A 50,286-nucleotide genomic window follows, 5' to 3' on the forward strand; every position below is an offset into this window, starting at 1 on the left:
GATCGCCTCGCTGTGTTCGCCTTGCTGAAGCATGAACAGCATGAATCGCTGCCGGAAGGCTATCTGGAAGATGAGCTAGAGACACTGGCAGAGCTTGTTCCACCGGAGGCAATTAGTTCACCTCGGAACTATGGAAAACGTCCGGTTACGATGGTTTAAGCCTCTCCAGTAAGAACTTCAATCCCTCCCTATGAGTCCGTTCAGCGTGTCTGGGCGGATTTTTTGTTTGGGAGCGATTGTTGCCTATTGGAATCTCTAACACAGATCATTCCTATCCTCTAACGGTTCCTCTAACGACTGTGAGGAGATTGCAGAATTCAGCCTGAGTAGGGTGGGAGTTGAATCAGTCTCCTGCTGTAGTTTGACATCTGCTGCGTAGGTGAAGCCTGGCAACAGCGATCGCCTAAAAGTTCTCCTTCAGAAGATGCAACAGCCTCAACTTCGCTGGAACTGAGAACCAACTAGAACAGAGGATATTTGTAATGAAAGGCTTTGCAAAAGCTGTGTCTGGTTCACTGGTTGTTGGTCTAAGCTTGACTGCTCTAGCAGTTCTTAATCAACCGAGTGAAGCCCAGATTACCAGTGGACAATTTTTGAACAATACACTGTCTGGTAAATGTATTGACGTTGCAGGTGGACCAGGGGGATCGAATGGATCTCCGCTGCAACTGTGGGACTGTGAACTTTCTGGGGTCAACCCTGACAATGGTTCACCAACAGACCAACAGTGGGTTTTAACTCGCGGTGGTTTTATCCAAAATACTTTGTCCGGCAAGTGCATTGATGTCGGGGGCGCACCAGGGCGGTCGAATGGGGCACGTCTGATACTTTGGGATTGTGAGTTCTCTGGACGGAATGCTGACAATGGCTCTGTAACCGACCAGCAATGGACTATTACGAGCAACGGTTTTATTCGCAATGCTCTATCTGGGAAGTGCATCGATGTTGCAGGCGCACCAGGGCGATCAAATGGAGCACCTCTGCAATTGTGGGACTGCGAACTATCCGGTCGCAATCTAGATAATGGATCTACGACTGATCAAGGTTGGAGCTTTACAAATTAAGCCTTTTCGTTGAGCAGGGGTGATGATCGCCTATACAGAGTCATCTATCCATCCACAATTCCGGCAATCCCAATGAACCTGAGCTGGCTGTAGTGGGGCGATCGGCATCTCGCATGCAGGACATCGCCCCGTAAAAAGAGGATGGGTATCCAGTAGCTCCATCTGCTCTACCGAAGTGCGTTGCTTGGGCTGCAAAATTAACTCTCCGTTGTAATACGCTGCCCCTTCTGGTTGCCACTGTTCTTCAGGTTCAGGGAGTTGGGCGATCGCCACAAAATCGAGACAGTCCTCTGATTCCACCCCAGTTGGATGAATGGTACAGCGTAGATGCGGGTTATGAGTGTAGAACTGGCAGAACTGGCATTGGGGCAGGTAGTGGGGGTCTGGTGAGCTGGACATAGGCTCTCAAGGGTAGGGCATTTGTAGTGTTCCCTGTCCTAATAGCTGGAAGACTGTTTCGCCCTTCTTGTCAGTATGGATCAGCAAATCCCCCTTGGTAAAGTAAGGCGATCGCAAAACTACACATCTTTTTTGGCTTGTGGTAGAGTAAACTCCTTTTGAAACTGTGCCGGGAAATTCATCCTTCAACTTCAAACATAATTACTTTGCCTTAAATTCTGTGGAAAGCTAAGCAAGCTGCCACTAAGCCTAATTATCAAGAAGCTGGTGATAAAGGCCATTATCCACGACTAGTCTACAGTCCCATCAGTTAAGTGTTAGAGAAACTCAAAGCCAGAAAGGCCCCGTGATGAGTCAGTACATTGGGCAATGACCAGAAGGAATTCAGAAGCGGTTACAGAAAAATGAAGCGATTCCCCTTCTCCTAATTGCCTGATAACGATCTGCCAGTTGAACCCGCCGCCCCGAACGATTAGATCTCTAGCGGGAACAGGATGCCCCAAGAAGCGAAAGCTGGCAGCCGAAAGGCAAGCGGAATCCATAACGCGGTAGATAGGGCGAATGCCTAACCCGAAAGGGTGCAGACGTGGGACAGGTGATAGCTTGAGTGCAGGTGAGATGAAACTTAACTGATTGGGAAAAGTTAGGTGTAAGCTTCGGCTTGCAAACGTAACCGTCAGGACAGTCCGCAAGGACTGTTAAGAATCGGAGACACTGAATTTCAAGACATTGCTTGAGCCGTATACAGTGAAAGTTGTACGTACGGTTCTAAGGGGAGGGAGGGGGATATATCTAAAACCTTCTCCTTTACCCGACTGCTGGTTTATTTGTAGGGTGATAGCCTCAGCGTTGTCTGTTGGAAGCAGTATCAAGCTACTCCAATGCTGTTTTCAAGATAGGCTCTCACGGGCATTAGCCAGGAATGTAAATTTGTTTGCTCGAATTGCCTGAAAGCATTAAAGTTTAGTGAATTCTGAGTAGTAGAAGGGCAGACTGATGTGTGAAGCCTAAAATCAATACATAAGCACCTCTAATTGTTCAGATTAAGCTATGGATAATGCACACAAGATCCAAGAAGCTACAAAAGGATTTGGTAAGAACCAGACGCTTATTCTTAAATCACTATATTTATCCTCTTTACAAATAGAGCAATTTAGCTCTGTTAAAAGCACAGTATTTAATCTCCAGGATAGAGGTCTTGTCGAAATAAAGGACGCTCAAGTCTCTTTAACAGAATTAGGTCAGGCTGTTTGCGAGCTTTGGCAAAAACAAAATGATGGAAAAGTAGAGATTTTGTTTGAAGTAGATCAAGAAGTGAAAGATGACGCACCGAAGGTAAGAAAACTAAGGCAAGAAAATCTTGAGAAGAGCAATCAGTTTTTAGAGCTTTATAAACAAGGACTCAACAGACAACAAATAGGAGATAAATACGGCATTAGTAGAGAGAGAGTAAGACAAATTCTCAATTCTAATCCTGCATTTCATGAGTATTTGAAAGAGCAGGAGAAAGTAGAAGCGGTGCTTGATCGAGAAAAGGAAGAACGTGCCAAACAAGAACTTTATTCAAGAAGCTTAGCCGCCCTTTATCCAGAACGAATTGCAGAATTATGGGATTACGAGAGAAATGGGGATCTCAATCCTGGAGAAGTTTCTGCTGGGAGTGCCACACAGTTTTTCTGGCTTAAATGTCCTATTGATGGTCATTCTTGGAAGAAGAAGCCAAATGATATTACAAACAGTTGGGACAGGTACGGTACAAGTGGATGCCCAGTGTGTGCAGGGAAGAAGAAAAAGGCTAAAAAGCAACCTACTCTTACAGAAATCTATCCAGATCTTATCGAGCAATATTGGGATTACGGAAAGAATCAAAAACTTAATTTAGATCCGGATAAATTATCTCTTGGAAGTAATATAAAAGCCTGGTTTAAGTGTCCTCATGATGGCAATGAATGGCAGTCAATCATTGCCTCAACAATCAATCAGCAGTGGTCAAAGGGCAATGCTGGCTGTCGGGTTTGCAATGGGACTGCTGAACGTAGGCGTAGTGAGTGGCAACGTAGAGAACCTATAGCGGTTGAATTTCCTGAAGAGGTTGCTAAGTATTGGTTCTACGAAGCAAATAGCGAACTGAAGCTTGATCCAACGAAATTGACTATTGGATCGAGTAAAGAAGCCTTCTTCAAGTGCCCTATTGATGGTTATGAGTGGGTCGCGCCTATTACTTCAATTGCTAGATCAGCTTGGAAAAAAGGTAATAGCGGTTGTCCAGCTTGCAGAGGTTTAGTCGCTACTGAAACTACATCTTTGGTCGGACTTTACCCTAACTATGTAGCTCAGTATTGGGATTATGGCAAAAATACTAGTCTTGGCTTAAATCCTAGCAAGCTAACTAGAGGTTCAAACCAAGACGCTTGGTTTAAATGTCCTATTGATGGATATGAATGGAAAACTAAAATAACTAGTATTACTAGAAGTTCTTGGAGTCGGGGCAATAGTGGATGTGCGCGTTGTGGTTCGGGTTGGACTCTAGAGGCTATTCGTCAGTTTGTTGCTAGTTTAGAAGTCCATGTTCCAAACCTAACTCAGGCTGAATTATATAAAATATTTGAACAGTCGGGTGTTTTAGATACACAAAATACTGAAGGACTTAGAATTGTTAAAAACATTATAAAGGGTAAGCTGACAGGACAAAAGCTTCGAGATGTAATTCAAGGTAGGGAAGCCAAAATATCTGAGACTGAAGTTAATTCAGTTGATGTTCTTAAAGCTGATACAGAACTACAGATTGTCGATACTATTCCATCACTGAGCATATCTGAGGCATCTGAAACCTTTGAAACAACTGGTACTTCTCAAGAGCAACTTAACGAGTCTAATGAGTTGCCTAAAATAAAGATTCGGAAAAGTTTGGAATTTTTGAGCAGCGAAATTGTTGCTTCGGCTGATCAAGAAGCGATTGACTTCTTTATTGCTTCTAGACGCAATCGAATTTGGGCAGAAGTTTTTGAAGATGAATCTGCCGTTGAAGCGATTGAAACCTTTATGGATGAAGGCTATGGTCGTCAAGTGAGAGATCAATTTCTTGACGAATACAGCCAAGCACGAGATATGACAATTCCGTCAGGCTGGGCATTCCGAGTTGATGGCAAAGTCACACCTCCAAACTTAATGCAAAAATTGGCTGCGGTGAATTTACGTAACCAGCAGCGAATGTTAAACCTTTCGTTGACGGGAACAGGTAAGACGATTGGTGGCATTCTTAGTAGTCGCATCATTGATGCTCATCTCACAATCATCATCTGTCCATTAGATACAGTGCCAAATTGGCATGGAGAAATCAAACATGTTTTCCCGGATAGCCAAGTTACAATCAAAAACTTTAATCCTTACTGGACCAATATTAAGGAGGGGCATCATTACATCCTCTTAAATCACGAGATGTTCCAACAACCCTCAACGCCTGCTCACATTAGGCAACTGTTAGAGCGATATCAAATTGACTTCATCATTGTGGATGAGATTCATCGTTGCAAACAACGTGGTGACGATCCATCCAAACGGCGGCAGATGGTTCTTGCCTTGATTACCAACGCAGCAGAGAAGAATCCTAATCTTCATGTGCTTGGCATGAGTGCAACTCCCGTTATTAACAACCTAAAAGAAGGGAAAAGCTTGGTTGAATTGGTAACAGGTGTAGAACGCCCTGACTTAAATGAGAAAGCTACTCTTAATAACTGTATGCGACTACATCAGGCGTTTGTAACTCTGGGCATTCGTTCTAGAGTCAAACCCAAAATCAAAATCAATAAAGTTAGACTTCCAATTGACTGTACCCATTTAGTTGATAAAATTCGCGAAGAAGGCACGTCTATCTTGAAGATGGAGCAGATCCTTACCTGTGCTAGAATTCCAGCCATTCTCAAAGAACTCCGTCCCAAAACTATTGTTTACACCCACTATGTTGAGGGCATCGTCGATCAGCTAAAAGAGGCAATCGAGGCAGACGGATGGACTGTTGGTTTTCATATGGGAGGCGATAAAAGTGGTCGTAACAATTTTATTGACGGCTCCATTGACGTTTTAATTGCCAGTAGTGCTATGGCTACTGGTGTTGATGGCTTTCAACGAGTTTGCGATCGTCTCATCCTCAATATTCCACCTTGGACAAGCGCTGAACTAGAGCAACTGGAAGGAAGATTGAATCGGCAGGGACAAGTCCACGATACCCTCACAATCCTAATGCCTGTAACGTATGGCTTGGATGATGGAGAACATTGGAGTTGGGATGAGGGGCGTTTAGCTAGGCTACAAAACAAACAGACAGTTGCCGACGCTGCGGTTGATGGTGTAATGCCTGAAGGTCAGCTACGTACTGAATCTCAAGCATTCCGAGATCTGCGGAAGTGGCTAGAACGATTGAAAATAGGTGAACGGAAGTCAATTATTCGTCCTAGAATTTTTGTTCCACTTCCAGATGCTGATCCTATAGATCGCCAACGACGTAATGTTCAATACGGCGACTTCAGCCGTATGAATGCCCGTTGGAATAGCAGTTATAGTCATACTACCTACGAACGTTTACAAGGCAATCCAGAAGAGTGGATGCAATATCATACGCTTTATCAAGAGGCTCGAAAGACCTGGGCAGTTATTCCTTACGAGGAGGCTATCAAGTGGCTTCAGAAGCGATCTGATCTAGTTGTGGCAGATTTTGGCTGTGGGGAAGCGCTGATAGCTAAAGCTCTTATCGGTAAGCATACAGTTCATAGCTTTGATTTCATCGCACTCAATAACTCAGTCATCGAGTGCGATGTGGCTCGTGTGCCTTTAGAAGATAACTGTCTGGATGTTGCCATGTTTAATCTGTCACTGATGGGTTTGAATACCGCTGATTACATTCGAGAAGCAGCCCGTACACTTAAACTCGATGGGCAACTCTGGATTTACGAGGTAACATCCCACATTAAAGATCTTCAAGGATTTATTAGAGGACTTAAACTAGCAGGTTTTAGAATAATTGAAAATACTGAAGTATGGAAATTCCAGTATATTCGAGCAATCAAGTCAGAGGAGGTTGATCTTTCTCAGATTAAGGTGCAACTATAGCGCTTCTAGCAGGCTAACAAGCCTGCTGGAGCGGACTATTGGAGATATTGGTCGTGTTGCAAAGGCTACTTGCAGCCGTTCAGCAGGAGAGTTCTGCAACGTGTTATTAGCAGGAGTTTTTGCGATCGCGGTAGGAAATTTCAGTATCTGTCTTCGACAAAGTGACGATTTACGGTGTGACAGTGGACAGTGTCTCAGAAACGACCAATTGCTTACATCTGACCGCCTCCCGATAAAACCAAGCTCATCAGCCAGGATTCCTGTAAATCATCTCATCTGTTAATCAAAGCCTCACTTCTCCTACTTATCGACGAGTTATTTTACAGCTTGCCCTCCCCCTGATCGTTAAATTGCTTGAGAGGCAAGGCTAATCACTCCAGAAATCTTTGAACCGTCCTGGAGTTAATTCGGTATATCGGACTGTATGCTGAATGTTCCGATCGTCCCAAGTAGCCTTAAATAGCTCGCCTGTCCTGCCCATTGGATGCCAGATAGTACCCGGTTGCATGGCGCAGCATGTGCGGGTGAACCGAAAATGGCAGTCCAGCTAACTCTCCTGCTCTAGCAATGATCGCTCGTGCTGTCCGATCGCTTATCGGACCCTTACGCTCCGATTGGAACAGGTAGGGCGAATCCGAATACTCTCGCTTCAACTGGCGCAGTGCGCGTAACTCGGCTCCTTGCAGCGGATGCGTTGCTGGAGGGCCTCGCTTCTTTCGATTCACATGCAGCGTTCCCTGTTTGAGATTCACCTACCCCTGCTTCGGTGGAACAAACGGCGTACCCCAGAACACCCAGTTCTCTTTGTTAAAGGGCGATCGCCACTTATAAATCAAATCGGATTCAACCTGCTGCCGGGGACGAGTCGCAGCGGGTGCTTGTGACCAAAAGGCAATGCCGATCGCAGTCTTGATCTTGTGCAAAGAGTTAGCAGAGCAGTAGTGGTCTAAATACCATTTGCATCCATGCTCGCCCTTCCAACGCTGCCCAGACTTAACGGTTTCACCCACGTACAGCAGGATAGGCAGCTCGTAGTCAATCACAAAATACAGGGCAGCCGTTCCTTGGTCGCTGTTCTTCCACCGCCAGAACTCAATGTTTTGCTGCCGCATGGTGAAAGGGTCAAGGCGATCGGCTACTGGCAGTTCAATCGGCTCACCAAACAGATTAACCTCAGCCTGGGGCGGAGTGACGCGAACCTGGGTCTGATACTCGTAGATGCGCTGCTTCCATTCATTTAGGGCGATCGCACTAATCCTCAAAGGTTTAGGCTGTCTGACAAAGCGGCTGGTGGAACTATCCATTGCTTCAAACAATGACATTTGTTCTGCTTCGCTCATAACTTGCCTCCACCACCTTTTGCTGAGTCAGGATATCACGGGTAGAAGCGATTGATGGCAGGAAGGGATGACTGGATATGAAATTGTATTAGCAAAAGAAGGCATGACTGCTCAGAATGCTTATCCTCCTGGTTTAACCTGCCTACGAACAAATAGCGGCGATCGCACCACGCAGGGTTTTCTAGTGTAGCTACGGGGTCAAGGGCACAGCTCTTGCTGACCTCTCAGATGTTGCGACATTTTCAGAAGCTGAGTGGCTCAGAAACACTTGACTCCCTTCGCTTTCATTTAGGGTTGTTACGTGGTGCTTTGTTATGCAGCGTTCTGTTCCTTTTGCTTTTGTTTCTGCTTTGGCTGCTGAGTTTGGCGCAGTCGAGTGCTTCTGGCGGGAGTCTGACCGCTCTTTCACAGGTTTTGTGGCTGAGGTGTGGTTTGAGTCGCAGCCGCGCGAGTTTTGTGTCCGGTGGGCGCAGGTTGTCGGTTACTCAGTGTTAGTTCGCTGTGTGTCTTCTGGTCCGGCTCGGTTTGCTGCCTCTGTGCCTTGTGTTGTGCCTGTGGGTCAGTTTTGCTTGGGTGTGCCGTCTCGCGGCTCTAGGCTGCGGTTAGTTCACTAGCGGTTCCTTGGTCTGTTGTGGCTGGGGCCTCGGCTCCAGCTTTTTTGCTGTAAAGCGTGTTCTCCTAAGACATTCGGGCGATCGTTCAGTGTAATGAATTGTTTGATGAGGGGCAAAAACGATCGCCTGACTAATGGCTCTTTTGCCCATCTCATTAGCCGAACTGAAGTCAGACACATTGCAGATTGAATGATTGCCCCTGAAGCAGATATTGAAAAGCGGATTCGTCCGGCGTTGCCCAACTCAGTCTTTTAACAGGCACAGGCTTTCGCCCATGCATTAGTTATAGAGCAATTAGCTTCTATTAATATCACTGCATGTTTAATTTACAAAAAATTAAGCTTATCCGAGCGTAAAAATTTCTCACTTTAGCTCTATCCTATTTGCGATCGTACCCATTGGGGTTATGACGGTGAAAATGCTAATTGAGAAACAACTTCTATACAAAGCTTAAAAGGCTACGATGCTTGCACTAAGCGGGTTCGATATAAGCTATTGCCCTATCTCTGTCAAGTTAGATCGGAGAAGGTAAGGTTAATATACGGATTTCCGGAAATCGGCTGGTCTTTATCGTAATCAACACTGACAAACCGCTGAATCACCGCAGAGGGTTATTATGCCAATCGATTATTCAAAAGCTGTAAAATATGCCATCTTCTGCCAAAAGGTTTATGAAAACTTTCAAGGCATCCGCTTCGATGGCATCACAGTAGAACCAATCCTGATCGATCACCCGAAGACGGATACTCAGTGCGCGATTCTTACAGAAGGAACGGTAGCTACCATTGTATTTCGAGGCAGTCAATCATCCGAGGACTGGGAAACGGATTTCAATACTAGATTAGAGCGTGCCCAGTTTGACCAAAACGTAATTCGTGAGTTGATTGTTCAACCCCAGGGAAAAACCTATCCCTACAGTGGTCCCAGTGCTTCCAGAGCACTCATGCACAGCGGGTTTATCGCTGCTTATTTTTCAGTACGAGATCGAATTCACGACTATATCAACAAGAGCACGGTATCTAGTGTGGTTGCAACGGGACATAGTTTAGGAGGCGCACTGGCAACCTTGTGTGCTGTCGATATTCAGTACAATTTCTCCGATAAGGTCACTATCGAAGCCTACACCTATGGCGCACCTAAAGTGGGGAATGACGGATTCCGAGATTCCTATAACCGCCGAGTTCCCGATAGCTATCGGATTGTTAACGGCATGGATCTTGTACCAGAATTACCGCGACCGTGGCAGGGCTATCGGGCTGTAGACAAAGAGGTCCGAATTGGGCAACGGTTTAGCCTCAACTTCATTAGTCAACGATTCAAGGATCACGCGATCGATCGCTATATCGATAATCTCAGACAGTTCGCCGCCAAAGGTTAGCCTAGCAATGACTGGGCGGTTCCTTATGCTCGCTGCACCTTGGTTTTATAGAAAGGCTTGTATCATCACGACAAGCAATCCAAACTTTTTTAGTAAACCGCCTCCAATTCATAAGGGGGCATTTTTATTGGCTTAAGGCGATCGCCCCACCAGCAAACTCACCTTGTCAGAAGTGCCAGGAGAGCCGTAGAGATATTGTCCTGAATCAGAGTGACTGCGATCGAAGTCTAGCTTCTCTCCCAAGACTCCATAATCCTTACAGCCAATAGATTACCAGATACCAGTTTCATTGAGGTCGGCTTCGCTTCTGCGTTATTGCCGCCCCTTCGGGAGGTTGCTTGTGAAGTGTTGTTCAGCTTACCCGCTTATTCTGCGGCACGCTGCGCTGGCTTTAAATGCAATTAAATCCTCGCCACAGCACCCGCCCCACTCCCCCACCCACCGCCCCCGAACCAGTAGACATAGGCTATTGGTCAGCCGTGTAGTCCCTTGGGGTTGCCCCGCCGAGCGGGGCAGGTGGCAGAGCCGCCCTAGTTCTTACCACAGTGGCACGTCAGTCTTTCCGCCAGCTTACGGTGCTGTTCAGTCTCACACAACCACACGTCCGAGCAATACCAGCGATCACGGGTGAATCTAAACCTCACATTCACCCCATATCTCAGCAGCCATTGTTGGGCGATCGAAGCATCGCAGGAGCGACGCAGGCAGAGCTGGCACAGTAGTTCGCCCTGGATCTCGCGTGTGTAAAATCGGCGGCTGGTCATCGTTTCACCCCTCAACTTCCTTCTTAAATTATAGTACATTTGACTTGTATTTTACAGTGCTGTAGCACTATAATTAGTTCAGATGAACTCAAGGTTTTAAGCATGATTCGGTCTAAAGTTGCAGTGCTAAAAGACGGGTATTCAATGCTGAATATCCATCCTCGTTTGTCTGTTTGTTATCGGGCATTGAAGAAACCGGGCAAAGGTGGGCGGAAAGACAAAATCCAGTGTGCCTACTTTGGTTTCGAGTCTGAGGAGATAGCAGCGGCTTGGTTATCTCGCATTCGGCGGAAGTACAACACCTACGACATCCGAGCAACGGTGCGAGAAGGCGATCGCCTCACTAGTTGCGCGTATGAAGTGAAGGTATGGGAGTTTGATGCGCTCCTTCATCTCGTTCTCAATTGCGCTCATCAATTGCAGCAGCAGGAGGTAGAGCCAGATGCAGCAGCAGCCTAGTGAAGAAAACCGCCTAATCCTGCGAATGTTACAGCCGCCCCCACCGCTCGATCATTCGGCAGCCCAAACAGCCCACCGTAAGATTCAACGCTACAGACGCGACCAGGAACGCAAGAAAAAAGCCCCTAGATACAACGCCTAATATTCCAGCGTTCTCCAGAAGCTCAAAACAACTATTTTCAATTACTCATCATGACACCATTCGATTCATTCCAGCACGAGCAAGAACGCACAGAGCAGCAGCAAAAGGCAACAGCAGAAGCTTACCTAGATGGAGCCAGCAATGCAGCACTAGGATACAGCCCAGCAAAGAAAGACGATGATGTGTACCTTGCAGGCTACCTAGAGCGATTGAAGGAACTGATTAAGACCAGTCCTGGAACACTGCAAATTAAATGGATTTTGCCTCAAACAAACCGCTTTAACTACCACGATTGCGACTGGGCAGAGGCAGGCGAATTCTAGAACCGATGCACTTAACCGGGAGTAGTGCCCCGGACAAACGACAAATCAATCAGTCATAGCGATGACGCAGTTTCTAGAGCAGATTTACCAGGAATTCAAGCAAAGCAACAGACATTTACTGGCAAAAGCTGTGAGGAGTTTTAGAAGCTCGGTTGATCTCAAGGTTTGTACAGGACAAGAGGCGATCGCCTTTAGAAACCTGATGCAAGAAAACCTTAGCGCGACAGATCCAGAAGCAGTCTACTGGCTGAGCAGCATTAACGAGATTGTCCAGCAAGTTTGCCAGCAGCACATTGAGAAACGCCCCACAACGCCTTATCTCATCAACCGCCCAGGACGGGCAGAGGTCACGCACTGGAACAAACGCAGATGGAATGATGCCCCCGCACCTATCCGCCGAACTGTTGAGAGCTATATGCAAGCAGGTTGGGATCTCGTTGCTTATGACCACTGGAAAGTACATGGGGCACAGGTTGAGCTAAAAAAGTGCGACACCTTGACCAACACAGACGACTGCCGAGGCTGGCATCACTCCAAAACTCTGCTCATTGACAAGACCGGAAAGATTGTCAGCACCCGAAACGGCAAATCATCAATCACGGAATAAGCCATGAAAACCAAGCTTGAACGCATTAACGATCGCCTGGTTGAACTCCGCGACCAGGCATACGACGACGAACTAGCAGATGAGCTAGACAGCGCAAGTATCCATCTGGAAGCCGCAATTGATCGTCTGATTCAGCTTGAGGAAGAAGAGGAAGAAGAGGAAGAAGAGGACGAAGGCGACGAGTAGAACCAGCCGCACTTAACCGGAAGTAGTGCCCCGGACATCACTTCAGAGCAACAAGCAGATCGATGACACCAAGAATTTATTTCTGTGACCTTGCTGCCTACAACCGAGGCAAATTAAGAGGCGTTTGGATTGAATTGTTCGAGGGAATTCAGGCAGACGACATCCAGCTAGCGATCGACTATATGCTTCACCACTCACCTTACTGGGATGCTGAAGAGTGGCGGATTGATGACACTGAGAACTTTCCCAGCCTTTGCTGTTCTGACCTGGAGACGATCGCCCAAGCAGCCAACCTGATCCACCAGTACGGAGCTGCGGCGATCGAAGGGTACTTTGCTCATTTGGGCAGCGATGCAGACTTAGACCAATTTGAGGATTACTACATCGGAGCCTTTGACAGTGAGGAGGATTTTTGTCAGGAGCATTTGCACATTGCAGAAGCGGCTGAGGGAATCCAGGTATTTGACTGGGCAACACTCGACCAATACATCGATTGGGAAGCGATCGCCAACGATGCGTTCATCAACTCCTACTACTCGCACGAAGCAGGCGGCAAGGTTTATGTCTACATCCGATAAACCCACTATGCACGACCAGACGCAGAGCAAAGCTAGACATCAGCCCTTCAGACGACCGATCGCCGCCATCCTCAATGACCTTGCCAAACCCATTCCCCAACGATTTATCAGTAGGCTAGAGAAGAAGGACAGACGAAGCGGCAGAATCACCTACATTCCTTACATTCCCTGGTATCACGTCGCCCGATTGCTGGACTACTACGCGCCAGGGTGGGAAGGCAAGATCACCCACATCCAGACGACTGGCGATCGAATTGTACTGACTTATTCACTGATCATTCACGCGCAAGAGGGGGACTTTACCAGGACAGCCAGCGGACAGGAATTACTGGATTGTGGCAGCTATGGCGATCCTTCTAGTAATGCAGAATCAATGGCATTCAGACGAGCCGCCGCCAAATTTGGTTTAGGTTTAGACCTTTACGATAAAGACTAACTGACCGACAACCTACCGCCCCATAGGCTATTCTTTATAGTGCAAAGAGACGGTATGTATCAGCTGATGGGACGGAAGGAAGTTTACGAGGCGAGGATGCAGGAGCTAGGCTGGACACCCTATCGACTCGCTCAAGAAATTATTCGTATTCGCCAGGAGCGAGGCGAGGAACCTCCTACTGTACAGGGCTTAGAATCCTCCCTCAGAAAAGCCTTGAAAGAACCAGAGTCTAAGAGCCAGCAGACCAACGACGACATTGTTAAAGCCCTTGGCGGAGAAAGCATTATCCGTTGGATTTCCCATCAGGACGTGAAGCTCTAGAAATACAGAGTTACGCCTTGAAGATTCAAATCAGCGGGAGATGCGAAGCAGTTCCCTCCTGGGGTAAGCGCCTACAGCCTTACACTTCAAGCTCCGTTATCCCCAGAACAACCTACAGGATTTTTCTCGTCCATTCCCATTTATCCGCCTCTACTCATTAAGCAGGAGGCTTAGGATCTGGCAGCGGCACGGATGAATCAAGAGGACGCAGCACTAGCAACAACATATATTTGCGTGCCTCCTCTGGCAACGCATCCAAAATTTTTTCAACTGAATCAATCCGCAAATTCTCGCCGTTCCGGAACTTACTGATCTGGGTCGGAGTTAAACCCGCTCTTACCGCCAAATCAGTTCCCTTGATGTCGAACCTAAACAAGGTCTCCCGGAATGCCTCACAGAACTTCATTGGAACAATTCTATTTTCAGCTAATTAATTACAGCTTAGGAGAATTCATCACAGGATCTTGAAATCTTGAATAATACGATCGTATAATTTCTAATAATTTCGTATTATCCCTTGCCTGATCGGGAATCATATATCAGGAAAATTCGTGACCCCTATGAGACTTTGTGCAGAAGATATCCGTTACGCACGCGCGATCGACCTTCAAGCAATTACTGGAATCGATGCCAGCAATTTCACAGCCTGGAGCAGCCGTCGCCATATTAGTGAGCGCAACTTGGGAGTTATCGCTGATGCTCTGGGCATCGAGAAAAGTGAAGTCCTGAGAGGATTTGAACTACGTCGCCAAGACACACGAATGGCGCGGGAGGTGGCAGAAAAGCTGGAGCGGTTACAGCAGCTTCAGACCCGCTCTGCCTGACTCCTAGATACACCCTGCTAAAGAAGCACCCCCTTCCAGTACGGATGGGGGCTAATCAACCAAAATCAATTCTATGACAAAAGAAAATAAACTAGAAGCGCATTGTTCAGAATGGCAAAAGCGCAAGCCTCGCTATGAGATGTTTTGCAAGACGTTGTATGAGGATTCCAGAAAGGGACTGCTCATCCCAGCAGGGTATCTGTACTACTTAATCCAACACGAACAAGTTTACCCCGGCAACAGCATCAAAAAGCTTGGTCAAAAAGTCGGGTCAAGCCGCTCTAGGTTCTACAGAGCGATGAAAGTTTTACATCAACAGGGTGCAATTGATGCAAGCCGATGGATTGACCTCGATCGTAGTGCATTAGAACAGCCTTTCTACCCAGAGCATCGCAAGCAGATTCATTTGTTCGGTGAGGCGAACCCACTCAAGCTAACTGCCATTCGTTCGACCTGCGCCGGACTAGGTGTTGTCGTGCCGGTGGAGGCGGAGCCATGAAGAAGCGGCGAGAACCCTGCTATGAGATGCGTTACGAGACACTCTACAGAGACTATAAAGCTGGATTCATCAGTGCAGCAGGCTATCTGTACTACTACATTAAGACACAGCGGCGTGACGGCTGGAAACTCAGAATCAAAAGCGTTAGCCAGTTCTGCAAGAAACTTCGGATAGGGCGATCGACCTTCTACAAAGCGAAAGCTGCCTTAATCGCCGGAGGCTGGCTGCAAGAAGAGATTATCGGTTCGCTTGATTTGTGGGTTCCAACTGATAAGGGTGTGACGGTCGAAGATGCACCTGTGCCAGTGTCTACGAATGGACGCACACTGTCTACGAATGGATGCACGTTGTCCACGATCGGAAACACACAGTCTACGAATGGACGCACAGACACCCCTCAAACGCAAACAGAGCAAGCATCCTGCAACTCTACAGATCTTTTCTCTGATCCTTTCTCTGATCTCTCACTCTCCCCGCCGCCCACCCCAGAGAGAGAGCTTTTGGATTTTGTGATCCGGAGGCTCAAAGGGACGGAATTAATTCGCAACGAGCGAGCCTACGCCCTCAAAGTGATCGAGCGGGATAGAGCGCATTGGGAAGAAGAATATCGGAAGCACCAGCAGCGCACGGCACAGACTGATCTTCCGCCGCCCGTTCCGCCGCCTGAAATTTTTGATGAACGAGAAAGCCTGATGGGTTTAATCAGGCACTACCAGGACCAGCAGAAGCCAGTCTCTGCTGCGGTAAAACAACGCGCCCAGGAATTAGGAATTCGCCTTACAGGAGCATCTACCGATGGAAATGATTAGCATCATCGCCGAGATACCAGCCCCTCTCTACAGGCTGCTACGCAGGGCACTAGACGAGAATCCAGAGCTGAACTACGATCGCCTGGTTTCTGAAGGCATCGCCCACTGTCTCAACCTAAATCAGCAAAATTAGGGAGAGCAGTACCAATGGAACTATTTGACACAAGCCAATATGTGACAGTCAAGCCTCCTGACCTGGAAGGATACGATCCGGACTGGGATAAACCTTCTCTTACAATCGTTATCCCCAGAACAGCCATACCCACGCCAGAGCCAGGAACTACGATCGCCACCCGCTCAGGATCAGCAGTAGTGACCCGGACGGAGGTTCTGGGGATAGAACCTGTGATCTGGGCGAACTATGGTGGAGCAGGGGTAGAGCAGCCCCATACGATTGAAGATTTATTGCCGTTTCAGGTTGGTGATGTGGTTCAGTATCACTCTGGCGGAACTACCCACCAGGGAACGATCGATCGCCTTCTGGGCAGCGGAGCCAGTATCGACGAGGGACATTCCTACAAAAGCTGGGTGGAGTTCAAGCACCTGAAGCTCGTCCAGCGATTATCCCCAGAACAACCGCAGCAGGGAGACGGGAAGCGAAAGCGGCGATACTCCCCTAAAGGGAAAGCCGTTGGTTGGATTGAGGAGCGAAAGGGGAATCTCAAGCGCAAGAATCCCTCAGTGTCCTATTACTACTGCTGGATGGACGACGGCAGGAAGCGATCCACTTACATTCCAGTCAGTCAAATTCACCGAATTCGAGCAATGGTGGACGATCGCTGTTCTGGGGATGACATTCTAGCAGCGATTACGAAGCAGCCCAAGCCTCACTGCACGGAGACTTCAAAGCCATGAAGATCATCACACTCCATCAACCCTGGGCTTCACTTATTGCGTTGGGGCTAAAGGGATACGAAACCCGGCACTGGTCAACGGATTATCGGGGAGAGCTACTGATCCATGCAGCCAAGACCAAAGCAACCGTTGAGACAATGGCTGTTTTTTGGAATGCACTGGTACTGGCAGGCGTTGATCGGAATCAGTTTCTCGCCTTTGATTCCTCTGACAAAGCAGGAAGGGACGTTCACCCCCTACACCCACAGCACACCTATGGGCAAATCATCGCAGCATCTAATCTGACAGGCTGCCTGAAGATGACCGATCGCTTGATTCAAGAACAGACCGAGCTAGAACGATCGGTTGGCTTCTGGGAAGTTGGACGCTTTGCCCTCCGGCTAGACGATGTTAGACCACTGCCCAGCCCAATTCCCTTCAAGTCTCGTCAAGGGAAGCTGCTGGACGCATCGGGGGAAATCATTGGACAGCTAGGGAGGACAGTATGAGTGACAAGGATGGATGGATCAAGCTATCGGCTAAAACAACCTGGGACCAGGAGCAGCCAGAGCAGCCGCCCACGTTAAAACTACGAGTTGAGTTGACGCAGTACACCTCCCGCTCTCAGATGGCAGACACGATGCGACGATTAGCGAACTGTCTAGACGAGGGACTGACCCATCCTTTGATATACCGACTGAAAATGCAACTTATCGCGGTAATTATGGAGCGCAGCACGGGAAGTTTTGCAACATCAGGAGGCGATCGTGATTGACCCATCCCCTAACCTCGCTGACGCTCTCCTCAAGCTTGCCGCTTCACAAGAGCGGATTGCAGATGTACTAGAACAGATTAATCAAAAACTTGATGTTGCACTGCCAGAAACTGGAAGTAAGCAGGATGCAGCCAATCTTTTGGGTATCTCTATCAGAACCCTCGATCGCCGTATGGCTCAGTTTCAGGAGGGCATCCACTACTGGGGGGAAGGCAGTAAGCTAATCTTTGACCTGGAGTTACTGCGCGATTGGCAGCGCAACCGTCACAATCCTGCAGCCCATCAACGAGCCATCGAGCTACGTCGCAAACAGCTTCTCAGCCAGCAAAAGCAGCAGCGCAAAAGCAGTTAGGCTCTACTCCCACAGTTCAGGCAGTTGAGCCTTGCCTGCTACTCCCAAATAATTTTGCATTAAAGTTTTTGGCGAATTGCCCACAATTTCTGCCACTTCTGCCGGGTTATGCCCCTCTGCAATAGCCCGACTAATAAACGAATGGCGAGAATTACGTGGCATTCGATATTCCACTCCAACCTGCTTCAAGATAGGCTTCCACGCTCGATTTCTGAAGTTGTGGTCATCGATTGCCCCTCCCCTGGGAGCTGGGAACACGTAATCTGTTAGCTCTACACCCTCCGGCTTCCGTTCCAGCAGCATTTGTTGAATCCGTGGAGAGAGTTTGAAAGCTCTGGATCGGTTCGTTTTCGTTGCCTTCTGCTTGCCCCGGCTCCAAGTTTCACCAATCCAGAGAGAGCTGCAATCCTCACTCAGATGCCCCCATTTCAAGCCTGCCGCCTCTCCAATCCGACAACCTAGCGCCAGTAAAAACTCTACAAAATCGGCATAGTAACTGTAGATAGGATCGCTTCTAAAACCCTCCAAAATTTTCTGGCACTCGGTCTTACTGAATGGGCGAGGTCGCTGCTTTGGTGGTACTTTCAGCTTTACGTCTAACCAGGGATTAACCTGTACCAATCGCCGCTTTTGTCCCCAGGTCCAGCAAGCTCGCAGCAGCCCTAGTCGCTCAGAAACCGTCACGGGCTGAATTGATTTGAGCAGCCGATCGCGAAACTGAAATGCCTGATCTTCGGTGATTTGATCAGCAAATTGGTTTCTAAAAAACTGCTTTAAGTACCCCACTAGCCCCACATACTTTGCTAGCGTTGCTGGGTCAATTTGCCGCCGCTTGTATTCAGTGAACTGCTCAAACAGCCCTACTGCGGTCACTCGTTCAGCCTGAGAAGGTTGCGATCGGTATTTGACAAGAGTTTCATCAAACTGCTCCAGTCGAATGTCTGACTGAATAATTTCCGCTTTGCGTTGAGCGATCGACCGATTCGTTGAGTCGTCCGGAAGTCCCAGTGCCAATGTGAACCGCTTGCCGCTCCAACTCCACCTGAGACGCAACCAGCCTTTGTCTGATTCAATTTTGACTGCGCCCTTTTTAGACCGCTCCATACCCAAACTGATCGAAATCTGGTCTACCACTGGTCTACCAATTCTCTACCAGTTGTGACGTGATTTGGCGTAAAAATGGCATGATTTGGCGTAACCAGAGCCGAGCGAATCTTCATTTCGTCGCCCCCTTTAAAAGCCGAAAACCCTCATAGAAACAAGGGTTTAGGTGATGGACACAACTGGACTCGAACCAGTGACCCCTACGATGTCAACGTAGTGCTCTAACCAACTGAGCTATGCGTCCGAACAGTATCAGACTATAGCATAGATATTGTAGAAGACGCAAATATTGCCTCGATCGTTCACCCAGCCTCTAATTCTAGAGAAAACCCTTCCTACTTTGGATCTGGCTCAAAGTCCTCAATTCTGGGGGATTTAGGGGGCTGTAAAACCTCTCGCCCCAATCAAACCATCCCCAAGAAAAACTTCACCCGATCGCCAACAGGGGGAAATCACTCCGCAATCTTACAGAAGCCATACCATAAATTAGTGTTAAGGTAATAGGGTTAAACCATTAATTCTTCCCTAGACGGGTTGTAGTGCGTTGAAACAGTTTTCATTTACTGGAAACCCCAGGAAGCCCTTGTGGTGTCTGGAAGTGAAATTACAGCGCAGACGGTTGACTGACCCGGCTCTCTCCTGGGCAGACCGCTGTGAAGGACCTAGTATGAGCTGATCGACCTGTAACTGTAGGTTTGTGGGTTGGGGGCAAAATTGCCCGCGAAGTAGCTAGTTGGGTTTAGACCCGGAACTAGCGACCTGACAAACTCGGTCGATCGAGACTCGCTTTAGAGTTTTTGCAAATCGATTTAATGCAACAGGAAAACTGCGTCTGCGGTAGCCTGCTGATTTCTCTCATGTCATGGCTGAAGGAAGTCAGGGCGACCGGAGTTGGTTCAGTTTTCTAGTGAGACATGTGCAGAGGGTGGGAACCCTTCTAGCAGTCTTTCGCATCGGTTTGCAGCTTCACGCTTTTGGGTCTGCATTAATTTCTTTTTCACCGAAATTCCAGCGAATTTGGAGAGCGAGCAATGTCGAAAATTCTCAGCCATAAGATTTCCCCTGCACCGATGCCTGCTGAAATTAGCGTCGTCGATTTGATCGACGGGTATTTCACCGCGTATAACTCCGCCCGCTTACGCGAAATTTGCCACCTGTTGAGCCGTGAAGTCATGCAGGAAGGCGTTACCGTTGCCGTCAGTTTGTCTGGTGCGCTGACTCCTGCCGGATTGGGTGGCTCTGTGCTGGCTCCGCTGATGCAGCACGGCATGATCGATTGGATGATCAGCACCGGAGCGAACCTGTATCACGACATTCACTACGGACTCGGACTGGATCTGTATGCCAGCCATCCGTTTGTCGATGACGTGAAACTGCGCCAGGAAGGGCGGATTCGCATCTACGATATTGTGTTTGGCTATGATGTGCTGCTCGAAACCGATGCGTTTATTCGCGAACTGCTGAAGGCAGAACCCTTCCAGAAGCGCATGAGCACGGCAGAGTTTCACCATTTACTGGGCAAATATCTGTACGAAGTCGAGCAGCAGTTAGGCTTAAAGCACTCCTGCCTGCTGTCTATGGCTTACCAGTGCGGCGTCCCAATCTACACCTCCTCGCCTGGAGATAGTTCGATTGGCATGAATGTGGCAGCTCTGGCACTGGAAGGCTATCAGCTCATGATCGACCCGTCACTGGACGTGAACGAAACCGCAGCGATCGCCTACGCAGCCCGTCAAACCTCCTCTGGTGAAGAAGGCAAGAGCGCAGCAGTGATCCTGGGCGGCGGCAGTCCCAAAAACTTCCTGCTGCAAACCCAGCCCCAGATTCACGAAGTCCTGGGACTCGAAGAGCGCGGACACGATTACTTTGTGCAAATCACCGATGCCCGTCCCGATACAGGCGGACTGTCTGGTGCAACCCCCTCCGAAGCCGTAAGCTGGGGCAAAGTCGACCCCGAAGAGCTACCCAGCACGATCGTCTGCTATACCGACAGCACGATCGCTCTCCCAATCCTCTCTGCCTACATCCTCAGCCAGTGTGAGCCGCGTCCGCTGAAGCGATTGTACGATCGCCGCGAGGAAATGCTCGAAACCCTGCGTCGGGATTATCTGACCGCCCAGGCACAGCAGCCAGCCCAACCGACGATCGCGATCGCCCAAACCGTGAAGCAAGCCGTCACTGCTCCACAGCCGATTGCAACTTATCCCTGTGGCACTCCGATTCGCAAAGAGCACCGCAACGGATATCGGCGGGAGTCGATCGAGGTTTAGCAGGGGTTTGAGCAACCTGATTAAACGATCGCCCGCCCTGTACTGTCATCAAACAGATGAATTTTGTCGGGCGCGATCGTCAGCCAGAGTTCCTCTCCCACAAAAACCGGGCGATCGGGTTCGATTCTCACCTGGAGGGGCAAGATTTCACCGGAGCGGTCTGGAGTCACCAGACTGACGCTGAGATAAGTTTCGCTGCCCAGTGCCTCGACGCGCTCAACCCGGACAGGGATATTTTTGGGCGCAGGCAAACCAACGCTGAGATGCTCTGGACGGATGCCTAGGGTAATCGATCGCCCGTCATAAAGCCGCAGCCGCGCTTCCCAGTCGTGGGGCAGAGTGAGGCGAAATTGAGGGTGCTGAATCAGCAGGGGAGCTTTGACCTGAACCGGAATAAAGTTCATGGGCGGTGAACCGATGAACTCCGCCACAAAGCGATTTGCCGGACGGTTGTAAAGATCGAGCGGACGCGCCACCTGCTGAATTTGTCCGGCATTCATCACCGCAATGCGATCGCCCATGGTCATGGCTTCGGTCTGATCATGGGTGACGTAGATTGTGGTCGTGCCCAGCTTGCGCTGAAGGTTAACAATCTGGCCGCGGGTTTCGGTTCGCAGTTTGGCATCCAGGTTCGAGAGTGGCTCATCCATCAGAAACACCTGGGGATTGCGTGCCATTGCCCGACCCAGGGCGACTCTTTGCTTTTGTCCGCCCGAAAGCTGTTTGGGCAGGCGATCGATCAGCGATTCGATCTGGAGCATCTGAGCCACCGTTTTGACGCGGCGATCGATCAGCTTTTCTTCGGCTGACCAGTAGCGCAAACCGCGCGGCAGCGATCGGGTGGCACTGACGAAAAGTCGCTCCATCCATTCTGGGCGATTAGAAGGCTTTGCCTCGCTTTCATCGATCGTCCAGGTGCGCCGCAGCCCAAACGCCAGATTTTCATACACCGTCATGTGTGGATAAAGCGCGTAGCTCTGAAACACCATCGCGATATCGCGGGCTTTGGGTGGCAGATCGTTGACGAGGCGATCGCCCACAGAAATATTGCCGCCTGTGAGGGCTTCCAGTCCGGCAATCAGGCGCAGCAGCGTACTTTTACCGCAGCCCGATGGACCCACCAGCACCATAAATTCACCGTCGTGAATCGTCAGGTTGATTCGCCGTAGTACGCTCACGCTCTGAGCTGTGCCAGTTTCCGTTTCGGGGTCAATTGCCAGTGCGGTTGCTCCTACGGAGGCGGCGTTTGGAGCGATTCCCCCCGCAGAACGCTTCTGGATGGAGTGACCGGAGGACTGACCGGAGGAACTGGCTTTACCCGTGCGGTGAGGAAAACTTTTGTAGATGTTTTCGAGTACAACTTGCGCCACAGTGGTTTGAAATGAGTTCTGCTAAATGAATGTTGAGCGTGACTCCCAAAATCAATTCAGGGAGAATGGCAGGCTAACCTGTCGTAAGCTTCCCCAAATTCTACCAAGCTTGTTTGCGATCGACCGCGCCTCATCAGCAGGATTGCAGCAACATAGCTTGATCGAAGTGATTGCGATATCTTAATACTGTTTAACCTTTTGCAATCATTCTTTTGCGAAAGCATCTTCAATCGTTCGGGTTAACGGAGGTCAACATGGCAGACGGCAGTATGAAACGACGGCATTTTGTGATGGCAACGCTAGCCGCCGGATTTGCAATGGCAGTTCGCCCTGTTTCTGCTGAAACGATCATTACGGATACAGAGGGATTGATGGTAGGGGCGATCGAGATTCCGACACAAGATGGAGTCATTCCCGGCTATCACGCGATGCCTGAAACGGGAACTGATTTTCCGGTCGTCCTGGTGGTGCAGGAAATCTTTGGCGTTCACGAATATATCCAGGATATGTGTCGGCGGTTTGCTCAGTTGGGTTATCTAGCAATCGCACCCGAACTGTTTGTGCGGCAGGGGGATGTGTCGAAGTTGAGCAGCATCGACGAGATTCGCCCGATCGTCTCCAGCGTGCCCGATGCTCAGGTGATGTCCGATCTGGATGCGGCGGTCAACTGGGCGAAAAATTCCGGGAAGGGCGATGTCGATCGGGTTGGGATTACAGGCTTTTGCTGGGGCGGTCGAATTGTTTGGCTTTATGCCGCGCACAATCCTCAGCTCAAGGCGGGGGTGGCCTGGTATGGACGCCTGGTTGGGCAATCAACCGAACTCCAGCCCAAGTTTCCGATCGATGTGGCAGGCACGCTCAAAGCCCCCGTTCTGGGACTGTACGGCGGTAAGGATGATGGCATTCCGCTCACTAGCGTTGACCAGATGAAGCAAGCTCTCGCTGCCGCCAATAGTCCCTCGGAAATCATCGTCTATCCCGATGCGCCCCACGGTTTCCACGCCGACTATCGACCCTCTTATCGGCAGGTAGATGCAGAGGATGGCTGGGAGAAGCTTCAGGCTTGGTTTAAGCAATATGGAGTCTAGGGATAGGAAGATGAGGACATAGGGAGATAAGGGAATGTTTTCTTCAATGCAGGTGGCAGCTTTACGGTTGAAGCCAGGGCAAGACTTGAAGCTTGAGCTGGAGCAGTTTGTCCAGGATCACCGTTTGGAAGCTGCCTGCATTGTCACCTGTGTTGGCAGTCTCACTCAGGCAATGCTACGGCTGGCAAATCAATCTGAAGGAACGATCTATCAGGGACATCTTGAGATTGTGTCGCTGATGGGCGTAATGTCCTGTCACGGGTCGCACTATCATCTGTCAATCGCCGAGCGGACAGGGCAAACCTTTGGCGGTCATTTGCTGGAGGGCTGCCGCATCTACACCACCGCAGAAATTGTGATTGGCATTATGCCAGAACTGCGCTTTCGACGAGAGCATGATCTCGATTCGGGCTATCGGGAATTGACGATCGAGGATTTTTGAAAGTCGATTTCCCCAGAAGGAGAATAGCCCGGCATCAAGAAACCAGCTTTTGTTTTCGGTTATTGATACTGGAGTTGCATCACCGCCACTGATCTGAACCGTCTATTCCAGCCGTTTGAGCAGCGAGAAAGCAGACTCGATCGCCGTCATGAAGGCATAGGACTGGGGCTGGCTTTATCCCACCGCTTTGCTGCCCTAATGAGCGGCGAAATTATCGTTGTGTCCAAACATCAGACAGGAAGGCTGTTTTAGGCTGGGCTGACCGATTGCCCCCTAAAGGGAACTGATTTACACCGCCGATCGCCGCTAACGCCGCAAATTTGTCTAAACCACCTGCTTAAACTGAAGCTGAATCAGCTCCTCCGGTCGGACTGCCCCATGCTCGGTGATGATGGCAGTAATGAGCTCGGCAGGCGTTACATCAAACGCCGGATTGTAAAATTCAACGCCCGGCGGACAAATGCGCGTATCGCCAATCTGGTAAACCTCTTCGGGGTCGCGTTCCTCGATCGGAATCTGGCTACCGGTCGAGAGGGAAAAATCGATTGTTGAAAGCGGAGCTGCCACATAAAAAGGAATATTGTGTGCTCTGGCAATCAGCGCAACGCTATAAGTGCCAATTTTGTTCGCCGCATCTCCGTTTGCCGCAATTCGATCGGCTCCCACCACGACCGCATCAATCATGCCCTGCTTCATACAGTGCGCCGCCATATTGTCAGTAATCAGCGTCACGGGAATGCCTTCCTGCACACATTCCCAGGTAGTGAGCTTTGCGCCCTGCATCCGGGGACGAGTTTCGTCGGCATAGACTCGCTCTAGTCGTCCTTCGCGCCAAGCCGATCGCACTACACCCAGAGCCGTACCGTAGCCTGCAGTTGCCAGTGCGCCTGCATTGCAGTGGGTTAAAAGCCGCAACTGACCCGGCGGCTGGGGCAGAACGGTCAAGCCCGCTTCGCCAATCGCCTGACAAGTTTCAATGTCTTCCTCGCGAATTGTATGGGCTGCCTGCAAAATAGCTTCTTTGATATAATCCACGCTGCCCAGGGTTTGCCGCGCTATCTTCAGGGTTCGATCGATCGCCCAGAACAAATTCACAGCAGTGGGGCGAGTTGCCTTGAGCTTTTGCGCCACCTGCTCTAGCTGAGCTAAAAACGGCTCTCGCTGGGTTGCCTCAATTTCGCGCGCACCCAGATATAGCCCATACGCTGCCGCTACGCCGATCGCAGGCGCACCACGCACAATCATGGTTTTGATCGCCAGTGCCATATCGTCTGAGCGGCTAATTTCTACCACGCCGTACTCCTGCGGCAATCGCGTTTGGTCAATCAGCCGCACATGGTCTTGATACCAATAAACCGGAAATACTTGAGAAGAGAATGACATGACGCACGCTCACCAGCAGAACAAGGATCTAGTCTACTCTATATGGCTGATCGAGCTATAGGACCTGTCGAACTCTATCGCCTCGATGAGGTAATCCAGTTAGCGAATCAGCCGGCTGCGTACACTCTAACCGATTGGGGATCGATCGTGTCGCGCTCCATGCCGTAATCCTGTAGGGCATATTCAAGCTGCAAAATCAGGCGATCGTGTTTTTGAGGCGGGCTTGCCCGATGCAAGCAGAACGTATCTTCGGCAAAGCCAAAGCCTGATTCGCCGCAAACTGTGATCACATTTGCCGAACCATAGGCACGATCGATCGCTGCTTCAGAAAACTTTTTGCCAAACCATTCATGAGACCAGCGTTTGTGCAGATGCGTGCCGCGAACGCAAATATGTGGACCCGCCCATTCATCGACATCAGTGAGATAGAAAAAGAATTTGAGAAACCCGTAATCGTCCAGATCATAGTGAAACATTTGGGCGGATTTTCGCCGATCGCGCACGGTTGCCCGACTGGGAAAACTCCACCACAGGCGACTGCTAATCAAAACGGGTTCTGCCCCCAAATAGCGAGCCGCGATCGCTCGCAAGACTGGATCTTGTCCCAGTTTGACGATTGCTGGACAGGTCAAAGCGGTATTAAAGTAGCTCGCCGTCACAAATGCGGTTTGATAGTGTGCCTCTGCCTGTGCTTTTTCGGCGTAATAAAAGCCTGTGTCAGGATAGCGATTTCCCAGGCAGGGCTGCTGATTCGCAAAGTCAAGAATCGATTGCACAATTGATAAGGGAAGCTGTAGACCCAGGAAATATCCGTCTTGCTGAATCGACTGCACAATCTGATCGATCGCCACATCAGGAAAAACAGATTGATCGATCGCTGTTTCACAAGGCTCAGCACAGAGAGCAAGCCGCTGTTTTACCACTGACTGCTTTATCCAACAGCGAATCTTTGTAAAGCGACTGAGCTGCCGCATTAGCAGCCATTCCCGGTTATGCGTCAGTCCCCGATACCAGGCATGGGCAGTCTCGTAGCCCTCGTAGTACAGATCACGCAGAAAACTGAACATTTTTCAAAGCACGATTTTAGCAACTGTTTCGAGACGGACAGACTAGACACGGACAAATACTACCCAGTTTCCATACCCAGCTACCATGCGAAACACTTCCCCTCTAGGGGGATCAAACTCCTGTTGCTACGAGTTCAATCCGACAAAATGCCTTGCGTTTTCTTGCCGGAAAGGGACATTTCCCTGATGCATCTGAATTGAAATGCTGACTGATCCAGCTTTTGGGAGTTCTTTCCCTATCTTCGGAGGATTCTGAACCCATCAGGAGAAGCTGACAGGAATGTCTGATATTGAGCTGATCGAATCCTTCGGGTCGAGTTTGAGTTTGTAAAGCGGGCGATCGGGCTTCGACAGCGTTTAGCCCTTCAACATTCCAGCACTCTGTCTAGGAGCCCGTCATTTTGATTGGCGGGGTGCAAGGGTTCAGCCCTACCGGAGGCAACGCCCCCACATTCTCCCTTACCCGTCAGAATTTGCTTCACAAAACACTAGCTTGATGGATTGCCTGGATGAATTGGCTTTGACTATGCTGGATTCACCCGCATCAAGGGCTGACCAAACTCAACAGGCTCGCCGTTTTGAACCAGGATTTCGACAATTTCGCCGCTGATTTCTGCCTCGATTTCATTCATTAGCTTCATGGCTTCAATAATGCAGACTGTCTGACCATTTCGGACTCGATCGCCCACATTTACAAACGCAGCTTCATCAGGAGCCGGAGCACGATAAAAGGTGCCGACCATTGGCGAGACGATTTCGACAAACTTCTCGGTCGAGCGGGGTGGCGGGGTTGGCGTTGGGGGAACGACGATCGGTGTGGCAGACGCGCTGGGCAGGGAGGGAATCGGAGCCAGGGCAACGGCAGTATCCGTCGATGGAGCCGGAGAAGTCGCCGGAGTATCACCGGGTTGAACGCCCTTACGAATTACCAGTTCAAAATCGCCGCTTTTGAGCGTAAATTCTGCAATATCAGTTTGATTAATAACTGTTAATAAATCTCGGAGTTCGCTAAAGTTCAGTTCCACGCTTGTTTTAACCGTTCTAGTCGAATGATTTTAAATGAGATGGCGTAGCGACTAACAGTTGCGAAAAAGCAGGAGTGGAAAGGAATGTAAAGGCACGAGAAGTCCTGCATCACCACAATCGAACGATCGCGACATTTGACCTCAAGTTGCCTTCAATCTGCCTTGAAACTGATAGCTGGCTAACTGTTAATCGCTAAACGGATAATCGCTAAACGGATCGCGACGACGATCGCCAAACTACTCCCGTCCCAGGTAGGTATCCGTGCGAGTATCAACTTTGATGCGTTCGCCTATCGAAATAAACAGAGGAACCATGACTTGCGCCCCGGTTTCGACGATCGCAGGTTTGGTGCCACCCGTTGCCGTATCGCCCTTTACGCCAGGGTCGGCTTGCACGACTTCCAGTACAACTGAGTTGGGCAGTTCAACGTCAAGCACCTGGTTATTCCAGCGCACCACGTTGACTTCCATCCCTTCTTTCAGGTACTTCACGCGATCGCCAATTTGCTTGGCATTCAGGCGACCTTCTTCGTAAGTTTCCATGTCCATAAAGACGTAATCGTCGCCGTCCTTATAGGTGTGCTGCATTGTATTTTTTTCGATGACTGCCTGCGGGACAGTCTCTCCTGCCCGGAACGTTCGCTCAACTACGTTCCCGTTCTGCATATTTTTGAGCTTGGTTCGCACGAAAGCGGAGCCTTTACCAGGTTTCACATGGAGGAATTCCACAACCCGCCAGACGTTTCCGTCAAGCTCAATACTGACCCCGGGGCGAAAATCATTACTGGAAATCATGAATCTTGCTGTGTTGGCAAAACGATCGGCAATTTATTTTACCGCTCCGAGGGAGACATATCACGAAAGGCAGAAGGAATTTGTTCACGCGCGATCGAACATCCTGCTGGGTTCGGCTCAGCAGGTCGAGATGAAATCCCTTCCATCGTTATGGGAAGATGATGAGTGAAGTTTCTGGCTTGTGCGAATTTGAGTTCTGCAAACAGAAACCTCTTCAACGCAGTCCTGCTGAGCTATTTTGTTGAGCTTTTTAAAAATTTTCATGAGTAGAACGCTTGCCCCTCTCAAAACCCTGATCGAGCGTCCGTCCTCCCAGTGCGGCAAAGGGTTTGCTTTCATTAGCCGTCTATTGAAAACAGGCATATCGCTGGTGCTGCTGATCGGGTTGCTCTGGAGCAGTGGAATCATCCTGCCGCCCGGAAGCCTGTTTGGTCTGGAGTGGAATCAATCTGCGCTGGCACTGCCACCCGGAAATGCAATCACCGACGGTAAAGCTCTCCTGCGCTACGCCCTGCCGATCGACAATAAGCCCGTGCGCGATCTGCAGGTCAGCCTGGAGAGTATGTCGGAAGCACTGCGGGGTCGGCGGAAGGTGAGCGCGATCAATCGCAATCTGGATACTGCCGATCGCATCCTGAACATCAAACGTGATCCCCTGCTGGCAAGCGTCCCTGATGAGCATAAAGCAGAAGCAGAAGCCGCGATCGATCGGCTCAAGGCAGGCGTTGCCGACATACGATCGGCTGTTGAAAAGCAGGACAAGGAAGCAATCTGGACAAAGCGCGGTCAGCTTCTCGATCAAGTGGGACAGCTAGAAGAACTGATGGTTGCCCAGTTTCCCTACGAAGTGCCAGAGGAATACAGCAATCTGCCGCAGCTTAAAGGACGGGCAACCGTTGAGGTGCAAACCACTAAGGGTGATATGACACTGGTGGTCGACGGCTACAATGCGCCCATTACAGCAGGAAACTTTGTCGATCTGGTGCAGCGCGGCTTTTATAACGGGCTGGAGTTCGTTCGCGCTGAAGACTTTTATGTAGCGCAGATCGGTGATCCCCCTGGCAAGGAAGAGGGCTTTGTCGATCCAAAAACGGGCAAATATCGGGCTGTTCCCCTGGAAATTATGGTGCAGGGCGACAAGGAACCGACTTACGGAGTCACGCTGGAAGAAGCCGGACGCTATCTCGACCAGCCTGTGCTGCCTTTCTCGGCTTATGGCACGCTGGGCATGGCACGACCGGGAGAGGATAACAACGGCGGCTCATCGCAGTTCTTCTTCTTCCTGTTTGAGCCGGAACTCACTCCCGCCGGACTTAATCTGCTGGACGGTCGCTATGCTGTCTTTGGCTATGTGACGGAAAACAAAGAAGTGCTGGATAAAATTCGGGCAGGCGACAAAATTGTTTCTGCCAGAGTCGTGAAAGGCGCGGAAAACCTGGTTGAGCCAGAGTCGGCTTGATCGATCCCGTCAATCATGACCAAGGAAATTCGCGTACAGGATATCGGCGAACAGGGACTTTTGCAAAGACTGCAAAGCTTCTGTCCGCCGGATTTAATCGGGGACGACGCAGCCCTGCTCTCGATCGCCGCAGGACATTCGCTGGTCGTCACAACCGATACGCTGGTAGACGGCGTTCACTTTAGTGACCGAACCACCTCTCCCGCAGATGTAGGTTGGCGCGCTGTTGCCGCAAATTTGTCTGACCTAGCCGCAATGGGCGCAGAGCCGATCGCCCTCACTGTCGGACTGTGCCTGCCGGGAAGCGTAACTGTGAACTGGGTTGAGCAGCTTTATCAAGGCATGATTGACGGTTTGCAGCCCTTTCAAACCCCGATCGTCGGAGGCGATATTTGTCGATCGTCCGTGATTAGTCTGGCAATCACCGCATTAGGACAGGTCAGACCCGCAGAAGCAATTCGGCGATCGATCGCCCAACCGGGAGATGCAATTCTGATCACCGGATACCATGGAGCTTCCAGAGCCGGACTAGAGCTGCTGCTGAATTCCGAATTGGGCAATGCCCTGGAAAAAACGGCTTTCGATCGATTGGTTCAAGCCCATCAGCGTCCAATTCCGCGTTTGGATGTTGTTACCCTGCTCACAGACCTGCGAACCCAATATCCCGATCTGCGGGTTGCAGGTATGGACAGCAGTGATGGTTTAGCCGATGCGATCGTGCAAATTTGCCGCGCTAGCAGAGTGGGAGCCACGGTGAAGCGGGATCAAATTCCTGTTCCGCCTGAATTCACTCCTTGGGTCAGCAATGCTCAGGCGATCGAGTGGATATTTTACGGCGGTGAAGATTTTGAACTCGTGCTGTGTCTGCCGGTCGAGATTGCAGAAAAGCTGCTGGTGCAGTTAGGAGATGGGGCAGCGATCGTGGGAAAGATTACTGCTGAGCAAACGGTTTCACTGCAAAACGAGGATGCGATCGTTGAGCTTTCCCTCAATAGAGGATTTCAGCATTTTTCCGTCCGCTAGCTGCTTCAAAAGATTCAAACCTGCTGTCCTTGCCCGAACATGCCCGCCAATCTAATTTATTCTGATTTACAAAAAAGTCTGCAATAAAAAAGGGGCTTTTGCCCCCGATTGTCTCTATCTTTTCAAGCAGTAGAACTGACGCTAAAGCCTAGCGAAACATACTGCTCACCGAACTGTCTTCATGAATCCGCCAGATTGCCTCACCCAGCAGATTTGCCACCGAAAGCACAGTAAGCTGCGGGAAGCGTCGGTCTTCAGTGACCGGAATTGTGTTGGTGACAATGATTTCTTCAAATAGTCCTGCCGAAAGTCGATCGATGGCTGGAGGCGAGAACACGGCATGAGTAGCACAGGCATAAACCTGGCTTGCGCCCTGCTGTCGCAGAATTCTTGCGCCCTCGCAAATCGTTCCTGCCGTATCAATCATGTCGTCTACCAAGATTGCCGTTTTGCCAGCGACATCTCCGATCACGTTCATGACTTCGGCGACATTATGAGCTTGACGGCGTTTATCAATAATGGCAAGCGGGGCATCATTCAGCTTTTTGGCAAAGGCTCTTGCCCGTGCCACACCGCCCACGTCTGGCGAAACGACTACCACATCGCTCAGATTCTTGGCGTTCAGGTAATCCAGAATCACCGGAGAACCGTAAACGTGATCAAAGGGAATGTCAAAGTAGCCCTGGATTTGGGCTGAGTGCAGATCCATTGCCAGAATTCGGTTTGCGCCTGCCTGGGTAATCAAATTGGCAACCAGTTTGGCTGTGATCGATTCTCGTCCGGCAGTTTTGCGATCGGCTCTCGCATAGCCGTAGTAAGGAATGACGGCCGTAATTTGACGCGCCGAAGCACGACGGCAGGCATCAATCATAATGAGCAACTCCATCAGGTGATCGTTCACCGGACAGCAGCTGGGTTGCATCAAGTAGACATCACAGCCGCGAATCGACTCTTGGATCTGGATATAGATTTCGCCGTCTGCAAACCGTTTGCGAACCATCGGACCCAAATCCATCCCCAAGTAATGGGCAACTTCATGGGCTAGCGGCAAATTAGCAGATCCAGAAAACAACCGAAGGCGATGATCTGAGAGATCAATACGAGGATGCTGAAGGGTAAGAGTTGCAGTGCTGATCACGACAGTTCCTCAGGCGACAGTCAGGGAAATATTAGCATCATCGGAGCAGTATCATCTCTTGGTAGTTGTACGGATACTAAAAAGTGAATTGACACTAGCACTGTACTTTGATTGCTGCAGGCGGCTAAAGATTCCGCAATCAACAAGATTGAAGTTATCTTCCAGGCTTCTGCTGCCAAATCGTTTGACATTCGTAAAAATTGACCTTCTTAAGCTGAAAGCCAGAGTAGTAACGCCTTGAAAAGAAACAATCGAATCCTGCTATAACCAAATCTCGCGCTAAGCCTAATACAGACCAGTTTAAAACTCTAAAGAAACAATAAAACTGCTTTGAAGATTTTAAGTGAACTGAATCACTCTTTTACTTTACCAACTCAACCTTCTGAATGGGAGAAGGCAAACAATTTATATAGAATTTATAATGCTGAGCAGCAATTCTATAGAGTATGAGAGGAATAACGAAACAGATCGTGACGCAAAAACTGGATTGCCGTTACTTATCGGTCCGCAATCCCTCTCAACCCACCAAACTGAGCTTGTTGCGTGACTTACTCGGTTTAACCCGATCGTCTTAGCTTGATCAAACGACCTTGATCACTCGATCAACTTACAGATCGCCGCCCCGAAAAGCCAGCACAAAAATCACTGCCGGACCTGCAATCACAATCAGCGCTAGCATGGTGAGCTGCGCGATCGTCTCAAAGTTAATGTTGCCAAGAACACTCGTAATGAAATCCATTGCTCCTCCCGACTAACCCGAATAATTGATTGTTATTTGAACAGCTTATCTGGATTGTATTTTACACGGTTCTTGCCCTCTTGCAGGTAGAGAATTCTGATCGAGCTAACTTCAGGCAAATTGCCACAAACCATGAGCAGCAATCTAATGGCAGACTCACACTCAGAACCGCTAAGCTCGAATAGAGATATTCAATGGGGTAGACCAGAGCAATGGCGACTTGGCAATGTGTAAAGCAGTGTGGTGCGTGCTGCCAGCTTGATCCAGACGATCGACCCGATTTAGAAACATACCTTGCGCCAGAAGAACTCCTGCTCTATATGAGTTTGGTCGGTGAAGACGGCTGGTGCATTCACTTTGATCATGCGCTGCGCGAATGCCGTATTTACGCCGATCGTCCCCGTTTCTGCCGGGTGCAGCCGGATGTATTTCAGGATCTCTACGACGTGGAGCCAGAGGAATTAAGCGATTTTGCGATCGACTGCTGCGTTCAGCAAATTGAAGCAGTATATGGTGATAGAAGTCTAGAGCTGCTGCGGTTTGAGCGATCGATCGAGCAGGACTGAGCTGTAAAGAAATGAGGGAAAAGTTCAGCGGGGGATTGCTTTTCTAGTCACAGTCAGACAAAATGAAAAGAAAATGAAATGGCTGAGGTGTACTGACTCGTGCAATCTCTCTCTGTCCCTTCCACCACTGCTGAAACCTCTTTGGATCGTTTAGAAGCTGCGCTTTCTCACTCTGAGGCGATTGTTATTGAGTCTGATGCCGAGTCGAGTTTGACAGAATCTGCTGCAAACCAGTCGGAGAGCTGGTCTAACCCAGTCATTGCTGATTCCGCCGAAGAACCCGCCTGGAAACTGCACCTGAAAGTTTTTACCTCCACCTTTTTTACGATCTTCCTGGCTGAACTGGGCGACAAAACTCAGGTGACAACCCTGCTGATGGCGGCAGAATCTCACTCGCCCTGGATTGTGTTTGCCGGAGCAGGCGCGGCACTGGTTGCAACGAGCGCGATCGGAGTTTGTCTGGGCTGCTGGTTGGCAAAGCGCGTTGCGCCCCGTGTGCTAGAGCGATCGGTCGGCATCCTGCTGCTGGGAATTTCGGCGCTGCTGATATTGGATGTCGTCCGGGGTTAAGGCAAGAGGCGAAGCACACACAGGCGAAGCAAAAATGGAATGGCACTTGCTGGGATTGAGCTTTATTACCGTGTTTTTGTCGGAGCTGGGCGATAAAAGCCAGCTTGCTGCAATTGCGCTGAGCGGTCGATCGCGATCAATCAAAGCAGTCTTTCTGGGAACTGTTGCGGCTCTGGTACTGGCGAGTTTCCTGGGGGTGCTGCTGGGTGGCGGACTGTCTCAGCTTTTGCCTGTGCGGTGGGTTAAAGCAGTGGCAGCGATCGGATTTTCAATCATGGCGATCAGACTGCTACGAGGAACGGCTGAAGCTTCGTCTGATTGTGATGAGCATTCTCCTGGATTACTGGAGTAATCCCGATTAGGGTGAAAGTAGGGCAGAAATGAGTTTTGCAGCATCATTTTGCAGCGCTAGAAGCATTGCAGTCTTGAGGCGATCGCCCCTGGGTGAAATTGACGAACCAATCGACTTGAATCAAAGCTAAAGTTTTAATTAAAGTTAAGAAGCTTTGAAGCGAGTCTTTCCCAGAATGCTGCGAATCATCACCGATTTCGATGGTCCGATCATGGATGTCTCCGAGCGGTACTACCGGGTGTATCAGTTTTGCCTGGAAAGTATCCGGCGGGCGGAGCAGCCGATTCACATCCTGACCAAAGCAGAATTTTGGCACTGCAAACGATCGCAGATTCCCGAACGCGAGATTGGCAGACGATCGGGACTGGACGAAACCCAGGCACTTGAATTTGCCCGGCTACGAAAGCAAACCGTTCACACGCTGCCTTATCTGGTACATGATGTCGTCGTGCCGGGGGCGATCGAAGGTCTGGAGCGGATTCAGCAGGCAAAGATTGAGCTGGTGGTGATGACGATGCGACGGGTGCAGGAGCTAGATGCTGCGCTGCATCAGTACAGTTTAGAACGCTTTTTTCCGCTGCGCTGCCGCTATTGCCTCAGCAACGACTATGCCAAAACCAGCGACGTGCAGGACAAGACGCTGCTTATGGGTCAGGCACTGCTGGAACTGCCGTCCGTGCCGCAAACCTGGATGATTGGCGATACCGAAGCCGACATTCTCTCTGCTCAAGCACATGGGCTTCCGGTGGTGGCAGTGTTATCAGGGATTCGCGATCGCACTCAGCTTGCCCAACACCACCCGAACGCGATCGTTAGTCATCTGGGAGCCGCGCTAGACTACATTTTGAATCATGCGTCGCTGACAGCAATCAGCAGCTAACTGTCCTTCCTGCTGGGCTGGCACGATCGCTGACGCTTGCGTAAAATCGCCTTAACTGTACTCCAGGCTGAATGTATGACCAGCAGACCGTCCCGATCGCCTTCCAAACTGAGTTTCACTGCTTCCCCGACTGCATCCACCACGGTTAATGCTGCGGTAGAGGAAGAAGATTCCTACTTGGATGACTACTATTTTGATGAGCCGGGCAGCATGCCAGGGACTTTGACGATCGAGGCAGATGCATCGCCGCCCACGATTTTTCTAATCGACTACAAAGAGGACAATGCCGTTCGTCTCAAAATCGACGCGCCTGAGGAATGTACGCCTTATCTAGATACCGAATCCGTGTCCTGGGTAGATGTGCAGGGGTTGGGCAGCGAGAATGTCCTGCGGCGATTGGGTCAGGTTTTTGATCTGCATCCGCTGGTGCTTGAGGATGTGGTTAACGTGCCGCAGCGTCCCAAAGTCGAAGAATACGACGATCAGCTTTTATTTATTGCCCGCATGGTTTGCCTGAAGGATGATGAGCGCGGCTTTGTCAGTGAACAGGTGAGCTTTATTTTGGGTAAACATTATCTGCTCACTGTGCAGGAAGAACCGGACTACGACTCGTTTGGTCCAGTTCGAGAGCGGATTCGCGGCAACAAGGGCACGATTCGCAAACACGGCGCAGATTACCTTGCCTATGCCCTGCTCGACGCGTTGATCGATGGCTTCTTTCCAGTTCTAGAGGCCTACGGTGAAGCACTTGAGGAGCTGGAGGATGAGGTTGTCTCTAATCCCACCCGGCAAAGTCTGGAAAAGATTCACCGAATTAAGCGAGAACTGTTAGCCCTGCGGCGTGCCATTTGGCCCCAGCGAGACGCAATCAGCGTTTTGATTCGCGACAGCAATGATTTAGTCAGCAGCGAGGTGCAGGTGTACTTGCGAGACTGCTATGACCATGCCGTTCAGGTTCTAGATATGGTGGAAACCTATCGAGAAGTGGCATCGAGCCTGATGGATGTGTATGTTTCTTCGGTTGGCAACCGCATGAATGAAGTGATGAAGCTGCTGACGATGATTTCGACCGTTTTTATTCCCCTCACCTTTATTGTCGGGATCTACGGGATGAACTTCAATACTGAAAAATCGCCACTGAACATGCCGGAGCTGAACTGGTACTGGGGCTATCCTGTCTGTCTTGCAGTAATGGCGGTTATTGCGGCAGCTCTGATCTTCTATTTTTATCGACGTGGCTGGTTTGAGAATTTCTCAGGCATCAAGGAGTAGCGCGATGCGAAGCAGTTTTCCCTGCCGAGTGATTGGTAAGCGGATCACTGGAAAGCTCCTAAAGCGATCGAAAACAGAATCGTTCACTGAAATCAAAGACCGCTCGACTAAGAATGATAGGATCTCAAACTGCAAGCCCGAATTTTAGAAGAACTCCGAAAACTCTATGGATCTGCAGTCTCTAATCCGCGAAATTCCTGACTTTCCGAAACCCGGCATTCTATTTAAAGACATCACCACGTTGCTGCGAAACCCGGAAGGCTTGCGCTACACGATCGACACCCTGGCAGATAAATGCGCTGGTTTTGCAGTCGATTATGTGGTCGGCATGGAATCACGAGGGTTTATCTTTGGCGCACCGCTTGCCTATCGCATGGGAGTTGGTTTCATTCCGGTTCGCAAACCCGGTAAGCTCCCTGCTGCGGTTCACACAATCGAATATGCCCTCGAATACGGAACCGATCGCCTGGAAATGCACCAGGATGCCCTGCACGACGGCGCAAAAGTGCTGATCGTCGATGACCTGATTGCCACCGGAGGCACGGCTGGAGCAACCGCTCAGCTCATCCAGAAAACGGGCTGTGAAATCGCTGCCTATGCCTTCATCATTGAACTGGTTGACCTGAAGGGACGGGAGAATTTGCCCAAAGCCCCGATCGTCACGCTGGTGCAGTATTAGTAAATCATTACAATGAGGAACTAACAGGCAAATCATCTGGTGAGTCACTCCCTCCCCTCACCCCCTCCTCTCCCTATGACCTCCTCCTCTTTCCCTCAACGTGCCCGATCGCTGTACGGCTCGATCGTTGCTTTCTTCACCAGTGAAACAGTCGGCTATGTGGTCAAGCGGCTGCTTCAAGCGTTGATTACGCTGCTGCTCGCTTCGGCACTCAGCTTTTTTGTGATTCAGCTTTCGCCGGGCAGTTTTTTGGACAACTTGCGGGACAATCCGCAGATTTCGGAGGAAACTCTGAAACAGTTTCAGCAGCAGTTTGGGCTGGATAAGCCCATCGTGGAGCAATATTTTCTCTGGGTGCGGCAGATTTTCACCCGGCTAGATTTTGGCGTGAGTTTTGCCTATGCTCAGCGTCCAGTGACGGAGATTTTATGGGAGCGGATTCCCGCAACGCTGCTGCTCTCGATCGCTTCTTTGATCTTGACCTGGACGATTGCGATTCCGATGGGCATCGTGGGGGCGGTGCAGCAAAATCGAAAAGCCGATCGCTTCCTGCGAGTGATTAGCTATATCGGGCAGGGCTTTCCGACGCTGATTACCGGATTACTGCTGCTATTCTTCGCGCAGGTGACTTCGCCGCTGTTTCCGGTGGGGGGGATGACGAGCATCGATCATGCAGATCTGACCCCGATCGGCAAAATTCTTGATATTGCCTGGCACATGATTTTGCCGACGCTGGCACTCAGTATCACCAGCTTTGCCGGGCTTCAGCGGATTATGCGCGGCGAACTGCTGGACGTGCTGCGGCAAGACTATATTCAAACCGCACGGGCAAAGGGGCTGCCCGAAAATCGAGTAATTTACGTCCACGCGCTGCGAAATGCGGTCAATCCGCTGGTGACGCTGCTGGGCTTTGAGTTTGCAGGACTGCTGGGCGGTTCCTTTATCACCGAAAACTATTTCAACTGGCCCGGACTGGGACGATTAATTCTTCAGGCGGTGCAGGCAAAGGATCTGTATCTGGTGATGGCGAGTCTGATCATGGGTGCGTTTTTGCTGATTCTGGGCAACCTGCTGGCGGATTTGCTTTTGAAGGTGGTTGATCCACGCATTAAGCTGACCGATATGAACTAGCACGGCAGCCAGAAACGATTGACGAAGCCATTGGGGCTAAAGGGCAAAGTAAAAGTATTCGTGTCTTTTTGTATTTCAAAGCAATGCCTTTTGCAAATCTTTGCGATTTTTGGCACAAATGCTTCGCGCTTGTGCGCTGCTTCATCCCGTCCCCTTTCAAGTAAGATGAAGAGATGCCTGACTCTTCGATCGCTCTAACGTAGGTCTTAACTCAGGGCGAAAGCCTTGCCGATCAGGTGAGGAGTGGATTGCAACAGTTAGGCAACTGTATAGAAAGTCGCATCTTGGCAAAGGGAACGTATGAGCGAGCAAGAAATTTTTGACAAAGTGAAGAAAATTGTGGCAGACCAGTTGAGCGTTGATCCGGAGCAAGTAACTTCGGAAGCAAGCTTTGCCAATGACTTGGGCGCGGATTCACTGGATACGGTTGAGCTAGTGATGGCACTGGAAGAAGAATTTGATATTGAGATTCCTGACGAAGCGGCTGAAGGCATTGCAACGGTAGGATCTGCTGTGAAATACATCCAGGACAAAGCGGCTGCTTAAGGCGATCGACTGGCAAAAAGAAGGGTTGGGCGCTGTTGCTGACCGGACTGCTCCAGCCCATTTATTATTCAGTCTGTTATTGATTCGGTCTGTTATTAAGTTCTGTTTTCGCTGAATTTCTTGCTAAGCCTTACAGGTTTACTTCTCAATTTCACTGTTTGAAATTAACTGTCTGAGTTTACTGTTGTGCATTCCGGGTAGATTAAACCCTTGAAGCTGCTGTCATGACAAATTTAGGTTCTGAACTCAAGCGGGTTGTAGTGACGGGTCTGGGCGCAATCACCCCGATCGGCAATACCCTGGCGGAGTACTGGGAGGGGTTGCTGAGCGGTCGGAATGGCATTGGTCCGATCACGTTGTTTGATGCGTCTAAGCACGACTGTCGCATTGCGGGTGAGGTCAAGGGATTTGACCCCCAGGACTATATGGATCGCAAGGAAGCCAAGCGGATGGATCGCTTTGCCCAGTTTGCGGTTGCCGCCAGCAAGCAAGCCCTTGCAGATGCCGGATTTGTGATTAATGACCTGAATGCCGAGCAAGTCGGCGTGGTGATCGGGACGGGCATCGGTGGCTTAAAGGTGATGGAGGACCAGCAGGAGATTTACCTCAATCGCGGCCCCGATCGCTGTAGCCCCTTCATGGTTCCGATGATGATCGCGAACATGGCAGCCGGGTTAACGGCAATTCACACGGGCGCAAAAGGTCCGAATAACTGCACCGTTACGGCTTGCGCGGCAGGATCGAATGCGATCGGCGATGCCTTTCGACTGGTGCAGCGCGGCTATGCTCAGGCAATGATCTGCGGTGGCACAGAAGCAGCCGTAACTCCCCTATCGCTGGCAGGGTTTGCGGCTTGCAAGGCACTCTCCACCCGCAACGATGACCCCGTTCATGCCTGTCGTCCGTTTGATATCGGTCGCGATGGCTTTGTGATGGGCGAAGGCGCAGGAATTTTGATCCTGGAAGAATTAGAACATGCCCTGAGCCGAGGGGCAAAAATCTACGGCGAAATCATCGGCTACGGCATGACCTGCGATGCCTATCACATGACCTCTCCAGTTCCGGGCGGCGAAGGCGCAGCGAGAGCAATTCAGCTTGCCCTTAAGGATGCAGGCATTACTCCCGACCAGGTTCACTACATCAACGCCCACGGCACCAGTACGCCTGCCAACGATTCGACTGAGACGGCAGCGATCAAGACTGCGCTGGGTGAAACTGCTCATACAGTGGCAATTAGCTCTACGAAGTCGATGACCGGACACCTGCTCGGCGGCTCCGGCGGCATTGAAGGAGTGGCAACCGCACTGGCGGTTTATCACGACAAGCTACCTCCCACGATCAATCTGGAAAATCCCGATCCGGCTTGTGACCTGGACTACGTGGCAAATGCGAGCCGATCGCAGAAAGTAGAAGTTGCGCTGTCCAATTCCTTTGGCTTTGGCGGACACAATGTGACCCTAGCGTTCCGCAAATATCACGGCTAAGAAACCTGAATCAGCCTTCTTGTGGTGGGCATCTTGCCTGCCCACTTGAGGAGACAAATCTCTAGCTACTTATTGTGGGGTAGGCATCTTGCCCGCCTAGTCCAGGAGGCATCTTAACGGTCTGGTGAGTATCGAGAGATGTTGCAATGGGCAGGGGAGGACACCCACCCCATAAGAAATTTTTGCAAGCAATGAAGTCTGTGAGTCTAAGCCCTCTTTTAAGTCCACCCTTACACCTGCCTTTAAACCTGTCATGACTACTGCTTTTCCGATCGATCTCAGTGCCTATAAAACCGTTCAGCTTGATCCTCAAAATTCGACCCTGACTGACGAGCAGCGGGAAGCACTTAAAGCCAATATCCAGCTTTGTCGTGATGCGATCGTCTTTTTTACTGCAACCGGAGCCGCAACTGGAATGGGCGGACACACGGGTGGACCCTATGACACCGTGCCGGAAGTGGTAATTCTAGATGCGCTGTTTCGCAGTCAGCCCAATCAGTTTGTGCCGATTTTCTTTGACGAAGCCGGACACCGGGTGGGGACACAATATCTAATGTCTGTCCTGCGCGGTCAAATGCCTGCGGAACAGTTGGTGAACTATCGTCAGGCAAACTCGAAGCTACCCGGACACCCGGAACTGGGGTTAACTCCGGGCGTGCAGTTCAGTTCAGGTCGATTGGGACATATGTGGCCCTATGTGAACGGTGTAGCATTGGCGCATCCTGGCAAAGCGGTCTTCTGTCTCGGTTCAGACGGTTCGCAGCAGGAAGGCAACGACGCAGAAGCGGCAAGGCTGGCAGTGGCACAGCACCTCAACGTGAAGCTGCTGATTGACGATAATGATGTGACGATCGCCGGACACCCCTCGCAGTATTTGCCCGGATTTAGCGTTCGCAAAACGCTGGAAGGACACGGCATGAAAGTGCTGGAAGGCGACGGCGAAGACATTGACGGACTCTATAGCCGGATTTGCGAGGCAATTAACACACCCGGACCGATCGCCGTGATCAATAAGCGTCCGATGTGCCCCGGCATTACCGGGCTGGAAGGCTCCAACCACGGGCATGACGTAATCTCGGTGAAGCTGGCACTCACTTACTTGCAAGAGCACGGACACCAGGCAGCCGTCGATTACCTCAACAACATCCAGAAGCCGAAGCACGAATACGCCTTCCAGGGTGTTAGCGACAAGTGGGACTCCAACCGGAATGTCTTCGGGGATGCGGTTGTAACCGTGCTGGGACGGATGAGCGAAGAAGAGCGCAAATCTAAAGTAGTCGTGATCGACAGCGACCTGGAAGGTTCCTGTGGTCTGAAGAAAATCCACGATGCCCACCCCGAAGTCTTCATTCCCTCAGGGATTATGGAGCGGGGCAATTTGTCCGCAGCGGCGGGCTTTGGTATGGAAGAAGGCAAGCAGGGCATTTTTGCCACCTTTGCCGCTTTCCTGGAGATGTGTATCTCGGAAATCACGATGGCACGGCTCAATTACTCGAATCTGCTGTGCCACTTCTCCCACTCTGGCATCGATGACATGGCAGACAACACCTGCCACTTCGGACTCAACAACTTCTTTGCCGACAACGGGCTGGACGACGGCTACGAAACGCGCCTTTATTTCCCAGCAGACGCGAACCAGATGAAAGCCTGCGTCGAATCGGTGTTCTTTAATAAGGGAATGCGGTTTATCTTCTCGACGCGATCGAAAACGCCGATGATCCTGGACGCGAACGGCAACGAAATGTTTGCGGGCAACTATCAGTTCGTTCCCGGCAAAGATGAACTGGTGCGCGACGGCAGCGCGGGTTACATTGTTACCTTTGGCGACTCGCTCTATCGCGCGGTGGATGCTGCAGAACGTCTGAAGCAGGAAGGCATCGAGGTCGGCGTGATCAACAAATCGACGCTGAATGTGGTAGACGAAGAAATGATGGCAAAAATCGGCAAAGCTCCCTTCGTTCTCGTCACCGAACCCTTCAACCGCAGAACTGGACTGGGCAGCCGCTTTGGAACCTGGTTGCTGGAGCGTAGCTATACGCCTAAATATGCCCACATCGGCACTTACGAAGAAGGCTGCGGCGGCTTATGGGAACAGTACCCGCATCAGGGCATCGATCCCGATGGCATTATCAAGAAGGTGAAATCGTTGATTGGTTAATCAGATTTAGTAGGGCGATCGTCTTTCTGGGAAAGTGGGGGCGATCGTCTGAAAGAGTCTCAGCACAAATCTAAATTAATCCTCAAGACTGCTTCTCAGAAATGGGAGGCAGTTTTTTGCAAGAAATTTTTTGGGGCGATCGCAAATCAACGTTATTAGTCGGACTGTTAACAGTTTTTGCAACGTTACCAGTGGTTTTATAACAGTTTTTTGCACTACAGGTATTAGACTGCTACAGATAGCCTTACTCTGCCACTTTATCTTAAATACCTATAATGTATTTGGTATCGAATTTTCTCTATATTTCCTAAAGCAAATGCTGCAACAATCTAACGCACTTCGACGACTGGAAGAAACGCTTACTGAAGCAGTTACTGAAGGAGATAGGAAGCAACTGTCTGGACCCATTTTACTCAAGGCAATGAAGCTTAGCGAGCAACCTCAAAATATTGTAGATTTTTATGAGCTTTTAAACAAGGCTGAGGAAGAAGCAAGGAGCATAAGAAATAAACCAAAGATCGATAGATATCTCCAAACATTAGAGGAACTACACCAAGTTTTTGTTGTTAACCATGTGTGGGGCATACAATGGAATACTTTTGCTGCTCATATTGAGAATAAGGGTGTTCTTAATACACTGGACGCACTAGCTGATTTTTTCAGTTCTCAGGATCCCGCAATTTTTCTCCAACAGGACTTTCTGGAGAAGCTCAACGGTGAGTTTAGAGGTCTTTTAGAAGAAATTCTTGAATCTAGCTTGTGTAGAGAGTTAAAAAATCTCTTGGTAGATCGAATTGAAGATATCCTAAAAGCAATACGTAGATACCATATAGAGGGAACTAAAGGACTAGAAAAAGTTACTAAAGCATTGGTGTGTGATTTAGTGATGACGGAGCCTAGTCTTAAGGATAAGAATAATCCCACCTTCAAACATGTCACAGCATGGGTTCTTAACTTACTTGTATATATCACTCCTAGCCCTTATGACATTATTGGTGCTGTTCCCGATATACACGACTTCTGGAAACCTACATTTGAAGAGCTAGTCGCAAATCGTGAGAAGGTTGAGCAAATTATTTGTGAAGCACCAACTATTCAAGAAGCTCTCAAGAAGACTTCAACCACATTCGCTAGGCAACCTCAGAAAAGCATTACAAGCGGTAAAGAACTAAAAGCCCTTCCTGCTTCTAAAGAAGAGCTAGAAGATACTACGGACAACTAAAGTAATCCCTAAGCTTTTCAGAAATTAAACAGGAGAGTTTTCAAGGATAACTCCTGATTCTAGAGTGCTATCTATTAGGTCTGATGATTAATTTCTAAGAAAAAGATACTATCTACTGAAATTGCTCGATATCACCCCCGTCTCAGTAGTAATCAGTAGTTATCACTGACAATGCAACCTCAATCGTCTCACCTAATATTACTGTTATGGGTGCCCTTAAAAAACGTGAAGCGATGGCAGACAGCAGTTTAATCTCGTGAAATTATGCACGACGCTGACGCATTTTACTCGCTGAGAGCGATCGCTAGCTTATGACAGAGCTAGGTCGCGTTGGGTTCTTCTGGATCTTCCCCAAGCGGTTGCTGTGTAGCTTGTCGAATGTGCAAAATGCGAACCGTCGATGCCCCTTCCAAAACCGTAAAGAGAATACGATAGGAGTTGCGCCCTTTGCCATAAAGTAGCTGTCTGATTTCTTGACTAAAGTACTGATTCTCCCGTGTTAAAGGGCAGCGTTTCGGCATTTGAGATAGGGAGCTGATCGCCTGCAATAAGCCCAAATACCATTGGCTTGCTTTCGCGGGAGTGGTCACTTGAGATAACCGCAGAAAAGCATTATCTGCCTCAGCTTCTGCCACACTTGAGATTTCGATACGGTACTTCATCTAATCGGCTGACAGATTGTACCTGTGACGCTGTTCTTCAGCAAAATCTTCAAAAGACCGAAATCTCTCCGTCTTAAAGTCATCCAGACCTTGCTGAATTCCCTTGATCGTCTCTTCTAAGTCTTGCTCTTCCGCTTGTAAAACACTAGCTAGCAATTGAGATGCAACGAGACTAACATCCTGACCTTGTCGGGCAGCTCTATCCCGCAACAAGGCTTCTAACTCAGGGCTAAGGGTGACAACAATTGGCATAGCGGTTTTGGTGTGAGCTTTTGGTGAGCATTCTAGCAATGATGCTGATGTGTTTTACATGCTGGAAGCGATCGTCTTTCTGGGAAACTGAGGGCGATCGTTGGAAGGATTTTCAGCGCAAGCTCTGATTAATTATCAAGACTGCTTCTCAGAAATGGGAGGCAGTTTTTTAACGCCATAGGATTGCGATCGCCCACAAGCAATCCAACTTGCTCGTGGGCGACATTGGAATGCAGATTTACATTGAGAATCCGGCAATCGTAGAAATTGGTTTTACTTTGGCTCGTGAAGAGCAAGGTAAAGGATATGCACAAGAAGCTGTTCAAGCTCTGGTTTGTTCAATATTTGAACTTGGATACATCAACCAGATCGTCGGAATAACTGATATGCGAAATGAACCGTCTATTGATTTGCTTAGGCGCTTGGGAATGAATCTAGTGCGATCGGATGAGGTGGAGTTCAAGGGTGAATTGTGTATTGAGCAAACATTCGAGTTGAGAAGAGAGGATTGGTTACTGCACAAAGCAGGCTAACCCTACGTTGGGGCGGCTGGAATTAAGCTCTTTGTACGGAATTCAAAGTTACTTATCACTGCTCAACTTGGTCGTTAGGCTGCTTAGTTTATTCCCCGGCAAATGTATCCTCCGCTAGTAGATGCATAACCTTACGCCATGTAGTTTCCCCTTCTCGTCCGACAACTTCAAACACCCGCGCAAAACGTTGTCGTTGATCGCCGGATAATTGGCTCTCCAAACATAAGCCCGATGGTGTAAGGGTTAGGCGTTTGATTCGGCGATCGGTGGTGTCAATATTAGATTCGACTAGCCCTAATTGGGTCAGTTGCCGTAATGGACTGTTCAAAGACTGTTTACTGATTCCGAGAGTCGCCAGTAATTCGTTAACGCTTAATCCTGGCTTGCGACCAATAAAATATAGAATCCGATGATGGACACGCGAGAGACCACGCTCAGCAAGTATGGCATCTGGCTTTGCAACAACTGCGCGAAAAGCAAAGTGCAACGCTTCCAGAGCCTCATTCAGTTCTTTTTCCCGATCGCTTGGCGAACTATTTAGGTCAGTCATGTTGACATATTAATCGATGTTCAGCTAATTTGAATATGTCAACCTAGATGACCTATTTTGTAACCATGCCGATCCTCAACGCAGATTTCGCATTAAGCTTTGCCCGCAGTTGGATCGAGGGCTGGAATCAACATGACATCGATGCTGTCCTGAGCCACTACACGGATGACTTCGAGTTGGCTTCCCCTTTGATCCCCTCTATTGCTGGAGAATCTAGCGGCATTCTACATGGCAAGGCGGATGTGAGAGTTTACTGGAAGAAGGGGTTAGCGCAAATCCCTGACCTTCATTTTGAACTGAAAGAAGTCTTGACGGGTGTCGATAGCATCACGCTCTATTACCGAGGGCATCGGGGCATGGTGACTGAAGTACTATGGTTCGACGGTAGTGGGAAGGTAAAGAAAGCTTGGGCTTGTTACGCCATTAACATCACAAGGGAGGGTTATGAAGCAATCGCCAATTTCAGCTGAATCGATTTCAGCACCGCTCGGTAAGACGATCTATCCAGAACCTTATGCTTCCCTTTTGAAGGGACGACAAAAGCGAAAACTGGGTGAGTATTTTGGGTTGACTCATTTTGGAGTTAATTTAACCCATCTCTCACCCGGTGCAATTTCTGCTCTTGCTCACAGCCACTCAAAGCAAGAAGAATTTATCCTGGTATTGGAAGGCAGCCCAACGCTGGTACTTGGTGAAGAGGAATTCGTTTTGCATCCCGGTGATTGCTATGGATTTAAGGCAGGCACAGGTATCGCCCATCAACTGATTAACCGATCTGAAGAAAACGTAACCTATCTTGAGGTTGGCGATCGCCCTGAGGGAGATGAGGTCGAATACCCAAATGATGATCTCAAAGCAACACAATTGCCGAATGGTGAATGGGTTTTAACGCACAAAGATGGTCGCGCATATTAGTAGCACCGCCTAACAGCCCCTGCAGCGGACGGATTTAGGTGATGGTGTTGATGCAAAGGTCTTCTGCTGTCGCTGAAGGGGAACGTTACTACCTCTATGATTGCCGAAAATGATTAGTCTCGGCAGGGTTCCTAGTCTGCATCCTAGGCATTACAAGGCTCTAAGGCATACTACACACGATCGCTTCAGGTTTATTTTCGAACAATTGAGCTGTTGCTGAATTTTTGTTGTTCTTGTGCAAGTTTTGGATTGAGTTGCCAAAGATATGTTTGTCTGGCTGGCCCCTCAAATCATTAGTATCTGGACGTTTACAACATTTCAGCATGGAAGTTGTCCTAGAGTTGCCTGATAGAGATAAGTGAAGTTGTTTCTACCTAAATCCCCTGCAACTTTCCCTTCGACAATGAATTCCTTATCCTCGCCTTTATATAGCAGCAGAAAAAATGGTCGCTCAGGCTGAAAGCTTTTTGAGTTGGGCATGCCAGCGATCGCTTCAATTGTATGTTTAATGAGTTGAACTGTCCCGTTTTTGGCTGTTTCTGGGACAGTTGATGCTGTAGAAGCTTGATTTTCATTGTTTTAGCCTTCCTACTGCAACTAGACCAAACACCGTAAGTGGGACATTTGGTCCTTAGCAACCATTTTTTCTCATTTGCTATACAAAGGTGTTATGCCAATAGGGAACGACCATTGTAAAGGCTAGCAAGTTCAACGTTTCGAGCTAGTGCCCATGCCCGTCGAACGGCTGCATCTGCATTCACCAGTCCATGTCCAAAGTATAAGTCTCGACCTGCAGATCCCAAATCCATTGCTGTGTCGGTTAGAATCTGCCGCAGTTCCCCTCCAGTTAAATTCGTGTTCACACTCCAGACTAGGGAAGCAATTGCCGCCATATTTGGATTTGCACAAGACGTTCCACCAAAGTAATCTAGCTGCCCTAGCGTATTCATTACAGGAGAGTCAGTTGCTGCCATCATCGTTAGCTTGCTGCCATAGTTGGAGTAACCTGCTCGCCTAACTGCAGCTGCATTCAACAGTCCGTTGATGATCTGTACGTCCGATCGCGCCAGTGCGCCAACTGACATCACGTTACTATGATTCGCCTCCAGACGACCAATTCCACCGCTTTCCCAAAAATTAGTAGGGTCATCCATGTCTACATTGCCGTTTCCGGCTGCCATTGCAAATACGGCAATGTCTGCACAGTCAGAAAAGATTTGTTCAAGTTCTGCTTGCGTACCACCGTTAGTCAACCAGAGTTCGCCCGCAATACCTCCCTGAAATACCACGCGCTTGTGGTTTGCACGGGCATAACTAATAGCATCTTTAATGCTTTGTTGAAGTGTAATTTCCCCATAGGGTTTGGTTACATAAACATTGCTGTTCCAGTTAATTCCCGTGATGCCTTCAGCATTATTTGGCGTGGCAGACATAACGCTAATCGCAGAGTGTCCATGTCCAGCACCAATTGATTGGTCATCGTCGGTGGGGTCAGTAATCAGGCGAGTAGAAGCGAGATCTACAAGGCTACCTTCGGGCGTATTTGTCAGGGGAACTCCAGAATCAATCGAAACTAGCAGCACGTCTTTGGAGCCTTTGGTAAACCGCCAGGCGCTTTCAACATCTGAAGCTCGCAAATTCCATTGCTGGCTATAGTACAGGTCATTTGGCCGCACTTGAAGTTCTAGCATCGTGTCATCTGAGAATCGTAGAGCTTCAATGCCCTGGAAGTAGATTTCTCGTCCATCGATCAGCTTAACGGAATCAAACGCCGTGCCGCGCAAGATTGCCTGATGCGCGATCGCCTGTGGATCGAAGGCACTCAAATCAAGACCATTAATGCTGGAAATACTCGATCGCTTGATATTCAGATGTAAGACATCAGTTCCACCTCGTCCTAGAATGACGCTGCCTGTGCCAATTGGGGCTGCATAATCTAGGGTTTCACCTACAGCCGTTCCAGCCACTAGGTTCCAGGGCAGTACCTTCATAGACTGCCGATCTGAGACAATTTCTCGACCTTCGATTGTTTGAGCAACTGCCCGAAACTCATAGTCGCCGCTTAGCCCAGCAACGTTTGCTAGATTGACCAACCCACGAGAAAGTGATGCACCTGTCCAGCTTCCCAAAGTAGTAATGCTACCGTCCTTAAGGGCTTCCAGACGCACTTTTGCCAACCGTGACCCGTTTGCTAGACTGTAGCTTAGCTGCACGGCTCCTTCCTGAAAAACTGTATTTTCGGAAGTGTCTCCCGATGCATCCTGAAGGCTAAAACCAGTGAAGCTAGGCAGCAAACTCACCTGAATGGTGCTGGAATCAAGCGGCGTTCCCTGATTGCGGTTGTTTGCCTTGTTAGATTCTGCTACCTGATTCGCAGGATCAACAACCATGCTGATGTAATACGTTCCTTCACCCTGCCAAAAAGCATCGGATTGGTTAGGTAAAGTGACGGTTGCTGTCAACTGTCCTGTTGTACGATTACCTGCTAATCCAGCGATCGCTTGGCTGCCCAGCAGCCGATCGCTGCTATCTAAAGTGCGATCGGTAGACAGGTAGAAATCGACTCCAAAACCTCCGGCAACAGTAGCGTTTGCATTTTCTAGGTGAAAGGTGAGAGCGGCTGTGTCTCCCATACTCAAGAATTGTGGGCTATTGAAGGAAATGCCGCGCAAATCTGGCAGGCTAGATGAGCTAGGAGAATTTGGAGTTGCGGACAGAGTTAGCTGATAGGTTGTTTCTGTTCGCTGTTGGGAATAGACCCGAATGTAATACGTTCCTGAACCTAAATCGAGATTTAAACGCTCCGCTGCTTTACCGCGACGGGCTGCCGTCTGAATCACTCGACCTTTGGAGTTAAGGATCTGAAGATTTGCATTTGCCTTGAGGCGATCGAGCTTGAGAGAAAGGCTACTTCGATCGTGCAGTCGCAGCCGCAAATAATCGTTTTTGTCTAATTTGCCAATCGAATCTTTAAAGTAACTGATTTTTGAGCCAAGTCTAATGGATTTAGCATGCCTCAACGTATTCCTAGCCCGATCGATTTCCATAACAGCAAGCTCAATGATTCTAGATGCACGAAAAGCGTAAAATTCATCATCTCCTGATTCTAAGTAAATCGTGCATCCGTTGCATCAAAAATTACATATGCTTCACATCAACAGAAGCAGTTTCTTGCTAGCAATCGATTATGGCAGGAGTTCTCTCAGCCGCTAGGCAAGGAGCGAAAAAACTTAAGATCGGCTGCAGGCAGAAACAATTGAAGTAGAACCACAGGGCAATAATTCCTCAATCTATGGGACCGTGTTGCTGGATAGTTGTTTAGCGCTTTCAGTGAAAACACTGACTCCGCTACTCACTTTGTTTCCTATCGTATTCTGTCGTTCAGCCATTTCCTGTCGTTTTAAACGCCAAGATTTGCTGTGTTTGGATAGGGCATTGCTCTCTCAACCGGAAGGCAATTTAGATACTGTGGAGTGAGCTAGCGTAGGGTGAAGAAATAAGTGTCTTTAACGAAGAGTTAAAGGTCACAGAGGAGTTTTTAACTCTTTTCAACTTCCAAAGGAAGGACGCATTGGGTATCTAAAGGTTTGTTCCTATAGCTCATTTCAGCTATGGAACTTTTAAGAGAAGCTTCAAACCTTAGCAAAGCCTGAATTGAAAGGATCACACGGACTTGACACATAATTCTGGCTCATCCCATCTTTTGGTGAAGTTTTGGCAAGATAGAGATATATTCTCTGAATCAGGAGAAATTAATCTTCATTCAACCGCTTTTACCTGACCCCACCCAGTTACACCTCG

Annotated in this window: 58 protein-coding genes and 1 tRNA gene (1 of these 59 cut by a window edge); 42 read left to right on the forward strand and 17 right to left on the reverse strand. The window is 49.4% G+C overall.

Annotated elements, in window-relative coordinates:
• A protein-coding gene (locus tag NDA02_RS16950; RefSeq protein ID WP_348248371.1) for an acyl carrier protein crosses the window boundary here: on the forward strand, positions 1-159 show its 3' portion. 180 nt of this gene lie to the left of the window's left edge; only the last 159 of its 339 coding nucleotides appear in the window; its start codon lies beyond the left edge, outside the window; the stop codon is at positions 157-159.
• Positions 160-482: 323 nt separating this feature from the next.
• Positions 483-1,064 carry an RICIN domain-containing protein gene (locus NDA02_RS16955; RefSeq protein WP_348255416.1) on the forward strand — a complete coding sequence of 194 codons (582 nt, stop codon included), beginning with the start codon at positions 483-485 and terminating at the stop codon, positions 1,062-1,064.
• A 30-nt stretch (positions 1,065-1,094) separates the two neighbouring features.
• Here NDA02_RS16955 and NDA02_RS16960 read toward each other — a convergent pair whose 3' ends face one another.
• A complete protein-coding gene (locus tag NDA02_RS16960) occupies positions 1,095-1,463 on the reverse strand; it encodes a hypothetical protein (RefSeq protein WP_348255418.1) in 369 nt (122 codons plus the stop codon).
• A gap of 1,050 nt (positions 1,464-2,513) precedes the next feature.
• Here NDA02_RS16960 and NDA02_RS16965 point away from each other — a divergent pair.
• Positions 2,514-6,569: a zinc-ribbon domain-containing protein gene (locus NDA02_RS16965; protein ID WP_348255420.1), complete on the forward strand. Its 4,056-nt coding sequence runs from the start codon at positions 2,514-2,516 to the stop codon at positions 6,567-6,569.
• Positions 6,570-7,024: 455 nt separating this feature from the next.
• Here the strand turns inward: NDA02_RS16965 and NDA02_RS16970 are convergent, their stop codons facing one another.
• Together NDA02_RS16970 and NDA02_RS16975 are read right to left on the reverse strand one after the other, a co-directional pair.
• Positions 7,025-7,321, reverse strand: a complete 297-nt coding sequence (locus tag NDA02_RS16970; protein WP_348255422.1) for a tyrosine-type recombinase/integrase — start codon at positions 7,319-7,321, stop codon at positions 7,025-7,027.
• On the reverse strand, positions 7,322-7,909 hold the full coding sequence (locus tag NDA02_RS16975; RefSeq protein ID WP_348255424.1) for a GIY-YIG nuclease family protein: 588 nt from the start codon (positions 7,907-7,909) through the stop codon (positions 7,322-7,324).
• A gap of 67 nt (positions 7,910-7,976) precedes the next feature.
• On the opposite strand from NDA02_RS16975, the gene NDA02_RS16980 reads away from it, so the two are divergent.
• From NDA02_RS16980 to NDA02_RS16990, 3 genes are all read left to right on the forward strand, one after another.
• Positions 7,977-8,099 carry a hypothetical protein gene (locus NDA02_RS16980; RefSeq protein WP_348247001.1) on the forward strand — a complete coding sequence of 41 codons (123 nt, stop codon included), beginning with the start codon at positions 7,977-7,979 and terminating at the stop codon, positions 8,097-8,099.
• A 124-nt stretch (positions 8,100-8,223) separates the two neighbouring features.
• A complete protein-coding gene (locus NDA02_RS16985; protein ID WP_348255425.1) occupies positions 8,224-8,523 on the forward strand; it encodes a hypothetical protein in 300 nt (99 codons plus the stop codon).
• 616 nt (positions 8,524-9,139) lie between these two features.
• Positions 9,140-9,901, forward strand: a complete 762-nt coding sequence (locus NDA02_RS16990; protein ID WP_348255427.1) for a lipase family protein — start codon at positions 9,140-9,142, stop codon at positions 9,899-9,901.
• Positions 9,902-10,431: 530 nt separating this feature from the next.
• Here NDA02_RS16990 and NDA02_RS16995 read toward each other — a convergent pair.
• Positions 10,432-10,665 (reverse strand): hypothetical protein, encoded by a 234-nt coding sequence (locus NDA02_RS16995; protein WP_348255428.1) that lies wholly within the window; start codon positions 10,663-10,665, stop codon positions 10,432-10,434.
• A gap of 102 nt (positions 10,666-10,767) precedes the next feature.
• Here NDA02_RS16995 and NDA02_RS17000 point away from each other — a divergent pair, with 102 nt between their 5' ends.
• From NDA02_RS17000 to NDA02_RS17075, 16 genes are all read left to right on the forward strand, one after another.
• The gene (locus NDA02_RS17000) at positions 10,768-11,124 is read left to right on the forward strand and encodes a hypothetical protein (protein WP_348255429.1); all 357 of its coding nucleotides are present in this window, start codon (positions 10,768-10,770) and stop codon (positions 11,122-11,124) included.
• Entirely contained in the window at positions 11,108-11,266 is a 159-nt protein-coding gene (locus NDA02_RS17005) for a hypothetical protein (RefSeq protein ID WP_348255431.1), read from the forward strand. The genes NDA02_RS17000 and NDA02_RS17005 overlap by 17 nt, the downstream gene beginning before the upstream one ends.
• A gap of 50 nt (positions 11,267-11,316) precedes the next feature.
• Positions 11,317-11,589, forward strand: a complete 273-nt coding sequence (locus NDA02_RS17010; protein WP_348255432.1) for a hypothetical protein — start codon at positions 11,317-11,319, stop codon at positions 11,587-11,589.
• Positions 11,590-11,650: 61 nt separating this feature from the next.
• Positions 11,651-12,196 carry a hypothetical protein gene (locus NDA02_RS17015; RefSeq protein WP_348255434.1) on the forward strand — a complete coding sequence of 182 codons (546 nt, stop codon included), beginning with the start codon at positions 11,651-11,653 and terminating at the stop codon, positions 12,194-12,196.
• Positions 12,197-12,199: 3 nt separating this feature from the next.
• Positions 12,200-12,382, forward strand: coding sequence for a hypothetical protein (locus NDA02_RS17020; RefSeq protein WP_348255436.1), 183 nt, complete (start codon positions 12,200-12,202; stop codon positions 12,380-12,382).
• A gap of 62 nt (positions 12,383-12,444) precedes the next feature.
• Positions 12,445-12,960 (forward strand): antirestriction protein ArdA, encoded by a 516-nt coding sequence (locus NDA02_RS17025; RefSeq protein ID WP_348255438.1) that lies wholly within the window; start codon positions 12,445-12,447, stop codon positions 12,958-12,960.
• Positions 12,944-13,396: a DUF1071 domain-containing protein gene (locus NDA02_RS17030; RefSeq protein WP_348246989.1), complete on the forward strand. Its 453-nt coding sequence runs from the start codon at positions 12,944-12,946 to the stop codon at positions 13,394-13,396. The genes NDA02_RS17025 and NDA02_RS17030 overlap by 17 nt, the downstream gene beginning before the upstream one ends.
• A 54-nt stretch (positions 13,397-13,450) precedes the next feature.
• On the forward strand, positions 13,451-13,717 hold the full coding sequence (locus tag NDA02_RS17035; RefSeq protein ID WP_348255440.1) for a hypothetical protein: 267 nt from the start codon (positions 13,451-13,453) through the stop codon (positions 13,715-13,717).
• Between the two features lie 551 nt (positions 13,718-14,268).
• Positions 14,269-14,541, forward strand: a complete 273-nt coding sequence (locus tag NDA02_RS17040; protein ID WP_348255441.1) for a hypothetical protein — start codon at positions 14,269-14,271, stop codon at positions 14,539-14,541.
• A gap of 73 nt (positions 14,542-14,614) precedes the next feature.
• Positions 14,615-15,040: a helix-turn-helix domain-containing protein gene (locus NDA02_RS17045; protein WP_348255443.1), complete on the forward strand. Its 426-nt coding sequence runs from the start codon at positions 14,615-14,617 to the stop codon at positions 15,038-15,040.
• Positions 15,037-15,849, forward strand: coding sequence for a hypothetical protein (locus NDA02_RS17050; RefSeq protein ID WP_348255445.1), 813 nt, complete (start codon positions 15,037-15,039; stop codon positions 15,847-15,849). The genes NDA02_RS17045 and NDA02_RS17050 overlap by 4 nt, the downstream gene beginning before the upstream one ends.
• On the forward strand, positions 15,836-15,982 hold the full coding sequence (locus tag NDA02_RS17055; RefSeq protein ID WP_348255447.1) for a hypothetical protein: 147 nt from the start codon (positions 15,836-15,838) through the stop codon (positions 15,980-15,982). Before NDA02_RS17050 ends, NDA02_RS17055 begins: the two co-directional genes overlap by 14 nt.
• 14 nt (positions 15,983-15,996) lie before the next feature.
• Positions 15,997-16,704: a hypothetical protein gene (locus tag NDA02_RS17060; RefSeq protein ID WP_348255448.1), complete on the forward strand. Its 708-nt coding sequence runs from the start codon at positions 15,997-15,999 to the stop codon at positions 16,702-16,704.
• Positions 16,701-17,192 (forward strand): ASCH domain-containing protein, encoded by a 492-nt coding sequence (locus NDA02_RS17065; protein ID WP_348255450.1) that lies wholly within the window; start codon positions 16,701-16,703, stop codon positions 17,190-17,192. The genes NDA02_RS17060 and NDA02_RS17065 overlap by 4 nt, the downstream gene beginning before the upstream one ends.
• Positions 17,189-17,458: a hypothetical protein gene (locus tag NDA02_RS17070; protein WP_348255451.1), complete on the forward strand. Its 270-nt coding sequence runs from the start codon at positions 17,189-17,191 to the stop codon at positions 17,456-17,458. Before NDA02_RS17065 ends, NDA02_RS17070 begins: the two co-directional genes overlap by 4 nt.
• On the forward strand, positions 17,451-17,810 hold the full coding sequence (locus NDA02_RS17075; RefSeq protein ID WP_348255453.1) for a helix-turn-helix domain-containing protein: 360 nt from the start codon (positions 17,451-17,453) through the stop codon (positions 17,808-17,810). The genes NDA02_RS17070 and NDA02_RS17075 overlap by 8 nt, the downstream gene beginning before the upstream one ends.
• A 3-nt stretch (positions 17,811-17,813) precedes the next feature.
• On the opposite strand, the gene NDA02_RS17080 is transcribed toward NDA02_RS17075, so the two are convergent.
• Both NDA02_RS17080 and NDA02_RS17085 read right to left on the reverse strand, forming a co-directional pair.
• Positions 17,814-18,914, reverse strand: a complete 1,101-nt coding sequence (locus NDA02_RS17080) for a tyrosine-type recombinase/integrase (RefSeq protein WP_348255455.1) — start codon at positions 18,912-18,914, stop codon at positions 17,814-17,816.
• Between the two features lie 170 nt (positions 18,915-19,084).
• A tRNA-Val gene (locus NDA02_RS17085) sits at positions 19,085-19,158 on the reverse strand.
• A 787-nt stretch (positions 19,159-19,945) separates the two neighbouring features.
• Here NDA02_RS17085 and speY point away from each other — a divergent pair.
• Complete coding sequence (speY, locus tag NDA02_RS17090) at positions 19,946-21,184, forward strand: deoxyhypusine synthase (protein WP_190790978.1); 1,239 nt, start codon at positions 19,946-19,948, stop codon at positions 21,182-21,184.
• A 20-nt stretch (positions 21,185-21,204) separates the two neighbouring features.
• Here speY and NDA02_RS17095 read toward each other — a convergent pair whose 3' ends face one another.
• On the reverse strand, positions 21,205-22,554 hold the full coding sequence (locus NDA02_RS17095) for an ATP-binding cassette domain-containing protein (RefSeq protein ID WP_190790977.1): 1,350 nt from the start codon (positions 22,552-22,554) through the stop codon (positions 21,205-21,207).
• Between the two features lie 269 nt (positions 22,555-22,823).
• Here NDA02_RS17095 and NDA02_RS17100 point away from each other — a divergent pair, with 269 nt between their 5' ends.
• Together NDA02_RS17100 and NDA02_RS17105 are read left to right on the forward strand one after the other, a co-directional pair.
• Positions 22,824-23,642: a dienelactone hydrolase family protein gene (locus NDA02_RS17100; RefSeq protein ID WP_190790990.1), complete on the forward strand. Its 819-nt coding sequence runs from the start codon at positions 22,824-22,826 to the stop codon at positions 23,640-23,642.
• 34 nt (positions 23,643-23,676) lie between these two features.
• Positions 23,677-24,084 carry a PPC domain-containing DNA-binding protein gene (locus tag NDA02_RS17105; RefSeq protein ID WP_242067220.1) on the forward strand — a complete coding sequence of 136 codons (408 nt, stop codon included), beginning with the start codon at positions 23,677-23,679 and terminating at the stop codon, positions 24,082-24,084.
• 324 nt (positions 24,085-24,408) lie between these two features.
• Here the strand turns inward: NDA02_RS17105 and mtnA are convergent, their stop codons facing one another.
• The 4 genes from mtnA to efp form a co-directional block, all read right to left on the reverse strand.
• Complete coding sequence (gene mtnA, locus NDA02_RS17110; RefSeq protein ID WP_190790976.1) at positions 24,409-25,467, reverse strand: S-methyl-5-thioribose-1-phosphate isomerase; 1,059 nt, start codon at positions 25,465-25,467, stop codon at positions 24,409-24,411.
• A 107-nt stretch (positions 25,468-25,574) separates the two neighbouring features.
• Positions 25,575-26,534 carry a hypothetical protein gene (locus NDA02_RS17115; protein ID WP_190790975.1) on the reverse strand — a complete coding sequence of 320 codons (960 nt, stop codon included), beginning with the start codon at positions 26,532-26,534 and terminating at the stop codon, positions 25,575-25,577.
• Between the two features lie 524 nt (positions 26,535-27,058).
• A complete protein-coding gene (accB, locus tag NDA02_RS17120; RefSeq protein ID WP_190790974.1) occupies positions 27,059-27,559 on the reverse strand; it encodes an acetyl-CoA carboxylase biotin carboxyl carrier protein in 501 nt (166 codons plus the stop codon).
• Between the two features lie 237 nt (positions 27,560-27,796).
• Complete coding sequence (efp, locus tag NDA02_RS17125) at positions 27,797-28,354, reverse strand: elongation factor P (protein ID WP_190790973.1); 558 nt, start codon at positions 28,352-28,354, stop codon at positions 27,797-27,799.
• Here efp and NDA02_RS17130 point away from each other — a divergent pair.
• From NDA02_RS17130 to thiL, 3 genes are all read left to right on the forward strand, one after another.
• Positions 28,353-28,523, forward strand: coding sequence for a hypothetical protein (locus NDA02_RS17130; RefSeq protein WP_190790972.1), 171 nt, complete (start codon positions 28,353-28,355; stop codon positions 28,521-28,523). The genes efp and NDA02_RS17130 overlap by 2 nt on opposite strands.
• Positions 28,524-28,616: 93 nt before the next feature.
• Positions 28,617-29,813, forward strand: coding sequence for a peptidylprolyl isomerase (locus tag NDA02_RS17135; protein WP_190790971.1), 1,197 nt, complete (start codon positions 28,617-28,619; stop codon positions 29,811-29,813).
• A gap of 15 nt (positions 29,814-29,828) precedes the next feature.
• Positions 29,829-30,836, forward strand: a complete 1,008-nt coding sequence (gene thiL / locus NDA02_RS17140) for a thiamine-phosphate kinase (RefSeq protein ID WP_190790970.1) — start codon at positions 29,829-29,831, stop codon at positions 30,834-30,836.
• A gap of 148 nt (positions 30,837-30,984) precedes the next feature.
• On the opposite strand, the gene NDA02_RS17145 is transcribed toward thiL, so the two are convergent.
• Positions 30,985-31,974, reverse strand: coding sequence for a ribose-phosphate pyrophosphokinase (locus NDA02_RS17145; protein WP_190790969.1), 990 nt, complete (start codon positions 31,972-31,974; stop codon positions 30,985-30,987).
• A gap of 607 nt (positions 31,975-32,581) precedes the next feature.
• The gene (locus NDA02_RS17150; protein WP_190790968.1) at positions 32,582-32,713 is read right to left on the reverse strand and encodes a photosystem II reaction center protein Ycf12; all 132 of its coding nucleotides are present in this window, start codon (positions 32,711-32,713) and stop codon (positions 32,582-32,584) included.
• Between the two features lie 212 nt (positions 32,714-32,925).
• On the opposite strand from NDA02_RS17150, the gene NDA02_RS17155 reads away from it, so the two are divergent.
• The 11 genes from NDA02_RS17155 (at position 32,926) to NDA02_RS17205 (ending at position 43,573) form a co-directional block, all read left to right on the forward strand.
• A complete protein-coding gene (locus NDA02_RS17155; protein WP_190791973.1) occupies positions 32,926-33,279 on the forward strand; it encodes a YkgJ family cysteine cluster protein in 354 nt (117 codons plus the stop codon).
• A 99-nt stretch (positions 33,280-33,378) separates the two neighbouring features.
• Positions 33,379-33,849, forward strand: coding sequence for a TMEM165/GDT1 family protein (locus tag NDA02_RS17160; protein ID WP_190791974.1), 471 nt, complete (start codon positions 33,379-33,381; stop codon positions 33,847-33,849).
• Between the two features lie 34 nt (positions 33,850-33,883).
• Positions 33,884-34,201, forward strand: a complete 318-nt coding sequence (locus NDA02_RS17165; RefSeq protein WP_190791976.1) for a TMEM165/GDT1 family protein — start codon at positions 33,884-33,886, stop codon at positions 34,199-34,201.
• Positions 34,202-34,376: 175 nt separating this feature from the next.
• Complete coding sequence (locus NDA02_RS17170) at positions 34,377-35,081, forward strand: HAD family hydrolase (RefSeq protein WP_348255463.1); 705 nt, start codon at positions 34,377-34,379, stop codon at positions 35,079-35,081.
• 75 nt (positions 35,082-35,156) lie between these two features.
• Positions 35,157-36,353 (forward strand): magnesium/cobalt transporter CorA, encoded by a 1,197-nt coding sequence (corA, locus tag NDA02_RS17175; protein ID WP_348246970.1) that lies wholly within the window; start codon positions 35,157-35,159, stop codon positions 36,351-36,353.
• Positions 36,354-36,519: 166 nt separating this feature from the next.
• Positions 36,520-37,032, forward strand: a complete 513-nt coding sequence (locus NDA02_RS17180) for an adenine phosphoribosyltransferase (protein ID WP_190791841.1) — start codon at positions 36,520-36,522, stop codon at positions 37,030-37,032.
• Positions 37,033-37,107: 75 nt separating this feature from the next.
• On the forward strand, positions 37,108-38,163 hold the full coding sequence (locus tag NDA02_RS17185) for an ABC transporter permease (RefSeq protein WP_190791842.1): 1,056 nt from the start codon (positions 37,108-37,110) through the stop codon (positions 38,161-38,163).
• A 300-nt stretch (positions 38,164-38,463) separates the two neighbouring features.
• Positions 38,464-38,709, forward strand: a complete 246-nt coding sequence (acpP, locus tag NDA02_RS17190; RefSeq protein WP_190791843.1) for an acyl carrier protein — start codon at positions 38,464-38,466, stop codon at positions 38,707-38,709.
• A gap of 224 nt (positions 38,710-38,933) precedes the next feature.
• Positions 38,934-40,193, forward strand: a complete 1,260-nt coding sequence (gene fabF, locus NDA02_RS17195) for a beta-ketoacyl-ACP synthase II (protein WP_190791844.1) — start codon at positions 38,934-38,936, stop codon at positions 40,191-40,193.
• Between the two features lie 253 nt (positions 40,194-40,446).
• Positions 40,447-42,351: a transketolase C-terminal domain-containing protein gene (locus NDA02_RS17200; RefSeq protein WP_190791845.1), complete on the forward strand. Its 1,905-nt coding sequence runs from the start codon at positions 40,447-40,449 to the stop codon at positions 42,349-42,351.
• 316 nt (positions 42,352-42,667) lie between these two features.
• Positions 42,668-43,573, forward strand: coding sequence for a hypothetical protein (locus tag NDA02_RS17205; RefSeq protein ID WP_348255458.1), 906 nt, complete (start codon positions 42,668-42,670; stop codon positions 43,571-43,573).
• 320 nt (positions 43,574-43,893) lie between these two features.
• Here the strand turns inward: NDA02_RS17205 and NDA02_RS17210 are convergent, their stop codons facing one another.
• Both NDA02_RS17210 and NDA02_RS17215 read right to left on the reverse strand, forming a co-directional pair.
• The gene (locus NDA02_RS17210) at positions 43,894-44,235 is read right to left on the reverse strand and encodes a type II toxin-antitoxin system RelE/ParE family toxin (protein ID WP_190794714.1); all 342 of its coding nucleotides are present in this window, start codon (positions 44,233-44,235) and stop codon (positions 43,894-43,896) included.
• Complete coding sequence (locus tag NDA02_RS17215) at positions 44,236-44,487, reverse strand: hypothetical protein (RefSeq protein WP_190794713.1); 252 nt, start codon at positions 44,485-44,487, stop codon at positions 44,236-44,238.
• A 188-nt stretch (positions 44,488-44,675) separates the two neighbouring features.
• Between NDA02_RS17215 and NDA02_RS17220 the strand changes: the two genes are divergently transcribed.
• A complete protein-coding gene (locus NDA02_RS17220; RefSeq protein WP_348255464.1) occupies positions 44,676-45,020 on the forward strand; it encodes a GNAT family N-acetyltransferase in 345 nt (114 codons plus the stop codon).
• Between the two features lie 88 nt (positions 45,021-45,108).
• Here the strand turns inward: NDA02_RS17220 and NDA02_RS17225 are convergent, their stop codons facing one another.
• The gene (locus tag NDA02_RS17225) at positions 45,109-45,570 is read right to left on the reverse strand and encodes a helix-turn-helix domain-containing protein (protein ID WP_190794712.1); all 462 of its coding nucleotides are present in this window, start codon (positions 45,568-45,570) and stop codon (positions 45,109-45,111) included.
• A 47-nt stretch (positions 45,571-45,617) separates the two neighbouring features.
• Here NDA02_RS17225 and NDA02_RS17230 point away from each other — a divergent pair, with 47 nt between their 5' ends.
• Together NDA02_RS17230 and NDA02_RS17235 are read left to right on the forward strand one after the other, a co-directional pair.
• Entirely contained in the window at positions 45,618-46,040 is a 423-nt protein-coding gene (locus tag NDA02_RS17230; protein ID WP_190794711.1) for a nuclear transport factor 2 family protein, read from the forward strand.
• Positions 46,015-46,485 (forward strand): cupin domain-containing protein, encoded by a 471-nt coding sequence (locus NDA02_RS17235; RefSeq protein WP_348246966.1) that lies wholly within the window; start codon positions 46,015-46,017, stop codon positions 46,483-46,485. Before NDA02_RS17230 ends, NDA02_RS17235 begins: the two co-directional genes overlap by 26 nt.
• 668 nt (positions 46,486-47,153) lie before the next feature.
• Here the strand turns inward: NDA02_RS17235 and NDA02_RS17240 are convergent.
• Complete coding sequence (locus NDA02_RS17240; RefSeq protein WP_190794842.1) at positions 47,154-49,421, reverse strand: S8 family serine peptidase; 2,268 nt, start codon at positions 49,419-49,421, stop codon at positions 47,154-47,156.
• Positions 49,422-50,286 lie beyond the last annotated feature (865 nt).

Source organism: Leptolyngbya sp. ST-U4 (assembly GCF_039962215.1).
Taxonomy (GTDB): Bacteria; Cyanobacteriota; Cyanobacteriia; order Elainellales; family Elainellaceae; genus Leptolyngbya_A.

What these genes read in the sequence shown, in the direction of transcription:
- NDA02_RS17070 (WP_348255451.1), top strand. Translation starts at nt 17,189, where the DNA reads ATGAGTGACAAGGATGGATGGATCAAGCTATCGGCTAAAACAACCTGG.
- NDA02_RS17050 (WP_348255445.1), top strand. Translation starts at nt 15,037, where the DNA reads ATGAAGAAGCGGCGAGAACCCTGCTATGAGATGCGTTACGAGACACTC.
- NDA02_RS17210 (WP_190794714.1), bottom strand. Translation starts at nt 44,235, where the DNA reads ATGAAGTACCGTATCGAAATCTCAAGTGTGGCAGAAGCTGAGGCAGAT.
- NDA02_RS17135 (WP_190790971.1), top strand. Translation starts at nt 28,617, where the DNA reads ATGAGTAGAACGCTTGCCCCTCTCAAAACCCTGATCGAGCGTCCGTCC.
- NDA02_RS17225 (WP_190794712.1), bottom strand. Translation starts at nt 45,570, where the DNA reads ATGACTGACCTAAATAGTTCGCCAAGCGATCGGGAAAAAGAACTGAAT.
- acpP (WP_190791843.1), top strand. Translation starts at nt 38,464, where the DNA reads ATGAGCGAGCAAGAAATTTTTGACAAAGTGAAGAAAATTGTGGCAGAC.
- NDA02_RS17180 (WP_190791841.1), top strand. Translation starts at nt 36,520, where the DNA reads ATGGATCTGCAGTCTCTAATCCGCGAAATTCCTGACTTTCCGAAACCC.
- NDA02_RS16975 (WP_348255424.1), bottom strand. Translation starts at nt 7,909, where the DNA reads ATGAGCGAAGCAGAACAAATGTCATTGTTTGAAGCAATGGATAGTTCC.
- NDA02_RS17065 (WP_348255450.1), top strand. Translation starts at nt 16,701, where the DNA reads ATGAAGATCATCACACTCCATCAACCCTGGGCTTCACTTATTGCGTTG.
- efp (WP_190790973.1), bottom strand. Translation starts at nt 28,354, where the DNA reads ATGATTTCCAGTAATGATTTTCGCCCCGGGGTCAGTATTGAGCTTGAC.
- NDA02_RS17045 (WP_348255443.1), top strand. Translation starts at nt 14,615, where the DNA reads ATGACAAAAGAAAATAAACTAGAAGCGCATTGTTCAGAATGGCAAAAG.
- NDA02_RS17215 (WP_190794713.1), bottom strand. Translation starts at nt 44,487, where the DNA reads ATGCCAATTGTTGTCACCCTTAGCCCTGAGTTAGAAGCCTTGTTGCGG.
- NDA02_RS17155 (WP_190791973.1), top strand. Translation starts at nt 32,926, where the DNA reads ATGGCGACTTGGCAATGTGTAAAGCAGTGTGGTGCGTGCTGCCAGCTT.
- NDA02_RS17205 (WP_348255458.1), top strand. Translation starts at nt 42,668, where the DNA reads ATGCTGCAACAATCTAACGCACTTCGACGACTGGAAGAAACGCTTACT.
- NDA02_RS17105 (WP_242067220.1), top strand. Translation starts at nt 23,677, where the DNA reads ATGTTTTCTTCAATGCAGGTGGCAGCTTTACGGTTGAAGCCAGGGCAA.
- NDA02_RS17000 (WP_348255429.1), top strand. Translation starts at nt 10,768, where the DNA reads ATGATTCGGTCTAAAGTTGCAGTGCTAAAAGACGGGTATTCAATGCTG.
- NDA02_RS16990 (WP_348255427.1), top strand. Translation starts at nt 9,140, where the DNA reads ATGCCAATCGATTATTCAAAAGCTGTAAAATATGCCATCTTCTGCCAA.
- corA (WP_348246970.1), top strand. Translation starts at nt 35,157, where the DNA reads ATGACCAGCAGACCGTCCCGATCGCCTTCCAAACTGAGTTTCACTGCT.
- NDA02_RS17185 (WP_190791842.1), top strand. Translation starts at nt 37,108, where the DNA reads ATGACCTCCTCCTCTTTCCCTCAACGTGCCCGATCGCTGTACGGCTCG.
- NDA02_RS17005 (WP_348255431.1), top strand. Translation starts at nt 11,108, where the DNA reads ATGCAGCAGCAGCCTAGTGAAGAAAACCGCCTAATCCTGCGAATGTTA.
- NDA02_RS17150 (WP_190790968.1), bottom strand. Translation starts at nt 32,713, where the DNA reads ATGGATTTCATTACGAGTGTTCTTGGCAACATTAACTTTGAGACGATC.
- NDA02_RS17015 (WP_348255434.1), top strand. Translation starts at nt 11,651, where the DNA reads ATGACGCAGTTTCTAGAGCAGATTTACCAGGAATTCAAGCAAAGCAAC.
- NDA02_RS17170 (WP_348255463.1), top strand. Translation starts at nt 34,377, where the DNA reads ATGCTGCGAATCATCACCGATTTCGATGGTCCGATCATGGATGTCTCC.
- NDA02_RS17025 (WP_348255438.1), top strand. Translation starts at nt 12,445, where the DNA reads ATGACACCAAGAATTTATTTCTGTGACCTTGCTGCCTACAACCGAGGC.
- NDA02_RS17030 (WP_348246989.1), top strand. Translation starts at nt 12,944, where the DNA reads ATGTCTACATCCGATAAACCCACTATGCACGACCAGACGCAGAGCAAA.
- thiL (WP_190790970.1), top strand. Translation starts at nt 29,829, where the DNA reads ATGACCAAGGAAATTCGCGTACAGGATATCGGCGAACAGGGACTTTTG.
- NDA02_RS17115 (WP_190790975.1), bottom strand. Translation starts at nt 26,534, where the DNA reads ATGTTCAGTTTTCTGCGTGATCTGTACTACGAGGGCTACGAGACTGCC.
- NDA02_RS16955 (WP_348255416.1), top strand. Translation starts at nt 483, where the DNA reads ATGAAAGGCTTTGCAAAAGCTGTGTCTGGTTCACTGGTTGTTGGTCTA.
- NDA02_RS17230 (WP_190794711.1), top strand. Translation starts at nt 45,618, where the DNA reads ATGACCTATTTTGTAACCATGCCGATCCTCAACGCAGATTTCGCATTA.
- NDA02_RS17130 (WP_190790972.1), top strand. Translation starts at nt 28,353, where the DNA reads ATGAATCTTGCTGTGTTGGCAAAACGATCGGCAATTTATTTTACCGCT.
- NDA02_RS16980 (WP_348247001.1), top strand. Translation starts at nt 7,977, where the DNA reads ATGACTGGATATGAAATTGTATTAGCAAAAGAAGGCATGACTGCTCAG.
- NDA02_RS16960 (WP_348255418.1), bottom strand. Translation starts at nt 1,463, where the DNA reads ATGTCCAGCTCACCAGACCCCCACTACCTGCCCCAATGCCAGTTCTGC.
- NDA02_RS16985 (WP_348255425.1), top strand. Translation starts at nt 8,224, where the DNA reads ATGCAGCGTTCTGTTCCTTTTGCTTTTGTTTCTGCTTTGGCTGCTGAG.
- NDA02_RS17100 (WP_190790990.1), top strand. Translation starts at nt 22,824, where the DNA reads ATGAAACGACGGCATTTTGTGATGGCAACGCTAGCCGCCGGATTTGCA.
- fabF (WP_190791844.1), top strand. Translation starts at nt 38,934, where the DNA reads ATGACAAATTTAGGTTCTGAACTCAAGCGGGTTGTAGTGACGGGTCTG.
- NDA02_RS17035 (WP_348255440.1), top strand. Translation starts at nt 13,451, where the DNA reads ATGTATCAGCTGATGGGACGGAAGGAAGTTTACGAGGCGAGGATGCAG.
- NDA02_RS16965 (WP_348255420.1), top strand. Translation starts at nt 2,514, where the DNA reads ATGGATAATGCACACAAGATCCAAGAAGCTACAAAAGGATTTGGTAAG.
- speY (WP_190790978.1), top strand. Translation starts at nt 19,946, where the DNA reads ATGTCGAAAATTCTCAGCCATAAGATTTCCCCTGCACCGATGCCTGCT.
- NDA02_RS17165 (WP_190791976.1), top strand. Translation starts at nt 33,884, where the DNA reads ATGGAATGGCACTTGCTGGGATTGAGCTTTATTACCGTGTTTTTGTCG.
- NDA02_RS17200 (WP_190791845.1), top strand. Translation starts at nt 40,447, where the DNA reads ATGACTACTGCTTTTCCGATCGATCTCAGTGCCTATAAAACCGTTCAG.
- NDA02_RS17020 (WP_348255436.1), top strand. Translation starts at nt 12,200, where the DNA reads ATGAAAACCAAGCTTGAACGCATTAACGATCGCCTGGTTGAACTCCGC.
- NDA02_RS17055 (WP_348255447.1), top strand. Translation starts at nt 15,836, where the DNA reads ATGGAAATGATTAGCATCATCGCCGAGATACCAGCCCCTCTCTACAGG.
- mtnA (WP_190790976.1), bottom strand. Translation starts at nt 25,467, where the DNA reads ATGTCATTCTCTTCTCAAGTATTTCCGGTTTATTGGTATCAAGACCAT.
- NDA02_RS17060 (WP_348255448.1), top strand. Translation starts at nt 15,997, where the DNA reads ATGGAACTATTTGACACAAGCCAATATGTGACAGTCAAGCCTCCTGAC.
- NDA02_RS17010 (WP_348255432.1), top strand. Translation starts at nt 11,317, where the DNA reads ATGACACCATTCGATTCATTCCAGCACGAGCAAGAACGCACAGAGCAG.
- NDA02_RS17080 (WP_348255455.1), bottom strand. Translation starts at nt 18,914, where the DNA reads ATGGAGCGGTCTAAAAAGGGCGCAGTCAAAATTGAATCAGACAAAGGC.
- NDA02_RS16995 (WP_348255428.1), bottom strand. Translation starts at nt 10,665, where the DNA reads ATGACCAGCCGCCGATTTTACACACGCGAGATCCAGGGCGAACTACTG.
- NDA02_RS17235 (WP_348246966.1), top strand. Translation starts at nt 46,015, where the DNA reads ATGAAGCAATCGCCAATTTCAGCTGAATCGATTTCAGCACCGCTCGGT.